Below are 57,671 nucleotides of genomic sequence, written 5' to 3'. Positions count from 1 at the left end.
GTCCTGCGCGGTGAAAAAGCGGAGGAGTGGGCTCGCGTCTTTCGTGGTGGGGGCACACCTGTCAGATGTGGTGACAAGAAACCATGGGCCCCGTCGGACGTCAATGGATCGAGCAGCCCGCAATCCATGCCGCACCAGCCTTGTTCGTGTACTGGCGGGCGGGTTAAATCTCGGGAAACCTATCTGACAGCGGCAAGGCTGTCTTCTGCCTTCTCCTGCTCTCAGCGCCGCCCCCATCCCTGTTCCCCCCGCCCCATGAGGAGGTTCCCCGTGCTCTTCGCTCCAAGATCCCACCGGTTACAGGCCATCAGGACGCTCCTGGTCCTCGTCCTGGCCCTGGCCGCGGCGACCGCAGTCCACCTGCCCCGCGCCCACGCCGCAGATCCGCCGCCCGCGAACGACTGGACCCTCACCTTCGAGGACGACTTCGACGGCACCACGCTCGACGGCGACAAGTGGGTGACGTGCTGGAACTGGGGCACGAACGACCAGGGATGCAACAACAACCCGGGCGGGCGGATGCTCTCCTGGGTGATGCCCCGCAACGTCAGCGTCGGTGACGGCTCGCTCCAGTTGCGCACGGTCAGGGAGAAGCACACCACGCCGTGGGACGGCCGGACGTACGACTGGACCAGCGGCATGGTGACCAGTGACCGCCTGGACGAAGAGGGGCGGGACTCCTCCCGCTTCGCCTTCCAGTACGGCTACATGGAGGCGCGGATGAAGATGCCGACCGGTTCCGGCGTCTACAACGCCTTCTGGACCGGCGCCGAGGACCACAGCTGGCCCCCGGAGATCGACGTCGTCGAGGCCATCGCCGACCGGCCCGACCTGTACCACCAGTCGGTGCACTGGCCCACCGGCGGCGGCAACGACTCCCGGACCCAGGACTACGTCGGTACCCCCCTCAACGACGGCGACTGGCACACTCTCGGCGTCCTGTGGGACCCGGAGAAGATCGTCTGGTACGTCGACGGCAAGGAGACCACCCGCTTCACCGACGCCTCCAAGATCCCGTCCAAGCGCCTGCACCTGCTGCTGTCCGCCGAGGTCTGGGCCTCCTCCACCGGCTGGACGAAGGGTCCGGACAGCTCCACGCCCGCGGTCACGACGACGTACGTGGACCATGTGCGGGTGTGGAAGCACAACGGCGGGGACACCGTGGACGCGCCGCCGCCGGCCAAGGTCGTCCCGACCACGCGCTTCGGTACGGCCGGCATCGGCTCCGGCACCTACGACAAGGCCTCCGACGGTGACACCACGACGGCCTTCGACGCCGCCGACGGCAGCAACTGCCACACCGGTGTCGACGCGGGCGGTGCCGTGACCGTGGACACCATCCGCTACTGGCCGCGGCTCTACCAGGGCAAGCGGATGATCGGCGGCAAGTTCCAGGCGGGCAACAGCCGGAACGGCCCGTGGACGGACCTGCACACCGTCTCCTACTGGCCCGGCGACCACGCCTTCACCACGGTCCGGACCGGCAACGACACCGCGTACCGGTACTACCGCTACGTCGGCCCGCCCGAGGGGCACTGCAACATCATGGAAATGGAGTTCCGCACCACCGGCTGAACGTGACGGACGTTCCGCCCCGCCCGGGCCTCGCCCGTCAAGGCGACAAAGGCACGGCGCCGGCCGCCCGGCACGCGCAGCGCACCGCTGCGTGTGCCGAGCGGTTCGGCGGTGGGGGGCGCGGTTCACCGCAGTTCGTCGGGGCAGGGGGTGCCGCGGGGTATCCGGTAGGGAGCCGCAAGCCGGTACGTGCCCGGCCGGGGAGCGAGGAGTTGCGTCCAGCGGTCGCCCGAGAGGTCCTCCTCGGCCGGCTTCAGGCAGCCGTGCGCATTCTCGTACTCCTTCGGGCGGTCCCCGTCGCCCCGCCGCGCCCGCTTCGAAGCCTCCGTCTCGTACGGCGCCCGCAGGCTCTCGCCGGCCTTGTCGACAAGGCTCAGCCACGGCGAGTACGGGATGCGGACGCGTATCGTGCCGGCTTCGGTCACCTTCAGTGTCACCTCGTCCTGTGCCGTACGGACGACGCTCGCGTGCGGTTCGGCGAGCGGTGCCGGGTCGGTCACGGCGAAGAGCTGCCAGTGGTCGTCGCTCCAGACCGGACGCAGGTACGGCAGGCCGCCGCGCACCAGCTCCCGTTCCCGCTCGCCACCGCTGTCGGGCTCGTCGGCCGGCAGGACGACGTGGTGGACCGCCCAGCGGTCCAGCCATGCGCGATAGGTCCTCGCGTCGAGTGTGCCGTCGTAGAACAGCGGGTTGCGTCCCATGTCCGCCTGTCGGTTCCAGCCCCGGGCGAGGTTGACGTACGGGGCGAGTGCCGAAGCCTCCCGGTGGGAGCTGGCTGGAACCACCTCGACCCGGCCACGGTCGGCTCCGGCCTTTTGCAACTGGTGAAGCAGGGGGGAGAGTTCGCGGGCCCAGGCCGCGGCCGGAGCGGTGCGGACGACGTCGTCGACGGTCTTGACGCCGATCCAGACGGTGAAACCGGCGAAGGCCACCACGATCGCGTACCACTTGCGGGAGCGCGGCACGGTGAACGGCAGCGCGGCGAGCAGCGTCGCGCCCGCGAACAGCATCGCCAGACGGGTGATGTTGGACCCGACCTGTGAACTGATGAGCCAGGCCAGGAGGATCGCCAGGGAGTCGATGGCCGCGGTGAGCCGGACGGTCTTCCACTCCTTCGGCACGAGGAAGGCCACCAGCATCCCGAAGACGATGGGCGGGACGGCCGATCCGAACGGCATCGGCTGGGTCCCGGAGAAGGGGAACAGCCAGGCCGAGAACGCCACCACGGCCAAGGGCGCGAGACCGAGGGCGTACGCCGCCGGCCGGCGCTTCTGCAGGAACAGCGCGACGGCGGCAAGGCCGACGTACAGGCCGGCCACGGGCGAGCAGGCGGTCGCGAGACCGGCGAGGGCCGCGGTGGCGGCGGCCTTCGCCCGGCGACGGGCTCGCAGGCGGGCGGGCGGCCCGGTGACCACGGCCGCCGCGCCGAGCGCGAACACCATGCCGAGCCCGAACGTGACGCGCCCGGACACCGAGTTGCACAACAGCGCGACCACGCCCGCGAGGGCGGGCACCAGTGGTTGGCGCACCGCACCGCTGCGCACGAGGACGACGGTGAGGAGTGCGGCCGACACCGTCCCCGCCAGCATCATCGTCGTCCGGACACCGAGGACCGACATCACGTACGGTGACACGACGCTGTAGGAGACCGGGTGCATGCCGCCGTACCAGGCGAGGTTGTAGGCGGAGTCGGGGTGGCGGCCGGCGAACTCGGCCCAGGCGTCCTGCGCGGCGAGGTCGCCGCCGCTGTTGGCGAGCGTGAAGACCCACAGGAGGTGGAGGACGGCGGCCGTCACCGTGGCGACGGCCACGGGGTGGCGCAGAAGGCGGGCCGTCGAGAGGGACCGGGGCCGCAGGACGGGCCGGAGCCCGGCATCGTCGGCGCGAAGGGTTCGCGGTGTCACCACGGGAAGAAGCTCCTGCCTGTTCGTTCGCTCGCAGCCTCGACGGCTGGGTGTGCGTGGGCGCGCTGTTCCGCCGTGGCGGGCGCGCGGTGCGGGGTGTCGGGGCGTGCCCGAGCGTGGTGAGGGGGTGCCGGGCTGAGCCCGGGCGCGGTGCGCCGTCGGCTCAGCCCGCCGGGATGCCCCCGCCGTCGCCGGGAACGCGACGATCGGCGATGGCGTCGACGATGGCCGCCACCCCCGCGCGGTCGGTGGGCCGGGTGTCGACGGAGTTGTGAATGGAGAAGCCCTCGACCAGCGCGTCCAGGGCGCGGGCCGTCAGGGGGTCGAAGTGCCGGGCCAGCGACTCCCGGCTGGCCCGCATCCAGGACCGCATGACCTCACGCACCTCCGGATGGCGTGCGGCGAAGGCGTACAGCTCGTAGCTCAGCAGCAGGTTGCGGTCGGTGCCCCAGACCTTGCCGCAGATGATCTCGACCACGGCCTCCCGTGCCTCCTCGGGCGTCCGGGCCGCCTCCAGCAGGGCCCCGTAGCGCGAGGACACGGACTCGGCGAGGCGGGTGAAGGCCGAGGTGAGCAGATCCTGCATGTCGTCGAAGTAGTAGGTGAGCGAGCCCAGCGGCACCCCCGCCGCCTCGGCGATCCTGCGGTAGGTCACCTTGATGGCGCCGTGCTCGGCGATGACGTCGAGTGCCGCGTCGAGGATGCGTTCGCGCCGCCGCGGGTCGTTGGGTCCGCGGGTGCTGCCGGACATGTCAGTGGTCCGCCTCTCTCTTCCTTCTTCCATCGGCACCATCGTAGTGTGTACGTTTGTACATACTCGGACCGAGGCCCGTGTCTGCCACCCTCGGGCCCTCCTCATGGACTTCAAGCGGAGCTTCCCCTTGCCAGATCGCACCGAGCGCCGACGCCGTGGCGCCCTGTTCCTGTTCTTCTTCCTGCCCGGCGTCGCCATGTCGTCCTGGATCACGCGGACCCCGGACATACGCGACCAACTGGATGTGTCCACCGGCCGGATGGGGCTGGTCCTCTTCGGCCTGTCCGTCGGTTCCATGAGCGGTCTGCTGTGTGCCGGCCGTCTCGTGGCGTACTTCGGCACGAGACCGGTCATCAAGGTCGGCTCGCTCCTGATTCCCTCGGGCATGCTGCTCGTCGGGGCCGGCGCCACCGTGCCGTCGCCGCTCCTGGTCGCCGCGGGGCTGTGCGCGTTCGGCGCCGGCGTGGGCGCCGGCGAGGTGGCGCTGAACGTGGACGGGGCCGACGTGGAGCGCGTCACCGGCAAGGCGGTCCTGCCCCTGCTGCACGGCGGCTTCAGCCTGGGCACGGTCATCGGAGGCCTGCTCGGCATGGCCGCCACCGCCATGGCGTTCCCCGTCCTCTGGCACCTCGTCGCCGCCGCGCTCGTCGCCGCGGGAGCCCTGCCCCATGCCCTGCGCGGCATCCCCTCCGGGGTCGGCCTCCGCGGCGCGCCGCAGGCCGGTGCGGAGCGGGGCTCGACGCCCGCGCCGTGGAAGGACCGCGGGCTCCTGCTGATCGGGGCCATCATCCTGGCGATGGCTCTCGCCGAGGGCGCCGCGAACGACTGGCTCCCGCTGCTCATGGTCGACGGCCACGGCCTGGGTGCCACGGCCGGCTCACTCGTCTACGTGGGGTTCGCCGCGGCGATGACCGCGGGACGTTTCGGCGGGGAGTTCTTCCTGGAGCGTTTCGGCCGCGTCGCCGTGATGCGCGCGAGTGCCGTCTCCGCAGCCGTGGGCCTGGTCCTGGTCGTCTTCTCCGACAATGCCGCCGTGGCGTCGGGCGCCGTGCTGTTCTGGGGGCTGGGCGCGTCCCTGGGATTTCCCGTGGCGCTGTCGGCGGCGGGCGACTCGGGCCCCGACCAGACCGCCCGCGTCAGTCTCGTGGCCACCATCGGGTACGTCGCCTTCCTGGTGGGGCCGCCCGGCCTCGGGTTCCTGGGCGACCACTACGGACTGCGCCCGGCGATGACGCTGGTGCTGGCCTTCGTCGTCGCGGCCGTCTTCCTGGCACCCGCCGCCGGTGGCCGCGCCCGCGGCTCCGCGTCCCCGCACCAGGGGGCGCACCGGTCCAAGGAGCCGGACGCGCCCTCCGCGGAACTGTCCTGAGCGGGCCGGAAAGCGCCTGCGCGGCACTCCGGACGGCGCGGGCGGCGGGCCGGGCGGGAGCCTTCCGCCCCGGCGGGTCCCCTCACTGAGCCGAAGCACGATAGGTGCCACGTATGCAGGATCATTGTCACCGGCGAAGCTGTGAGCCAACGCCAATTGCGACTGTTCAGGAACCCGGTGGTCTGGCCCTGATCGATGACGGTCCTCGGGTTCGAGTCGGCGGGCCGGGCGCCACATCGTGGTGACGCCGTGGCCGGTGGCGATGGTGATCGTGTTGCGAGGGGTGAAGCCCGCCCTCTCGTAGCGGGCGGTGTTCGCGGGGTTCGACGATTCCGGGCAGGCGGGGCGCCGAGTGCGTCGATGCGGGCGAGGCTCTCGGCCGGCAGGCCCATGCCCAGTCCCTTGCCGCGGTGGTCATCGTGGACGCCGAGCGGGATGAGGTAGAAGCACGGCTCGGCGGGGTGAGCCGCTTCCAGAACCGCACAGGGCGAGGGGCGCTCGACGGAATCCGTTCGCCCGGGATATGGCTACTTCTTCATTTCGATCTCGACGAAGGCCAGCGGCAGGGTGCCGGCGTTGACGACTTCGTGTTCGCCGCCGGCTGGCCGGGCGTACGACTCGCCCGCCCGCAGCTGCGAGGAGGTGACCGTGCCGTCGGGGGTGATGACATCGGTTCGGCCGTCGGTAACGGGGACGACGACGTAGTCGTGTTCGTGTACGTGGCGGCCGGTGCTCTGGCCGGGCTCGAAGTCCCAGCGGGTGACCCGCACCCGCTCGTCCTCGTGCTGCACGCTCGCGCGGGCCGTGCTCGTCATGACCGATCTCCTTGCTGTCGGTTGCCGCACCGATGTCGCGGGCGGATGAGTGCAACATCCCGGGTGGCAGGCTATCCGGCAGGTTTTCGTGGTACCGGTGCGGGGGTGCTGCCGGCTGTGGTCGCAGTGCGCCGGGCGAGCAGTTCGGTGACCAGGGCGAGCGGGGGCCAGGTGAGGCGGCCGTGGCGGGCGACTGCGTGGGCCCGCAGGACCACCTCGGGACCGGTGAGTGGCATGAGGCGGACCTCGGGGAAGGTCGGGGTGCCGATCGGCAGCAGTCCCACGCCGAGCCCGGCGGTGATCATGCCTTGGACCAGGTCGAGGCTGTCGGCCTGGTGCGTGATGCGGGGTGTGAATCCTGCCATCGAGGCCAGGGTGCGGATGACGGTCTCGTCGGCGGTGTTGCGGGAGTTGACGATCCAGTCGTGCTCACTGAAGCGGGCGAAGACGTCCAGCGTGTCCGCCGTCTCGGGCGCATCGGCCCGGGCGGGGATGCCCAGGCCCCAGCGGGCTGTCCACAGGGCGGTGGCGTGCACTGCCGGGTCGGGGTCGGCCGGGGCGAGGTTGTAGTCGTAGGTCAGGGCCAGGTCGGTCTCGTCCGCGGCCAGCAACTGCAGGGCCTCGGCAGGTTCGTGCTCGCGTACCAGGACGTGCAGCCGCGGATGGCCGGCGGCCAGCTCGGTGACGAGAGGCAGCAGGTGGGCGCGGATGGCGGTGGCGAATCCGGCCACCCGCAGGGTGCCGTTGGGATCTGCCCCGGGGGCGAGGTCGAGGCGTGCGGTCTCCACTGCGGCGAGGATGGTCACGGCGTGTTCGGCCAGGCGGCGGCCCGCCGGGGTGAGCCTGACCCGCCGTCCGTCCGGCTCGATCAGAGCCGCGCCCATTTCCTTCGCGAGGACGGACAATTGCTGCGAGACCGTCGAGGTGGTGGTGCCCACCGCGTCGGCGACCGCCCGCATCGAGCCCAGCCGGGACAGTTCGACCAGTAGCCGCAGGCGCCGTGTCTCCATGGATCCATTGTTCAGGATCATCGAACGGATCGTCCATGATCGGCACGTGGACACGAACGGTGCTCGCATCCTCTACTGGAGCCCATGAGTCCGCTGATACCTTCCCGCAGTCCGCTTCCGGGCGGCGCCCGGACCGGGTTCCTCATGTCCCTGGCCGCCATGTCCGCCGTCCAGCTCGGCTCGGCGCTGACGGTGCCCCTGTTCGGCCGGCTCGGCGCGCTGGGCGCGGCGGGGCTGCGCCTGGGGTGGGCTGGCGTGCTCCTGCTCCTCCTCGTCCGGCCCCGGCGCCGCGACTTCACCCACCGGGACCTGCTGGCCTGCACCGTGCTCGGTGCGGCGACGGCGGGGATGATGCTGTTCTTCATGCTCGCCCTCTCCCGGCTGCCGCTGGGCACCGCGAGCGCGCTGGAGTTCCTCGGCCCGCTGGCAGTGTCCCTGTACGGGCCCGGACGGGGGCGCAAGGTATGGACTGCGGCGGCCGCGATCGGCGTCGTCCTGCTGACCGAGCCCTGGCACGGCAGTCTCGATCCGCTCGGCGTGGGATACGCACTGGCTGCCGCAGCCTGCTGGGCCGCCTACATCCTCCTGACCCAGCGCGTCGGCGACAGCGTCACCGGCTTGAAGGGACTGGCCGTCTCCATGCCCGTCGCCGGCGTTCTCGGCATGCTCATCGCCGCACCCACCGTCTCGGCCCAGGTGACCTGGCCAGCCCTGTGGATCATGCTCGCCCTCGCCACCCTGAGCCCCGTGCTGCCCTTCGCCCTCGAATTCCTCGCCCTGCGCCGCCTGACCACCTCCGCCTTCGGCACCCTGATGAGCCTGGAACCCGCCATCGCCACGCTGACCGGCCTCCTGGTCCTCGGCCAGAAGCCCGGCCTGGCACCCGCAGCCGGCATCGCCTTCGTCGTGATCGCCGGCATGGGCGCGACCCGCACCGGCGCCCGCCCGGCCTCCGACACGCCGCACGGACCGAAGCCCTGCGTGCAGCAAACGTCGTGAGCAGGGGACGAAGCGCCCGTTGAAGGAACCGGCATCACGCCGTGTTGCCTATGGTCTCAGAGAACCAAGTACCTTCTGATCTTCGCTACCGATGACAGAAAGACTGCCGAAGAGGCATCTGTGTCAAGCCGGATGCCTCGCTGGTGACAACCAGGCTGCTTCGTCCCGCCCTGCTCGCCAGGTCGCCCAACTCGACGGGTGACAATCACTGAGCCTCGGCTCACTCACCTGGATGCCGGACCGCTCATCTCCTCACGCAGGGCGGCCCTCAGATCGCGCTCCGTCTGTTCGAGGTGCGCGCGCATCGCCGCCGACGCGCCCTTGGGGTCCCGGTCCTTGACCCGGCGCAGGATCTCGGCGTGGACCTCGATGACCTGGGCCACGGTCAGCCCGCGCCGGGCGTGACCGGCGTAACTGTGCCGGCGGCTGTCGTGCAGCGGATCGGCCAGGGCCTCGATGAGCACCGTGAGCATGCTGTTGCCGCTCGCGGAGGCGAGGGCCTCGTGGAAGCGGACGTCCGCCCGGTGGTACGCCTCGGGCTCGTCCTCCGCCCGCCACATCTCTTCCAGGGCCAGGTCGAGCCGCTGGAGCGCCGAGGCGGTGGCCCTGCGTGCGGCGAGGCCGGCGATGTGCACTTCCAGGGCGATGCGTACGTCGAGGAGTTCCAGCAGATTGCGGGGGTCCCGGCGCACGGTGTACCGGAAGAAGTCGCTGACCGGATCGGCGTTGGGCGCCGACACCTGAGGGCGGCGCCCCTGACGTACCTCGATGAGTCCGCGCGCCGCCAGCGTCCGGGTCGCCTCGCGCACCGTGAGCCGGCTGACACTCAGGTCGACGGCGAGGTCGCCCTCCGACGGCAGGGAGTCACCCGGCTCCAGTGTGGTGAGGATGCGCTCCTCAAGGGCTTGCACCACCCGGTCGACGGCTGACTGCCGCGCGGGCTGTGGAACGGTCATCGTAGCTCCCTCATCTGACAGGTTTCCCCTCGCTGTGTGCCCACCCGGCGGTGTCGGGAGGTCCTCGCCCCCGGCCGGCGAGGAGGGCTGAGCGTGTACGGCCGGAAGAAGCCTAGTACGGTCCCGACGCGCGGCGGTTCCCGGTCCGCGTCATCCCTCCTGCCCGGTCCGGCCGTGCGCCGTCCATTGACGCCTTCTGATCTCCATGGTGTCCTTCCTATCTGACAGGCTCATCGGCCCCTGTGGCTGATGGGCGTTGTCATCTGCTCCGCCCGCTGTGCTGACAACGTTGCCAATCTCCTGGCACCCCGCCCCGGTGGAACACCGCCGACCAGAGAAGAAGACCGAGAAGAAGATGACCCGTACGCCTCCCTTCCTCCCCGGCGTCTCCCACCACGCCCCCCACCTCGCCCCGGCCTCCGGCGCACCGCAGGCCCGTGACGGCGGTGGCCTCGGGCGCCGTTCCCTGCTGGCCGCGGCGCCCGTCGCGGCGCTCGGCGTCACAGGCCTCGCGGCATCCGGCGCCGTCGCCCAGCCCTCCTCGGCGGCTCCGGCATCCGCGGTGGCCGGCGGCGGCCGGCACGGTCGGCGCCGGACCCTGCGGTTCGGCGTGAACTACACGCCGTCGAAGAACTGGTGGCACCTGTGGAACGACTTCGACGAGCGGTCCGTACGCGACGACCTCCGGCAGATCGCCTCGCTCGGCTTCGACCACATCCGGGTGTTCTGCATGTGGCCGCTCTTCCAGCCCGACCGGGCGATCGTCAGCGAACGGGCGCTGGGCCTGCTCGACCGGATCATCCGCGTCGCGGACGACAGCGGCCTGGACGTGAGCGTGGACTTCCTCCAGGGACATCTGTCCAGCTTCGAGTTCTTTCCGGGCTGGACGGTCACCAACCACAAGGGCAGCATCTTCGCCGACCCGCGGATCGTGGCCGGGCAGCGGCTGTACGTCCGGAAGGCGGCGGCCAGGATCGCGCGCCACCGCAACGTGCTGGGCAGCACGCTGGGCAACGAGATGAACCTGATGACGAACCGGCAGGAGGACAAGGAGACCCCGCAGCAGATCGGCGACTGGCTGGACACCCTGCTCGGCGAGGCGGAGCGCGCCGCCCCGGGCCTGGACCACGTGCACTCCGAGTTCGACAACGTGTGGTTCTGGGAGGGCGACGCGTTCCGCCCCGAGTACGCCGCCACCAAGGGTGCCCGCACCGTCATCCACTCCTGGGTCTTCGGCGGCGCCGCGCAGACGTACGGGCCGCTGGGCACGGGATCCGTGCACTTCGCCGAGTACCTGACCGAACTCGCCCGCTCCTGGCACCGCCCCGAGGACCTCGACCGGACCTTGTGGCTGCAGGAGATCGGCGCGCCCCTGCTCGGTTTCGACGGCAAGCCGCTGATTCCCGAAGGCCGGGCACCGGAGTTCGCGGAACGCACCGTGCGGGCCGCCGCGCGCTGCGCGGGGCTGTGGGGCATCACCTGGTGGTGCTCGCACGACGTCTCGCGTGACCTCCCCGACTTCCCCGAACTCGAGTACTCTCTCGGCCTGATCGGGCAGAACGGGCGGCCCAAGCCGATCGGGGTACGGCTGTCGGAGATCATCCGGGAGTTCGACCGCACACCTCCCCGGCCCGCCGCACGCACGACAGCCGTCGTTTTCTCCGGCGACCGCACCGACGCCCGCATCGGCGGCAAGGTGATGAACGCGTTCATGGACCAGTGCTCCAAGGGCCGCGCGCCCGCGATCGTACGGGCCGAGCTCGCCGACGACGCGGCATACCTGAAGGCCCGGGGCATCACCGACCTCATCCGGCCCTGACCCGAAACCCGGCCCCACCGGCGCACCGGCCGTCCGAGGCCTGCCGCCGCTCCCCGCCTCCGCGTGCGCCGAGGCCGGGCGGGGAGCGGCGTCCAGGGCCCTCGTGCCGTCGGGCTCCGTGCCCGAGTGCACGTCACGCAGCCCATGGCGTCGAGCCCGTCTCGTGCAGTCCGTGTCCCCGATGTGAGGAGCACACGATGAACACCTTCCGTGGCACGAGGCGCCGGCCGTCGCGCCTGAGCGCCGCCGTGGCGGTACTCGCCCTCGCCGGCACCGCCGCCACGCTGCCGGACGCACCGGTCCGGGCCGCCCCTGGACAGGAAGGGACGGATCGCCCCGCCCTGGCGGAGGCCGACGGCCACCGCAAGCACACCGTGCGGTCCCCGGACGGATCGGTGCGCGTCGCGGTGGCGGCCGACGACGGACGGCTCGGCTACAGCGTGTCACGCCACGGCCGGGTGGTCGTCGGTGCCTCGGGACTGGGCCTGGACCTCGCCGGGCGGCCCAGCCTGACCCGGGACATGCGCGTGACGTCGGTGCAGCACCGGACCGTCGACGAGCGGTGGCGCCCGAAGTGGGGGACCGACCGAACCGTCCGCAACCACGCCCGTGAGCTGACCGTGCACGCGGTCCAGGACGGCACAGGGTTCCGGCTGGACGTGATCGTCCGGGTCTTCGACGACGGGGTCGGCATCCGCTACCGCCTGCCCGCCCAGCCGGGACTGGACGCCTACACCGTGACCGCCGAGCGGACCGAGTTCGCCCTCGACCCCGCCGCGGCGAGCTGGTCACTGGCCGCGGGCACCGACTGGAACGCCGACGAACAGCACTACCGGGAGCTGCCGCTCGCCGCGGTGGACACCGCCCAGACGCCCATGACCCTGAAGAGCGGCAACTCCTACATCGCCGTGCACGAGGCCGACCTCACCGACTACCCGGCCATGACCCTGCGCGCCCAGCCCGGCAGACCGGGGGTGTTCACCAGCGAACTCGTCGCGCTCCCGGACGGCGCCAAGGCGCACCTGCGCGGTGCGTTCTCCACCCCCTGGCGGACCCTGACGGTGGGCGGACGGCCCGGTGACCTCGCCGAGTCCCACCTGATCGAGAACCTCAACGACCCCTGCGCGATCTGCGACGGCGACACCTCCTGGATCAGGCCGGCCACCTACGTGGGCGTCTGGTGGGAGCTCCAGCGGCGGCACACCACGTGGACCGCGGGACCGAAGCACGGGGCAACGACGAAACGCGTCAAGGAGTACATCGACCTGGCGCGGCGGGCCGGCGCCGGGTACGTGCTGGCCGAGGGCTGGAACACCGGCGCCGGCGGCACCTGGGAGGGCCAGGACTTCCTCACCCCCCAGCCCGACATCGACCTGCCCGAGATCCTGCGCCACGCCAAGGCCAACGACGTGGGATTCATCGCCCACAACGAGACCCGAGGCTTCGTCGACGCCTACGAACGCGACCTGGAGAAGATCTACTCCCGCTACGAGGACCTGGGCATCCACGCGGTCAAGACCGGTTACGCCACGAAGTTCGTGCTGGACGGTGTGCAACGCAGCCACTACGACCAGCGGGCCGTGCGGCACTACCAGTACGTCACCGAGGTGGCCGCCCGGCACCGCATCACCGTCAACGCCCACGAGGCGATCAAACCGACCGGGCTGTCCCGCACCTACCCCAACCTGATGACCGGGGAAGGCGTCGCCGGCATGGAGCAGCACCACTACAAGGGCAAGGACGGCAACCCTCCGGCGCAGGCGACCATGCTGCCCTTCACCCGCTACCTGGGCGGACCGGCCGACTACACCCCCGGCGTGTTGAACGTGAGCTGGGACCCCGCCGGACTCGGCACCCGCGTGCAGAGCACGTCGGCCGCGCAACTCGCGCTGTACGCGACGCTCTTCAGCCCACTGCAGATGCTCGCCGACACCCCCGAGAACTACGCCGTGCACCCCGGCTTCACGTTTCTCAGGAACATGCCCGCCACCTGGGACGAGAGCCGGGTACTGGACAGTGCCATCGGGGACTACACCGTCACGGCACGCCGGAGCGGGGACACCTGGTACCTCGGGGCGCTCACGGACGATCACGACCGGTCTCTGCGGGTCCCTCTGTCCTTCCTCGCTCCCGGACGCTACGTCGCCGAGATCTATGCCGACGCACCCGGGACCAGCTGGAAGGACAACCCGCTGCCCGTCGAGACGCGTACGGTGCTGGTCCGTCCCTCCACCAGGCTGACGGTGTCGATGGTCGCCGGCGGCGGCCAGGCGCTGCGTATCCGGCCCGCGAGCGCGACGGATCTGCGCGAGCTGCCGTCGTACACCCCGCCGCGGCCGTAGCGGCGCCGGACGCTGTGTGCCGCGGGCCCCGAGAGGTGCGGACGGCGTGCGGCATGCGGGTGCGGCCCGTCCCGGTTGCCGGGGCGGGCCGCAGTGGTGCGGGCCGGACCTGACGCGTCAGCGACCGCGGTACTCGCGGACCCAGTCGACGAGCTGGGTCGCCGCCGTGGAGCCGGGGCCGTGCGGCACCGTGCCGATGGACAGGTGGTAGCCCTGCTGTGGGTCGACCTTGCCGCCGGCCCGGGCGGTGCCGTTCATGTAGCGGGTGACCGTCCCGTCGGCCGCGATGCGGATGCCGGAGATGTTCCAGTCACCGCGGTTGATCGGCACGATCTGCCAGTTGGGGCTCGGTTCCTTGCTGGTGTCGCCCCAGATGTGGGTCGCCTGCACCGCCGACCCGTCGGGTGCGAGGCTCGGGTCGACCTCGTGGGTGTTCAGCTCGGTGACGTCGTCCCGGCCGTACACGTACGCGCCCTGCCAGGTGCCGGCCGCCGCCGGGTCGGCCTTCCAGCGCATGGCCCAGGCGCAGCCCCCGGCCGAAGCGGGGAAGCACCGCATGTCGGTGGTGTCGCCGTCGGCCGCGCGGCCGGAGCGCTCCTCCACGTAGGCGCCGGTGGGCGTGGCACCGCCGTAGTCGGAGCTGAGCCGGAGGTAGCCGCCGGAGACGGAGCGGTTGGGGTTGGGGCCGGCGGGGGAGGGGCCCTTCTCCTGGAAGCCGCCGTTGATCTCACCGCAGCAGTCGCGTTTGGTGTCCCAGCGGGCGGGGTCGAGGGTGGAGCCGCTGAACTCGTCGCCGCCCCAGCCTTGCAGGCCGTCCCAGGGCTGGTCGGCACTGGCCGGTGACGCGCCGAGCAGGGTCGTGGCGGTCACGGCGGCGGCGACGAACGTGCTCGCGTAGATGGTGCGACGCCGTCGGGTCTTTTGCCGTCCGGTCGGTTCCTGAAGAGGGCTCACGATGCGTCCTCTCATCGGTTGATCGCTGCTGACCGGTGTCGGTCAGCAGGGGCCGGTGTGGATCCGCCCGCGCCGATATGGTCCGGCCCGGGCCGTGTGGGTCAACGCACCCGCAGGCCGGTGCTCAGCGGCAGCTCCCGGGAGGAGGCGCCCACCTTGACGCGGTAGTCGCCACGCGGCACCGACCAGCGGTCGGCGCTCTCGTCCCAGACCCGCAGGTCCTTCCGCTCGATCCGGAAGGAGACCCGCTTGCTCTGCCCGGGCTCGAGACGAGTCTTGGTGAACCCCTTCAGCTGCTGCGGAGGTTCCCCTGCCGAGTGGGGATGCGCGAGGTAGAGCTGGGTCACCGCGCTCCCGGTCCGGGTGCCGGTGTTGGTCGTGGTGGCGGTCACCTTCCAGCCGTCGCCCGAGGGCCGGACGGACAGGTCGCTGTAGGCGAAGCGGGTGTACGACAGGCCGTGGCCGAAGGGGAACAGCGGCTGCCAGCCACGGGCGTCGAAGGCCCGGTAGCCGACTTCCAGGCCTTCGGAGAAGTGCACGGTGTCGTCGGTCCCGGGGAAGCGGCTAGGGTCGGCGGCCGGCGTCTGCGAGGTGTCCGCGGGGAAGGTGACCGGCAGCCGTCCGCCGGGATCGACGTCGCCGTAGAGCAGTCGTGCGACGGCGTTGCCCGCCTCCTGGCCCGGCTTCCACGCCTCCATCACCGCGGGCACTCTCTTCAGCCACGGCATGGTGACGGGGCCGCCGGTGGTGAGCACCACGACGGTACGCGGGTTGGCGCGGGCCACCGCCTCGATCAGCTCGTCCTGGCCGTAGGGGAGAGCCAGTGAGGTGCGATCGTTCTCCTCGCCACCGTCGTCGGCCGCGACGACCACCGCCACGTCCGCCTTCTTCGCGGCGGCCACCGCCCGGTCGAGCGCGTCCTTCGCCGTACCGGGGTACCAGCCGAAGGCGATCTGGGAGGAGACGAACCGCTTGCGGTAGCCGACCTCGAACGGCACCCGCTCACCGGCCTTGAGTTCGACCGTGACGTTCTCCTTGCCGCCGTACACGTCGTTCCAGCGGTCGACCAGCAGCTTGCCGCCGACGCTGAGCCGCATGCCGCCGCCGCTGGAGCCGAGGGTCAGGGTGTAGGTGCCGTCGGCCGGTGCCTCGATGACCCCCGACCAGCGGCCGGACCAGGTGTCGGGCAGGGACGGGACGGGCGGACGGTTCTTGGTGTCGAGGGCGACGTTCTCCTCGGTCCTGGTCACCGCGGGGGTGCCGCTCTGGTCGGCGGTGGGGAAGTACTCGGCCCTGACGCCCTGTTCCGTGGCGGTCGCGGAGGGACGCAGCGCCGAGCGCGGCACGGCGGGCGCGCCGCCGGGCGGGATGACGCCTTGTTCGTAGCCGACGGTGGCCTCGGCACGCCGTGCCAGGCCCTCGCGGACGGTGACGTGGTACGGGGTACGGCTGAACGGGTCCATCCCGTTCGCCTTGGGGGCGACCTCGGCGGCGGGCCCGATCACGGCGACGGAGTCGTCCTCGGCCAGCGGCAGTACCGGCGCGCGGCGGCCGTCGGAGCGGGCGGGGGCGTTCTTCAGCAGGACGCTGCCCTGTTCGGTGAGCGTGCGGGACAGCTTCGCGTGGGCGTGGGTGGTGGCGGGCGTCTCGGCGTTCCCCGCGCGCGCACGGTCGAAGAGACCGAACCGGATCATGGTGCGCTCGATCCGTGTCACCATGTCGTCCAGCCGCTGTTCGGAGACCCGTCCCTCGCGCACGGCCTCGACGAGCGCCGGACCGAAGGTCCAGGTCTTCGGCATCTCCTGGTCCAGGCCGGCGTTGGCGATCGGGGCGGGGTCGCGGTAGGGCTCGTTGGAGTCCCAGTCGGTGAGCACCCAGCCGTCGAAGCCCCACTCCTTCTTCAGGATGTCGGTGAGCAGGTGCTTGTCCTGGCAGGCGTGCGTGCCGTTGATCTTGTTGTACGCGCACATCACGGAGCCGGGGCGGGCTTCCTTCACGACCTTCTCGAACGGCGCCAGGTAGATCTCCCGCAGCGTCCGCTCGTCTACGCGCACGTCGACCTTCTTGCGGTTCTGCTCCTGGGCGTTGGTGGCGAAGTGCTTGACCGAGGCGATCACGCCACGGCTCTGGATGCCCTTGACCTCGGCGGTGCCCAGAGTTCCGTTGAGGTGCGGGTCCTCGCCGTATGCCTCGAAGTGGCGGCCCCAGGTGGGTTCCCGGGCGATGTCGAGGATCGGCGCCAGGGCGACGTCCATCCCCTTGTCGCGCATCTCCTGACCGAGAGCGGCCCCGAAACGGCGTACCAGCGACTCGTCCCAGGTGGCGCCCGCGGTGATCTGAGTGGGGAACTGGGTGGCCCCGGGCACGGGATTGATCCAGTTGTGCACGTCCTGCGGCCCGTCCTCCATCCACAGGTCCGGCACTTTCAGGCGGGGAATCCCGGGGACGTATCCGATGGCCGGCAGGCCGCCCTTCCAGGTGCCGTGGAGGACGGAGACCTTCTCCTCCAGGGTCATCGCGTCGACCAGGGCCCTGGCTCTTTGCCCGGCGGACAGGCGGGTGTCCAGCCACGGCCGGTCGTTCCCGCGGGCGGCGGTGCCGGTTTCCGGGAGCGTGGCCGCCACGCTGGCGGCCACGGCGGCGGTCGCGAGCAGATGCCGCACGCGACGGAGCGCCGGAGCTTTCATGGGAATCCTCTCGAACGCGTTGGGGATTCGACTGGACAACGTTGTCAACTCGGCAGTCGGCCGGAAGGTCGAGGGTTCTTGCGTGGATCGCGAGCAGTTCCCCTGCCGCGACGGCAATGGGGGAGCGGTCCGACAGGGCGGGTCCGGCGCCGTGCGAGCGACTCTCTCGGAGACGCCTTCCTGTCTGATGGGTATGAGCTTCCGCGCTCCTCATGTCTGCGTCAAGCCTTGACACGGGATCGAACCTGTCTGATGTTTTGCCTCAACTCCCGTCCTCCGAAAGAAGGAACGACGTGCGCGGATCACCCACACCACCGCCCGCGGGGCCGATGAGACGCCTGCGGACCACCGTCGCCCTGACGGCGAGCGCTCTGCTGGGCGCACTGCTGTATCCCGCGGTCGACGCCGCCGTGACGAGGCCCCCGGACCTGGCCGTCGGTGCGCCGGTCGCGGCGGCGGAGCAGCCCGCCGCGACCGAGATCGCCGTGGAACCGGGGCTCGACTGGCGGGACACCGACGGCAAGCTGATCGAGGCGCACGGCGGAGGCTTCCTCAAGCGGGGCGACACCTACTACTGGTACGGCGAGGACAAGGCCGCCAGCCACAACGGCTTCGCCGGCATCAACGTCTACACCTCGAAGGACCTCAAGCGCTGGACCGCCAAGGGACAGGCGCTGGCGCCCCGGGACGAAGGCGACCTCGGTCCGCAGAACGTCGGCGAGCGACCCAAGGTGCTGTACAACGCCAAGACCGGCAAGTACGTGATGTGGCTGCACATCGACGACCGGGCGACCTACCTCACGGCCCGGGTCGGCGTGGCCGTCGCCGACCGCCCCGAGGGTCCCTACACCTACCGGGGCAGCTTCCGGCCGCTGGAGCGGCAGAGCCGTGACATGACCCTCTTCCAGGACCGCGACGGCAGCGCCTACCTCGTCTTCTCCTCCGCCAACGAGGCGGGCAAGCCCAACTCCCGGCTGCGCATCGCCCAGTTGTCCGACGACTACCTGAGCGTCACCAAGCAGACCCACGCCTTCCCGGAGAACCAGTACCGCGAGGCCCCGGCGGTCGTGCACATCGGCAACACGTACTACATGCTCACCTCCTTCACCACCGGCTGGAGCCCCAACCCGGTCAAATACGCCACCGCGCCTTCCCTGCGCGGACCGTGGAGCGAGTGGAAGCCGCTGGTCGACGACTCGGAGGTGACCTACCGCTCCCAGCCGACCGCCATCCTGGAGATCAACGGCACCCACGGAACGACGCACATGTACCTGGGAGACCGGTGGGTGCCGAGCAAGCTCAACGAGTCGCGGTACGTGTGGCTGCCCCTCCAGCTCGGCGGCCGGAAGGCCCGGATGGAGTGGCACGACCGCTGGTACCTCGACCTGGCGCGGGGTACCTGGCGGCCGGAGACGAACGACACCGGAGCGGTCTTCCAGGCCGAGGCGCGCACCAGCACGGTCAGTGGTGCGGCCCGCTTCCAGCCGTGCGGTGAGGCCCAGTGCGCCCGGGGGCTGGGCAACGGCGACAGCCTGACCATGACCGTGCGCAGCCCGCAGGCCGGCCGCAAGACGCTGAGGCTGTACTACGTCAACGAACACACGGAGATGCGGCGCGGCCACCTCGCCGCGAACGGCGGTGAAGCGGTGGTGCGCAACTTCCCGCCCACCGACGGAAAGGTCCGTTGGCTGGAGGTGACGGTTGCCCTGAAGAAGGGGGCGAACGTCCTCACCCTGGGCAATCCGTCGGAGGGCGCTCCTGATCTGGACTTCGTCACGGTGCAGCCCTGATCCGCGATCCGTCCCGCATACCTATCTGATAGTTAGGCCGACAAGACCTCTCTCAATCCAGGTGAGACCTATTGACCGCCTACTACTTATCAGACAGGCTTCAGGAATCCGGTCGGCGTGCCCGCCACCGTCCACGAGAGGTGATGTCCTATGCCGGTGAACCGCGTCCGCCGTTCCACTGCGCTGCTGCTGGCCGCGGTGACCGTCGCCCTGACGGCGGCCGGCTGTGGCGGCAGCGATTCTGACAACGATGTCGAATCGGGTCCGGTGAAGCTGAGCTTCTGGTCCTGGGTGCCGAACATGGACCGGGTCGTGGACCAGTGGAACAAGGAGCACCCGAAGGTCAGGGTGGAACTCCAGAACATCCCCGCCGGCCCGCAGGGCGGTTACGCCAAGATGTTCTCGGCCGTCAAGGCCGGGAACGCTCCGGACCTGGCGCAGATCGAGACCGACCACCTCGCCTCCTTCCTGCTGGCCGACGGCCTGGAGGACATCACCGAGCAGACGGCGGACGCGCGCGACCGCTTCTCCGACTGGCAGTGGGGACAGGGCGTGTTCGGCGGCAGGACCTACGCCGTCCCCCAGGACAGCGGGCCGATGGGGTTGTTCTACCGCAAGGATCTGTTCGACAAATGGGGCATCGAACCTCCCAAGACCTGGGAGGAGTTCGCGAAGGCCGCCCAGCGCGTGCGGGAGGAGGACCCCAAGGCCCGCATCACGTCCTTCGGCCCCGACGGCACCGCCTGGCTGGCCGGGCTGTCCTGGCAGGCCGGTGCCCGCTGGTTCGGCGCCGAGAAGGACGCCTGGCGGGTCGGTATCGACGACGCCGCCTCCCGCAAGGTGTTCGACTACTGGGGTGATCTGGCCGAGCGCGACCTGCTCGCGATCGAGCCGGCGTTCTCCAGCAGCTGGTACGCACACCTCCAGGACGGCACCGTCGCCACCTGGGTGGCGCCGTACTGGGGTGACACCATCCTGCGCGCCCAGGCGCCCAGGACCGCCGGCAAGTGGCGGGTGGCACCCCTGCCCCAGTGGGAGCCGGGCAGCACGGTTTCCGGCAACTGGGGCGGTTCCACCACCGCCGTGATGAAGGGCACCGACCACGTCGACGCCGCCGCCGACTTCGCGCTCTGGCTCAACTCCGACCCCGGCGCACTGAAGCTGCTCGCTCCGAACGTGGGGTGGCCGGCCGCCAGGAGCGCGGCCGGCGTGTCCGGCACCGGCCGGAACGCCGACTTCTACGGTGGGCAGGACATCGGCAGGGTGTTCTCGGTGATGGACCACGGGGTGTCCAAAGAGTGGAAGTGGGGGCCGACCACCGACGGACTCTACAAGCGCATGCAGGACGGCCTGACCAGGGCCCTGAGCGGCGACGGTGACCTCACCTCCGTGCTCGGGGACATGCAGCGCTCGACGGTCGAGGAGCTGAAGTCCAAGGGCATGGAGGTCGCGCAGTGACCGCACGTGACCCCGCCCGCCGTCGCGGCGGGCGGGCCGGCACCCGGGCGGGAGTGTGGTTCACCGCCCCCTTCACCCTGCTGTTCCTGGTGTTCTTCGCTCTGCCCATCGCCTACGCGGCGTGGCAGTCGCTGTTCACCGAGCGCCACGGTGCCCTCGGTCTCGGCCCCGCCACCACCGTCTTCAGCGGCCTCGACAACTACACCCGCGCTCTGGACGACGCGGCCTTCACGGAAGGACTCGCCAGAGTCCTGCTGTTCACGGCCGTCCAGGTACCGCTCATGACCGGGCTCGCCGCCGTCCTCGCCCTCCTCCTGGACCAGGTACCCCGCTGGGAACGGTTGCTGCGCACCAGCTACTTCCTGCCCTACGGCGTCCCAGGCGTCGTGGCGTCACTGCTGTGGGGCTTCCTGTACGTGCCCGGGCTGAGCCCGATCGTCGACCTGCTGGACACGGCGGGACTGCCCAGCGACCTGTTGGGCGGCGACGCGGTGTTGTGGTCGGTGCTGAACATCGTGGTCTGGGAGTTCGCCGGGTACAACACCCTCGTCGTCGTCGCCGCGCTGAAGTCCGTGCCCGGTGAGCTGTACGAGGCGGCCCGCATCGACGGGGCGGGTCCCTGGCGCACCGCCTGGCACATCAAACTGCCCCTCATCCGCCCCGCGCTGGGCCTGATCAGCGTGTTCAGCATCATCGGCGGCCTGCAACTGTTCAACGAGCCGCTCGTGCTGCGACAGGTGTCCAGCGCGATCACCAACGCCTGGACCCCCAACACCGCCGCCTACACCCAGGCGTTCGACGCCAACAACTACCACCTGGCGGCGGCGCAGTCCGTGATTCTGGCCGGGGTCGCGGCCCTGGCCGCCGGGATCTTCCTGGCGGTCCTCTCCTACCGGGAACGGAGGACCGGCCGATGACCGATCCCCGTGAAACACCGCAGAGGGCCGGGGCGCACGCCGCCCCGGGCGGAGAGCCGGCCGGCAGAGCCCTCACCGGGCCGGGCCCGTCCGCCGGCCGGGAGGACCACGCCGGGCCGACCGGGACCCCGGACCGCGCTCCGGCCGAGCGACCGGCCCCGTCCCGAGGCACCGGACGCGACCGCACGGCCCACGGACAGCCGGCCGCGGACCAAGCCCCGTCGGGGCCGCCCCGTCCGACCCGCCGCCCGGAGTCCCGTCCCGGCCGCTGGCGCCCGGCCAGGACACCGCGCGAGAACGGCTCCCGTCTCGTCCTCGTCGTCCTCCTGATCGCCGCCGCCTACTTCCTGCTGCCGCTCGTGTGGGTGGCGATCGCCGCGACCAAGAGCAGCCCGTCCCTCTTCGGTTCCTTCGGCCTGTGGTTCGACGCACCCCAGCCACTGGAGAACCTGTCCGACCTGTCCTCGCGCGACGACGGGATCTTCTGGCGCTGGCTGGGCAACACCGTCCTCTACGCGGGCGGCGGCGCGGTCGGCGCCACCGTCCTGGCGGGCGCCACGGGCTACGGACTGGCCAAATTCCCCTTCCGGGGCCGGCAGGCCCTGACCCTCGGGCTGCTGGCCGGCACCCTCGTCCCGGTCACTGCGCTGGCGCTGCCGCTGTACCTGCTGTTCAGCGAGGTCGGCTTGGTCGACAACCCTCTCGCCGTGCTGCTGCCCAGCCTCGTCAGCCCCTTCGGGGCGCTGCTGTGCCGGCTCTACGCGCAGTCGTCGGTCCCCGACGAACTGCTGGAGGCGGCCCGCGTGGACGGCGCCGGTGAGCTGCGGATCTTCCTGCGGGTGGCCGCGCGTCTGATGACACCGGCGCTGGTGACCGTCTTCCTCTTCCAGTTCGTCACGATCTGGAACAACTTCTTCCTGCCTCTGGTGGTGCTCTCCTCCCCCGAGCGCTACCCCGTGACCCTCGGCCTGTTCACCTGGTCCACGCAGGCCCGGCTCGACCCGGGTTTGTACTCGGCGACGGTGACCGGGGCCTTCGTCTCCATCGTGCCCGTGGCCGCCGCCGTCGTCGTACTCCAGCGGTTCTGGCGGGGCGGCCTGACCTCCGGGAGCCTGAAGTGACACTCGCCTACGGCGGCGACTACAACCCCGAACAGTGGGATCCAGCGGTCTGGCGCGAGGACATGGCGCTGATGCGCGAGGCCGGCGTCACCTCCGTGACGGTCGGCGTCTTCTCGTGGGCCCGGCTCCAGCCGGAGCCGGACCGCTGGGACTTCGACTGGCTCGACCAGGTGCTGGACCTGCTCCGCGACGCCCGCATCGAGGTGTGCCTGGCCACCGCGACCGCCTCGCCCCCGCCCTGGCTGGCCCGGCTGCGCCCGGACTCGCTGCCGCGGCGCGCGGACGGCAGCGTGCTGTGGCCAGGCGCTCGCCAGCACTACTGCCCCAGCTCACCGGCGTACCGCGAGGCGGCGCTGCGCCTGACCGAGAAGATGGCACAGCGCTACGGAAACCATCCGGCACTGCGCAGCTGGCACATCAACAACGAGTACGGCTGCCACCTCGTGGAATGCTTCTGCGACACTTCCGCCGAGCACTTCCGCACCTGGCTGCGCGACCGGTACGGCGACCTGGACGGCCTCAACTCGGCCTGGTCCACGGCCTTCTGGAGCCAGCGCTACGGCGACTGGGCCGAGGTGCTGCCGCCGCGCACCGCGCCGTACTTCCCCAATCCGGCGCAGCAGCTCGACTGGCGCCGCTTCAGCTCCGACGCGCTGCTGGAGTGCCACAACGCCGAACGGGCCGTCCTGCGCCGGCTGACTCCGGGCGTCCCCACCACGACCAACTTCTTCGGCATCACCGACGCCCTGGACCTGTGGCGGTGGGCCGAGCACCAGGACTTCGTGTCCTTCGACTCCTACCCCGATCCCGCCGACCCGGAGGCCGCCGTGGAAGCGGCGTTCCACTACGACCTGATGCGCTCGCTGGGCGGCGGCCGGCCCTGGACCTTGATGGAACAGGCTCCCGGCCGCCTCAACTGGCGCCGCCGCAACGTGCCCAAGCCGCCCGGTCTGATGCGGCTGTGGAGCCTGCAGGCCGTGGCGCGCGGCGCCGACGCGGTGAACTTTTTCCAGTGGCGTTCCTCCCGGGGCGGTGCGGAGAAGTACCACGAGGGCATGCTGCCGCACGGCGGCACCGACACCCGGGTCTGGCGCGAGGTGCGCGCCCTGGGCGCCGAACTGGCCGGCCTGGCGGACGTGTCCGGCAGCCGGGTGGCCGCCGACGCGGCCGTCGTTCTCGACGTCGAGTCGTGGTGGGCCCTGGAGACGGACTCCCACCCGAGTTGCGACATCCGTCTGCTGGACCAGGTGCGCAGGCACTACCGGCCACTGTGGGAGGCGGGTGTCACCACGGACGTGGTCCACCCCGACCACGACCTGTCCGCCTACCGGCTGGTCGTGGTGCCCAACCTGGTTCTGATGCGGGAGGAGACCGCCGCCCGCCTCGCCGATTACGTGCGCGGTGGGGGGCACCTGGTGATCTCCTTCTTCTCCGGCATCGTCGACGCGTGCGACCGCATCCACGCGGGCGGATACGCCGCCCCGGCGCGGGACCTGCTGGGCGTGCGCATCGAGGAGTTCTGGCCGCTGGCGGACGGCGACACGGTCACGCTGGACCCCTGCAAGGACACCACCGAAGACGTGCGGGGCGGCACGGCCGACCTGTGGTGCGACACACTCCACCCCGCACCCGGGACCGAGGTGCTGCTGAGCTATGCCGACGGTCCGCTGAGCGGACGCGCCGCTGTGACCCGGCACGTGTACGAGCAGGGCAGCGTCACCTACCTGGGCACCCGCCCCGACCGGACGACCATGGACCGGCTGGTGCGGGACGCCGCGGACGCGGCCGGTGCCACCCGTGCCGTGGCCGATCTGCCGTCCGGAGTGGAGGCGGTGCGCCGCGGGGACACCCTGTTCCTGCTCAACCACCGCGACACCCCGGTCACGGTCCAACTGACCACGACCGCCCGCGTCGAACTGGCCGCGCTGGACGGGCTCGTCCTACGCGGCCACTTCACCGATGAGGCCCCGGCGTGAACGCGCGGAGCACCAAAGCGGTCACGTACGCCGTGGAGATCCCGGCCCCCGGCATCGCGCCGCGCCTGGTGCGGCGGCCCCGTCCTGTGCCGACACCGGGCGAGGTCCTCGTACGGTGCCTGGCGGTGGGGGTGTGCGGCAGCGACCTCGACCTGCTGGACGGGACACGGCCGCCCGGCTTCGCCCGCTACCCCGTCATACCGGGCCACGAGATCGCCGCGACCGTGGCCGAGGCGCCGGCCGGTTCCGGACTGCGCCCGGGACAGCATGTCGCCGTCGCCGGGATGCGCTGGTGCGGCAGGTGCGCCCGCTGCGCGGACGGGCAGCAGAACCTGTGCCTGGGCGGGTACGCGGAGCTGGGCTTCACCGAACCCGGCGGCCTGGCCGGACATCTCACCGTACCCCTCACCCAGGTGTATCCGCTGCCGCCCGGCCTCGATCCCCGGGCGGGCGTCCTGCTGGAACCCGCCGCCGTGATGTGCCTGGCCCTCACCGGACTGCCGCCGCTGGCGGGACGCACGGCGGCGGTCGTCGGCGACGGCACCCTGGGCCTGATCGCCGTGCAACTGCTGCGGGCGTACGGCGCCGCGCACATCACCGCCTACGGACGGAGCCCGCGACGCCTGGAGCTGGCCACCGCCTGCGGCGCGGACCGCACGGTCGTCACCGACGGCCGGGAACCAGCCCCCGGCCCCGCTCACGACGTGGTGGTCGAGGCCGCGGGACACCCCGACGCCCTCGCGACCGCCCTGACCACGGCACGCCCCGGCGGCCACGTCGTGCTCACCGGCGTCGCGGGCGCCTGGCCGGCCCTGGAACCGGACCTGCTGGTCGTCCGGCACCTCACGGTGCGCGGCAGCGTCGGTTCCACGCCCGCCTCCTGGCGCCGCGCCGTGGACCTGACCGCCGCCGGACAGCTCCGGCCGCACCTGCTGCTCGGCCCCTGTTTCCCACTCGCCGACACCGCCCGCGCCTACGCCGCGGCCCGCACCGGCGCACCCGGTGACGCGTCCGGTGGCGGGGTCAAGACGGTCATCACCCACCCCCAGGAGGAGCACCTGTGAAGATCCGTTCGATCACCCCGTCGGTGGTGGGCACGCCCTGGCGCGAGCTGACCTTCGTCGAGCTGGAGACGGACGATGGCCTGTGCGGCGTCGGCGAAGTACGCATGGTCAACAAGACCGACACCCTCCTCGCCTGCCTGCGCGAGCTGGGCGAGCGATACGTCCTCGGCAGCGACCCGTTCGACACCGAACTGCTGGCCCAGCGCTTCCAGTGGCAGGAGTACGGACGGGTCGGCGAAGTCGCGCAGTCCGCGCTCGCCGCCTTCGACACCGCCTGCTGGGACCTGAAGGGCAAGGCCCTCGGCGTACCGGTGTGGCGGCTGCTCGGGGGCGCGCTGCGCCGGCGGGTCCCGGCCTACGCCAACGGCTGGTACCGCACCGAGCGCGATCCCTCGGCCATCGCCGAGCTGGCCGCCGGAGTCGTGGCGCGCGGCTACCGGGCACTGAAAATCGACCCGTTCGGAGCCGCCATGGCCGAACTGACCGCCGCCGAACTGCGTACGGCCGTGGCGATCGTCGCCGCCGTGCGCGAACAGGTGGGCGACGACGTGCAGATCATGGTGGAGATGCACGGCCGGTTCATGTCGTCCGCGGCGGTACGGATCGCGCACGCCCTTGAGGAGTACGACCCGGAGTGGCTCGAGGAGCCGACCCCGCCGTACCACGCGGGCTCCCTGCGGCAGGTGCGCGCCCACACCTCGCTGCCCCTGGCCACGGGCGAGAGGGCGCACACCTTCGCCGACCTGCGGGAGATCGTCGAGGAAGGCCTCGCGGACGTCGTCCAGGCGGACCTCACCCACTTCGGAGGCATCACGGGGCTGCACAAACTCGCCGGCTGGACCGCCGCGTACGACCGGCTGCTCGCCCCGCACAATGTGTGCGGTCCCGTGGGCACGGCGGCCACGCTCCACCTGTGCGCCGCCACTCCCGGAGTGAAGATCCTGGAACACTTCAACGACTTCGCCGACCCCTGGGTGTCCGAGCTGGTCGATGCCGCACCGGCCGTGGACCCCGCCGACGGATGCTTCGCCGTCGACGACCGCCCAGGCCTGGGGCTGACCCTGGACCGCGCTGCCTGCCGGGCCCACCCCCGCACCCGCACCCATTTCGATCTGTTCACCCCGGGCTGGGAACAGCGCTCCCCGCACCGGCCGGCCCCCGGACACACCACCGGGACCGCGGAGGAGACCGCATGCGCCTGATGAGAATCGGTCCGGCCGGGCAGGAGCGCCCCGCCGTGGCCCTCGACGACCGGACGGCGGTGGACGTGTCCCACCTGACCGGCGCGGACATCGACACGGGCTTCCTGGCCGGGGACGGCATCTCCCGGCTGCGCGCGCGACTGGCCCCCGAGGCCCTGACGGACCGTGAGGGGACCGCGCTGCCCCGCGTGGACCTGCGGCACGTCCGCACGGGACCGCCGGTGGCCCGCCCCGGGAAGATCGTGTGCGTCGGCCTCAACTACCGCACCCACGCGGCCGAAGGCGGCATGGCCGTCCCCGACGAGCCGGTGCTGTTCCTGAAGACGTCCGCCACCGTCAACGGCCCCCACGACCCGGTACTGATCCCGCCGGGCAGCCGGAAGACGGACTACGAAGCGGAACTGGCCGTCGTCATCGGACGCACCGCCCGCTACCTGGGTCCCACCACCGACCCCCTCTCGTACGTGGCCGGATACACGCTCTGCGACGACGTGTCCGAACGCGCCTACCAACTGGAGCGCGGCGGCCAGTGGGACAAGGGCAAGAATTGCGAGACCTTCACCCCGCTCGGCCCCTGGCTCGTCACCCCTGACGAGCTGCCCGGACCGCAGGACATCGAGCTGCGCCTGACGGTCAACGGCGAGCTGCGGCAGAAGGCGTCCACCGCCGACATGATCTTCCCGGTCGCCGAGATCATCCGGTACGTCAGCCAGTTCATGGTCCTGGAACCGGGTGACGTCATCACCACCGGCACGCCCCACGGAGTGGCGCTCGGGATGGACCCGCCCCGCTACCTGAGGCCGGGCGACACCGTGGAACTCACCGGCACCGCACTGGGGTGCCAGCGGCACCGCTTCGAGGCCGCCCTCATGGAGGAAACGCGATGACGAGCGCACCCTCCTCGACGCCCCGATACGGCGGTCGACCCGAACCACTCGGGGCGGAGTTCGCCGGCCAGACCGTCGCCGTGATCGGCGCCGGGTCCGGCATCGGCGCGGCGACAGCGGCGCTCCTGGCCGACCGAGGCGCGCGGGTCGCCTGTGTAGACCTCAACAGCCCGGCCGTGGCACGTACCGCCGCCGCCCTGCCGAACGCGCTCGCCCTGACGGCGGACGTCACCGCTCCCGACACGGTGGACGCCGCGTTCGACGCCGCGGTACAGGCGGGCGGACAACTGCACGCCGTAGTCAACTGCGCAGGCGTGCAGGGAGAGTTGGGTGTCCCCAGTCACGAGGTGGACCTCGGCCGCTTCGAGGCCGCCGTGCGCACCAACCTGCTGGGCGCGCTGGTGGTGACCCGGGCGGCCGTCACCCGCATGCTCCCGCACGGCTACGGGCGCATCGCCCACGTCGCCTCCATCGCCGGAAAGGAGGGCAACCCGAACATGGTCGCCTACTCGGCCTCCAAGGCCGGGGTGATCGGCATGGTCAAAGCCCAGGGCAAGGAGTACGCGCGCACCGGCATCACCGTCAACGCCCTGGCACCCGCCGTGATCCGCACCCCCTTCCTCGACTCCCAACCCGATGAGGTGGTGCGGTACATGACCGCGAAGATCCCGATGGGACGCACCGGCACCCTGCCGGAAGCGGCCTCCATGCTCGCGTTCATGGTCTCCTCCGCGTGCGCCTTCACCACCGGATTCTGCTTCGACCTGTCCGGCGGCCGCGCCACCTACTGACCCCGCACCGCGGGGCCTGTCCCGCCTTCCCGCACGGCCCCGTGGTGCGTTCCACCCCCCCTCTGCGACGGCTTCGGCCGGAAGGAGTACGCCATGCACCGGACCGGCACGAGTCCGGCCAGGGAGGACGATCTCCTGGACACCTCGACCGTCGGAGACCATCTGGCCCGGCGCGGTCTGGTGGCCGACCCTGCGGACGTACGGGCGAGCGTACTGGGCGGCGGCGTCTCCAACATCGTCCTGTCCTGCCACGTCCCGAAAGGCCGGCTGCTGGTCAAACAGTCCCTGGGCCGCCTGCGCGTCGCCGACACCTGGCTCGCCCCGCGCACCCGCATCGTCAGCGAGGCACGCGCCCTGGAAATCACCCGCACACTCACCCCCACCGCCGTGCCGGCCGTCATCGACCTGGACGAGATCCGGTGCGTGCTGGTGACCGAGCACGCGCCCGCCGGATGGCGGGACTGGAAGACGAACCTGCTGAGCGGCACCATGGACCCCCGGGTGGCCGCACACGTGGGCACCGCCTGCGGACACTGGCACACCGCGACACGAGCCGGCGGCCCCGCCGAGAAGGCCGCCCACGCCCTCGGACACGACGCCTTCGCCGCCCTGCGCCTGGACCCCTACCACCGCACGGTCGCTGAACGGCGGCCGGAGTGGGCCCGGCTGCTCGCCCCGTACACCGACGAGCTGACGAAGCGCCACCTGTGCCTGACGCACGGCGACCTTTCCCCGAAGAATGTCCTGACCGGTGGCGGGACGTGGATCATCGACCACGAGGTGGCCCACTACGGGGACCCGAACTTCGACCTGGCCTTCCTCCTGCACCACCTGCTCCTGAAGTCCGTACACCTGCCCGGCCGGGCCGACGCCGCACGCGCCTGCGCCGAAGCCTTCTGGGCGGCGTACACCGACCGGGCAGGCCCCGCCGACGGCCGCCGTGTCGGAGGGCACACGGGCGCGCTGCTCCTGGCCCGCACGGACGGCCGGTCGCCCGCGGAGTACCTCACCGAGGCCGGCCGCACGACGGCCCGTCGGCTCGGGGTGTCCCTGCTGGAGGACCCACCGCCTGGGCCCGGCGGACTCTGGGCGCGCCACGAACAGCTCGCGGACCGGGCCCGTCGGCGAGACAGCGAAGGGAAGACGTCATGAGCGGCACAGCGATCACCGAGATCCACGCGTGGGAGGGCCTGGACTCCCGCGGCAACCCCACCGTCGGCTGCCGCGTCACCCTCTCCGGTGGCGCACAGGGGCGGGCGCACGTCCCGTCCGGGGCCTCCACCGGCAGCCACGAAGCACACGAACTGCGGGACGGCGACCCCGGCCGCTACGCCGGCCGCGGGGTGCGCCGCGCGGTGGACCACGTCCGTACGGAACTGGCCGACGCGGCACGCGGACTTGACGCGACCGACATCCACACCGTCGACGCCGTGCTGGAGGAAGCCGACGGCACCCCGGATCTCGGGTGGCTCGGGGCCAACGCCGTCCTCGCTGTGTCCGTCGCCGCCGCGCTCGCGGGTGCGGCGGGCCAGGGGCTGCCGCTGTACCGCGCGCTCGCCGGCGAGGAACCGGTCCGGCTTCCGCTGCCCATGGTCAACATCGTCTCCGGAGGCGCGCACGCGGCGGGGCTGATCGACGTCCAGGACATCCTCGTCGTCCCCCTGGCGGCGGAGTCGTTCACCGAGGCCGTGCGGTGGGCGGCGGACATCCGCCAAAAGGCGGTCGAGCGGCTCACCAAGGAAGGTCACAACACCGCGCTGGTGGCCGACGAAGGAGGCCTGGCGGCACCCCTGCCCGGCAACGAGGACGCCCTGCGCCTGGTCACCCGCGCCATCGAGGACGCCGGGCTGGTGCCGGGGGAGCAGGTGGGCCTCGCCGTGGACTTCGCGGCCAACACGCTGGCGGCAGAAGGCGGATACACACTCCGGCGCGAAGCACGCCGCTTCACGCCGGACGCCTGGATCGACCAACTGGCGCAGTGGTGCGCTCGGTACCCGGTGGTGTCCCTGGAGGACCCGCTGTCCGAGGACGACTGGAGCGGCTGGGGCGCCGCGCGGGAACGGCTCGGCAAGGGCCGGCAGTTGCTCGGCGACGACCTGTTCGTCACCGACCGGGCCAGACTCGCCCGTGGGATCGACGAACAGTGTGCGAACGCGGTCCTGGTAAAGCCCAACCAGACCGGCACGCTCAGCCGGGCCGCGCGCGTCGTGGCACAAGCCCGCGCCGCCGGGTTCGCCACGGTGGTGTCCGCGCGCAGCGGCGAGAGCGAGGACCACTGGATCGCCGACCTGGCCGTGGGCTGGGGCGCGGACCAGATCAAGGTCGGCTCGACCACGCGCTCGGAACGCACCGCGAAATGGAACCGTCTGATGGAGATCGAGTCGGACCCTCGGATCGCGTCGAGCTACGCCGGCGCCGCCGGACTCCTCGCGCGCCGCGACACGGCCGCCACCGATGCTCCCGCCCACCCCGAGTGAAAGGCAGAAGGCAGGTATGACCGGCATACACGCGACTCCGCTCCGCGTCACCGTCTGGGGCGAGAACCGCCACGAGCGGACCGAGCAACACGTGGCCGCGATCTACCCCCAGGGGATGCACACGACGATCGCCGAAGGCATCGCCGAGCACCTCGGTGACACCTGCACGGTGCGCACCGCCACCCTCGACGCCCCCGAGCACGGCCTGACCGAGGAGGTGCTCGCCCACACCGACGTCCTGACCTGGTGGGGGCACGCGGCACATGACGAGGTGTCCGACGAGGTCGTCGAGCGGGTCCACCGGCATGTGCTGTCCGGGATGGGCCTGGTGGTGCTGCACTCCGGGCACTGGTCGAAGATCTTCACCAGGCTCATGGGCACCACGTGCACGCTGCGCTGGCACAGTGAACGGGACCGGGAACTGGTGTGGACGGTCGACCCGACGCACCCGATAGCCCGTGGGGTGCCGCACCCGATCGTCATCGACGAGCAGGAGATGTACGGGGAGTTCTTCGACATTCCCGCCCCGGATGAGCTCGTCTTCGTCAGCTCGTTCTCCAGCGGCGAGGTGTTCCGCAGCGGCTGTACCTTCCGCCGTGGCCACGGCAGGATCTTCTACTTCAGTCCCGGGGACCAGGACTACCCCGTCTACCACCACCAGGACGTCCGCCGCGTGATCGCCAACGGCGTCGTGTGGGCGCGTACCGACAGGCCCGGACGCTCCTTGCCGGAGCTGCTGCACACCGAGAGCGGCGTCGCCCCGGGCGGCTCGACGACCGAGGAGCCACTGGCATGACATGGCACCTGATCCCCTGCGGACCGCAGGACCCGCTGCGTGTGGTGGTGGTCGGTGCAGGCGGAATGGGCCGCGCGTGGCTGGCCGCGGTCACCGCCTCGCCGGAGGCCGAACTCGTCGGTGTCGTGGACCTCGACCTGGAAGCCGCGCGGCGGGCGACGGCCGACCTCGGTCGTCTGGACCTCCCGCTCGGCACCGATGTCGTCACGCTGGCCGCCGAAGCCGGCGCGCAGGCGGTGATCAACGTGACGGTCCCGGCGGCACATCACTCGGTCACCACCGCCGCGCTCTTCGCCGGCCTGCCGGTACTCGGCGAGAAACCCGCCGCCGACACCATGGCCCGTGCGCTGTCCCTCGCCGCGGCGTCGGAGGCGAGCGGCCATCTGTTCATGGTGAGCCAGTCACGACGGTGGAACCCCCACCTGTTCGCCCTCCGTGACATGGTGAAAGAACTCGGTGCGATCGGGACGCTGACCACCGACTTCTTCAGAGCCCCGCACTTCGGCGGATTTCGCGAGGAAATGCCGTACCCACTGCTGGCCGACATGGCGATCCACGCCTTCGACTCCGCCCGCTTCCTGCTGGACGCGGACCCGGTCGCGGTCCACTGCAGCGCGTACAACCCGAAGTGGAGCTGGTACGACGGTGACGCGGCGGCCACCGCCGTCTTCGAGATGGAGGGTGACGTCCGGTACGTGTACAACGGCAGCTGGTGCAGCCCGGGTGCCGAGACGTCGTGGAATGGCTCGTGGCGTGTCAGCGGTGAAAAGGGCTCGGCGCTGTGGGACGGCGAGAACGAGCCGGTGCTGGTGGCCGATGTGCGGCCGGCCGAGCGGCCCCGCTCGCCGTACTCCGACATTGCCGGTTCACTGCACGCCTTCGTCGAGGCGCTGCGGACCGGTGCCGCCCCCATGGGCGAGGTGCACGAGAACGTCATGAGCCTGGTCATGGTCGAAGCCTCGGTCCAGTCGGCCAGGACCGGGCAGCGGGTGCTCGTCGACGAGGTGCTCCAGCAGGCACATGCGGCGGCAGTACGGGCGGAAACCCGCCCCGAGGTGCGAGAGGTCCTCCTGGGCCGCCGGTAGACGCCAGGCCGCCCATGTGACAGGGGCGCCCGGCCCCAGACCGTCCAGTACAGTGACCGTCGTCGGATGAACCCTTCACGCCGAACCGAGCGTGCTCTCCCGCTTCTCCGACCGGCGCCCCGGCCGGATCGCCGGCCCTGCTGCTTGCGGCCGTGCGGCTGCGCCAGGAGCGAATCCACCGCCGTACGGGCGATCGCCGCCTTGTCGGATGAGACGGAGACCAGGGTCACCGTCCCGAACCGTGCCTCGGCCACGTCGTCGAAGCCCACCACCGCGACGTCCTCCGGCACTTCGGCCCGCGTTCGGACAAGACGCGCAACGCTCCGATCGCGATGATGCGGTTGTGGGTGAACACGGCATCCGGACGCTGACCGGAGTTCAGACCGGCGGCGGCCCGGACCACTCCACCCTCACCGCGGTCTTCTCCGCCTGCAAGGCGGCCTTCACTCGGTTCCGGCTGCGCCTGGCCGCATGATCGCCTCTCCTTGATGCCTTGAGGCGCCCGGGGCCGGACCGAGGGCCGGACGGTGCGACGCCGGCTGGACCACCACCTGCTGCGCGCCGTGGGGCCCTGCTCTTCGTGGCGCCGACCGTGCTGTCCGTCCTCACCCTGTTCCGGCTGGCGTTCGCGATCCCTCTGATGCGCAATTCCTTCGACGCGGTGCCCTGCCGGCCGGAGAAGGCCGCGCGCGTGGACGGCGCGTCCCCCGCCGCTGCTGCGCACCGTGATCCTTCCCGTCGTCCGGCCGGGCATCGGCACCGTCGCCCTGTTCGCCTTCACCAGCTCCTGGAACGAGTTCCTCGCCCCGCCGGTCTTCCTGGCCCTGCAGCGGTACTACGTGACCGGCCTCGTCGCCGGAGCCGGTCACGCCGTGAACGCCGTCCCGGCGAGCCCTTCCCACAGGTGGCCTCGCCGGGACGGCGCCGTCAGTGCGGGTCGGCGAGGTTGCGCCGCAGTGAACCGGGTGCGCGCAGAGCCCGTTCGATGTCCTCCAGTGGCCTGTTGCGGGTCTCGGGCACCTTCAGCGCCACGAAGAGCACGCAGAGCACATTGAGGGCCGCGTAGAGGAAGAACGTGCCCGACCGGCCCACCGCGCTGATCAAGCTGAGTGCGGTGACCGCGATCAGCAGGTCGAAGCCCCAGACCGTCAGCGTGGCGAGACTGGTCGCCGGGCCGCGCACACTGAGCGGGAGGATCTCCGGGGCGATCAGCCACACCACGGACTGCATGCCGATGCCGTTGCACAGGATGTACGCGAACAGGGCGATGACCACGATCCAGTGCTGCGCGGGCGAGCTGTCCATGAGGAAGGCGAGACCCAGCACGGCCATGGACAGGCCCGACAGCGGGATGAACCAGAGCATGGTCCTGCGGCGGCCGATGGCGTCCACCGCGAGGGCCCCGGTGATGCCCGCGACGACGAGCATCGTTCCGATCCCGATGCCCGTCACCAGCGCGACCGACTGCCCGAAGCCCGCGTCGGACAGGATCGTCGGGGCGTAGTAGACGATCGCGTTGATGCCGGTCAGCTGGGAGAAGGCGGCCACGCCGAGCGCGACGACCAGGGCGGGGCGCAGCCAGGGCTGCAGAAGCGCCCGGCCGTCCTGGCGCGGGGTCGCCGCCGAGATCTCGCGGATGGCGGCGATCTCGCCGCCGATGTCGGCCCCCTGGAGCCGCAGCCGTGACAGGACCGCGTGGGCCGCTGTGGTGTGCCCCTGCTCGACCAGCCAGCGCGGGCTCTCCGGCAGCCGGGTCATACCGACGGCCAGGACCGCCGCGGGGATCACGGCCAGGCCGAACATCACGCGCCAGCCGCCGCTGCCGGCCAGAAGCCAGCCGCACAGGTAGGCGATCAGCTGGCCGATGGCCACCATCAGCTGGAAGAGCACCATCAGCCGGCCACGGATGGCGGGTGGCGCGACTTCGGCGATGTACACGGGCACCATATTCGACGCGCCGCCCACGGCGAGACCGAGGACGAGGCGCGCCGCGATCAGTGTGGAGGTGTCGGGGGCCACCGCAGCGCCGAGCGCGCCCACCGCGAAGATCACCGCGACCCACAGCACCACCCGGCGCCTGCCGAGCCTGCCGGCCAGCCGTCCGGAGACCAGGGCCCCCGTCATGGCCCCCACGAGGATGACGCTGACGACGATCTCCTGGCCCCGTGAGGACAGGTGAAGGTCCTCCCGGAGGTACAGCAGCGCGCCGGAGATGATGCCCGTGTCGTAACCGAACAGGAGACCGCCCAGGGCGGAGACGGCCGCCACCGCGTAGACCTGGGCCGGTTGGCGGACCCGCTCATGCGCGGCCGGCGCCGCGACGGTGGTGGTCTCAGGCATCGCCCATGACCAGGCCCTCGATGGTGTGCTTCTGCGTCACCGGCGCCAGTTCGTCCACTATCGGGCAGTCGAGGTGCTCACGGACGCGCTCCGGCAGGGAGTCCCAGAAGGCCCGGGTGACCGCCGTGTCGTGCCGGTCGCCGTTGTGCGACTCGGGACCGTCGACGCCGAGGACCAGGACGGGCCGGGACTTGGCGGACTCGTTCCTGGTGCCGCGGTGGATGGTCAGAGCGGTGCGGCAGGAGATGTCGCCGCGCTTGGGGTACTTGCGCACGGCGAGTTCCTCGTAGCGGCCGTAGTGCGACTTCGGCGGGAACATGCCGTGGCCGAATTCCGGGCTGTCGTCCCACTGGGTGCCCGGCGCGATCTCGAAGGGACCCATGTCCTCCATGGTGTCCACGCCGGTGACATTGAAGGCGAGCGAGGTCAGGCGGCCCTCGCGCCGGGTCTCCTCGGGCATGGGGAAGTCACGGTGCCAGGGCTGGTTGACCGCGCCCTCCAGCGGGACGTCGAAACCCAGCTCCACGATGCGGTAGTCCGGGCCGAGGACAGCGGTGCACAGGGACCGGACCCAGGGGTGGTCGACCAGGTCCACGAAGCCCCGGAGCTGCTCGGGGTGGATCTCGACGTAGTAGCGGTTCGGGCCGCGTCCCACCGTGCCGCCCGGCCGGGTGCGCGCCTCGGCGAACGCCTTCTCGATGTCCTCGCGCAGCCGGTCGGCCCACTCCGGAGTGAAGGCGCCCTTCCGTGCCGTGATGCCGTCCGTGTACAGAGCCTCCACGTCGGCCGACACATCGACATCCAGAGAGTCGGGCGAGATGCCGGGATAGGCGTGCGTGGTCATGTGCGCCTCCTTGCGCTGTGATGGCTTCACCTCATGCTGCAACGTTGCATGCAACGTTGCAATACCTTTCGGGCGCCCTTTCGATGTTCTTGGTCCGTTGCTGCTCCGCGTGCCAAGATGACCAGCGTGAGCAGTCGCCTGAAGGACGTGGCAGCCCTGGCCGGGGTGTCGATACGCACCGTCTCCAACGTCGTCAGCGGTACCGGAGCCGTCGCGGAGGAGACGCGGGCGCGCGTCCAGGCGGCCTTGGACGAGCTGGGCTACCGCCCGAACCTGGCCGCCCGCAACCTCAGGGCCGGCCGGACCGGCCTGATCGGTCTGGTCATCCCCGAGTTGCACTCCCCGTACTTCGCGGACCTGGCGGGTCTGATCGTCGCGGCGGCCCAGCAGCGTTCGTGGACGGTGGTCATCGACCAGACCTTCGGTGACGACGAGGCGGAGCGGCGGCTCCTGGAGGGGACCGGGGGCCGGATGGTCGACGGGCTCATCATCAGCCCGTGGTCACTGCGCCCCGGCGAACTCACCGCCCGCGCCCGCGACATCCCGGTGGTCCTCCTGGGCGAGCAGGCCGCGCGAGGGCTGGCGGACCGCGTTGCCGTGGACAGCGTCCTCGCGGCCGACGAGGCGACCACCCATCTGCTGGAGACCGGGCGCCGGCGTATCGCGGCGATCGGGGTGCAGCCGCACCTGCACAACGACACGGCCCGGCAGCGCCTGGAGGGCTACCACCGTGCGCTGGAGCGCGTCGGGCTGCCGCGCGACGCGGCACTCGAACTGCCGGTACGGGCACTGCATCGCGAGGACGGAGCCCTCGCGATGACCGCACTGCTGGACTCCGGAGCGCGGCCCGACGCCGTCTTCGCCTTCACCGACGAACTCGCGCTCGGTGCCCTCCACGTGGCCCACGAGAGGGGACTGCGGGTCCCCGAGGACCTTGCCATCGCCGGGTTCGACGGCATCGAAGACGGCCGGTACGCGTACCCGCCGCTCACCACCATCGTCCCCGACAAGAGGCAGATCGCCGAACGTGCCCTGCAGTGCCTGGCGGACCGCATCTACAGCCCGGCCGCGCAGGTGCCGCCCCTGGACGTGGTGGTGCCGCACCACCTCGACGTCCGCGGCAGCACACGCGCGGTCGCGCGCCCGGCGCACGGAGAGTGACGTCACGGCGTACGCCGGTTTCCGCCGGCCTCCCGGCCGAGCGAGCCGCATCTGCCGCCCAGCAGGCGGGGTCGTGTCCAGCGGCAGGCAGTCCGGGGCCGGTGACGGTCTCCACGAGACTGGCGGGCGGCCCGTGGGCCGAGGCGGATGCGGACGGGTGCTCCCGCCACGTGCTTGCACGCGTTGGCCAGTTCCTCCAGGGCCAAGCGGTAGAAGACCAGGCTGTGTGCGGCCGGCGCCTGATCGGGCCGGCCGTCGGCATGGAGGTCGGCGCGCTGTCCGGCGTCGCGTGCCTGTATGACCGTCTCCTGGACGTCGAGCAGATCGACCAGGGCCTCGGTGAAGGTGGTGCGCAGCAGGGTGAGGCGGTCAGCGACGGGTTCGGGCAGGGTGGCAGCCCAGGTGTCGAGGGCGCCGGTGCGCGGGGCGATCGGGCTCAGGCGGTGGGCGAGCACACCGTGCATCTCGGCGGCGATGCGGAAGTGCTCGGTGGCCCGCGCCGTCTCCTCGCGCAGTTTCCGTTCGACGCGCGGGTGCTCGACATCGCTGTTCAGCACCTGCACGAGGCGGTACCGGTTGCCCGGCCGCAGTCCGCCCACCACGGCCGGCAGCAGGAATGGAGAGCGCCGTACTGCCGGGGCCGCCACAGCGACGCAGAGTTCGGTGCCGCCGTGTCGGCGGCCAGGACGGCCACGCAGCACAGCACGGCACCGCGGTACGGCGTCGGACCGCGAGGTCGAACACCGCGATGAGCGGCAGCAACAGCACGGGAGGCAGATCACCTCGGCCCGGTCGTCGGCGACCGCGCGGTCGGCCCGCTCGGTGAGGGCGTCCCCGGTGGCTTGTTCATCCCGCTCCGGTTCGAGCACCGCCAGCCCGCCGGCACGCACCGAGGCGCACCTCGCGCTCAGCGCTGCCGCCTCCAGCCGCTCTTCGATCAGCGGGACCGTCCGGTCCAGGGTGGTGATGACGGAGTACCAGCGGCCCAGGAACGGCGCGGTGCTCGCCGCGGCCTCGGTGATGACGACCACGGGGACATCGTGCAGCTCCTGCAGCCCTTCCCGGCCGTGTTCGCCGTATCCGGCCCGGTTCATCGCGTCGAAGGGCTCCGGGCGGGCCCGGACGGTCTCCATGACGGCGACCGCGGCGAGGTGGCTCTCGTAGTCGTCCTCGACGGGTTCGGCACCGAAGGCGGGGGTCAACGGGACGATCTTGGTGCCGGGCGAGGCCTCGCCGGCCGCCCGTTTGCCGATCGCGCCGGTGACGGACTGCGTGGTGCTGGCGTTGACCACGGGAATGCGCATGGAGGGGCCTTCTGCTCAAGTGGAATGCGGTGCGACGGCGCCGGGCTGTTCGGCCGCTACGGCGATGGCCTCGCCGTCCATGTCGCGGATGGGGGAGGAGTGGTCGGCGACGACCGCGTACAGCGCGGGGCGAGGATCGCGCCGATGAACCAGGGGAAGCCGGCTGCGGCATGGAACCAGGGCGCCAGGGCGACGACGGCGATCACGGCGCTCGGCCCGAAGGGGGCGACGGCCTTCGGATGGGAGCCGCGGCGGTAGTGGTACTCCGCCTCGGTGCAGAGGGCGGGCACGTTCACGCGGGACTTCCGCAGCAGCCAGTAGTCCGCCATGACCACACCGAAGAGGGGGCCGAGCGGCGCGCCGGGACCGCCGAGGAAGCAGTTCACGACGACCGGGCTGTTGCAGAGGTTCCAGGGCGTGATGACCAGGCCAGCACCGTGTTCACCAGGTCGGCGCGGCGGAAGTCGAGTCGGCAGGGGAAGAGGTTGGCCAGGGCGTAGACCGGGGCGACGAAGCTGGTCGGCAGGTTCACCGCCACCGTCAGTGCGATGAGGGCGAGCGAGGCGACGGCGAGCAGGAACATGGTGGGCACAGTGCGGACGATGTCCGTCGGGCTGGTGATGACGGGCCCGTCCAGGCTGAACTGGGCGCCGCTGAGCACCGCCACGATGACGGCGAAGAAGAGCGTGCTGACCGGGATGCCGATGACGTTCCTGCGGACGACAGAGCCGCGGCTCCTCGCGGAGCGGGTGAAGTCGCAGAAGGTGAGGACGAGTATCCCGTGGATCACGCCCCACAGGGCGGCGGCCTGCAGCGCCTGGAGCCACATCGCGCCACCGGTGAGCGGGTCGTCGACGGACAGGGAGATCGAGCCGTCCGCGCGGACGAACATCCATACCGCCAAGGCGTACATGGTGAGCAGCGTGGTGGGCGCCGCGAACGCCATGTACCGGCGGATCGTCCGCATCCCGTGGCTCACGATGACGACCTGCACGGCCCACAGGACCAGGAAGGTGATCCAGCCGAGCGTCGACTGCCCGAGCAGGGAATTCGTGTCCAGGACGGGCCAGGTTCGGGAACAACGCCACCAGGGGCGTGCCCGGCACCGCGGAGGCGAGGCGAGTCTGGATGCCAAACCGGGCGATGGGCACGGCGTCCCGGACGGCGGCCGGTGCCTTCGCGCCCTTGACGCCGAACGTGATACGGCTCATGGCGGGGAACGGCACGCCCGTCGTGTGACCCATGGACCCGGACAGCGTCAGCAGCGGGAAGAGCAAGACTGAGGCGAGCGTGAAGGTGGCGAGGATGCCCCGCACATTCAGCCCGAGGGCGGACAGGCCGATGGCGAACGCGTAATCGCCCAGGCTGCGTACGTCGTTGACCCAAGGGGTGAAGACGTTTTAGGCGCCGCCAGCGGCGTCCTTCCCGTTTCGTCGGGGCCAGGTCGTAGGTGGAGAGGCCGGAGCTGGTGGCGGTGCCGTCGGGCCCGGTGGCCGAACGGCGGCCTTCCAGGGCAGTCATACGGGACTCCTGGACCGAGGAAGCGGGGAGCTGGAGGGGGCCACGAAGCGGAGGCGGCGTTCCGGTGAACAGGACGTAGTTTTCGCCAAGCGGCACCGTCAGTGGGTCTGCGGCAAATGGAATCCCATTCCTCGCGTTGTTGACAGGGGGTAGGGCTGCCCCTAGCGTGACGCCCCGCCGTTACATCGATGTAAACGGCCGTCGGTGCGAAGGGACGCACCGACGCAATGAGCTGCGGAAAGGACCCCTCGTGCTTCCCAGCCCCTCGCACCCTCCCCGCGCGCGCCTCGGCCTGCTGGCAGCCGCCCTCCTCGGGCTCCTCGCCGGCTTGCTGCCAGGGCTCATTTCCCCGGCCGCTGCGGACGCCTCCTCACCCGCTCCGCGTGCCGCCGCCCCGGCGGCGTCCGGCACGTTCCGCAACCCGCTCAACACCGGGCCCGACCCGTTCATGACCCACTGGAGAGGGAACTACTACCTCACCACCACCCAGGGCGACAGCATCCGGATGTGGCGTTCCCCGTCGCTGGGCACGCTGATGACCGCGGACCCGGTCACCGTGTGGACGGACTCCGCCCCGTCCCGCAACCGCAACATCTGGGCGCCGGAGTTCTACCGCTTCGGCAACCGCTGGTACCTGTACTACACGGCCGACGACGGCGTCGACGAGCACCACCGGCTGTACGTCCTGGAATCGGAGCGCGACGACCCGGCCGGCCCGTACCGCTTCAAGGCGAAGCTCGCCCCGCCGAACCACGCGGACGACTTCGCCATCGACGCGGGCATCCTCCAACTGGGCGGCCGCCTCTACCTCGCGTACAGCGGCATCAACCAGTACCAGCACAACGGGATCAACATCGCCCCGATGTCCGACCCGTACACCGTTTCCGGCGACGCGGTCGCGATCGACGCGGCCGGCGGCTGCCCCGAGGTCCGGGAGGGACCGGAGTTCCTGTACCGCAACGGGCGCGTCTGGATGACGTACTCCACCTGCGACACCGGCAAGCCGGACTACCAGGTCTGGATGATGTCGATGCCGTTGAACGCCGACCCGCTGGTGCCGGGGAACTGGCACCAGCACCAGGGGGCGGTGTTCTCGCGGGCCGACGACCGGGGCGTGTTCGGCCCGGGCCACCACGCCTTCTTCCGGTCCCCGGACGGCACGGAGGACTGGATCGTCTACCACGCGAAGACCACGTCGGTGAACACCTACAGCAACCGCACGACGCGTGCGCAGAGGTTCACCTGGCGGGCCGACGGCAGCCCCGACTTCGGGCGCCCGCTCGCCATGGGCGCCACCCAGGACCTGCCCTCCGGCGACCCCGGGTCCGGCAATTACTGGATCAACGACGACGGACGCTCCAGTGGCCCCGGCGGCGTCGCCTACACCGGCGCCTGGAACTCCGGCACGGGCTGCGCCACGCAGTGCTTCTGGAGCGACGACCACTGGAGCGACCGGGCGGGCGCCACGGCGACGTTCACCTTCACCGGCACCCGCATCGCCCTGTTCTCCGTCCAGGACACCGGCAACGGCTACGCCGCCATCAGTGTGGACGGCGGCCCCGAGCAGCGGGTGGACTTCCACGGCCCGATCCGCGTCGGCGAGGCGGTGCAGTATGTCAGCCCGCGGCTCCCGTACGGCGAACACACCCTGCGCGTCCGGGTGACCGGGGAGCGCAACCCCCAGTCCGGGGCGTCCTTCGTGAGCGTCGACCGCGCCGAGGTCTACGTGAACTGACGTATCCGGTGACGGGCCGTCAGCGCCGCTCGTGGCCCTCCGTGCTCTCCCGCAGGACGAGCCGGTGGGCCACGATGCGGTCCTGGGGCGACAGCACACCGGGCTCCGCGCCGTCACTCGCGCCGTCCGGTCCGGTGGCCTCCTCGATGCGGCGCTGGAGCAGTTGCACGGCAACCCTGGCGACCGCCGCCTTGTCGGGGGCCACCGTGCTCAGCGTCGGCACGGAGAACCGCCCGCCCTCCACGTCGTCGAAGCCGATGACCGCGACGTCCTCGGGGACTCTGACCCCGTGCTCGTGCAGGGCGCGCAACGCGCCAAGCGCCAGCTGGTCGTTGAGGCAGAGCAGCGCGTCCGGCCGCAGACCCGACGCGAGCGCCCGCGTCACCGCCTCGGCCCCGTCGGGCATCCGGAACGAGTCGACCGGCAGCAGGGCGGCCGGGTCGTAGGGGATGCCCGCCTCGGCCAGTGCCGCACGGTAGCCACGGGTGCGGGCCTCCGCCGTCCCGAGGCCCGAGTCGTCCCGCCCGCCCACCGCGAGGATGGTGCGGCGGCCGAGAGCGATCAGGTGGCTGGTGGCCTCGCGCGCGGCGCGCTCGTTGTCGATCGCCACATGGTCGGCGCCCTCCTCCAGCAGTTCCCCGAGCAGCACGGTGGGCGGGGCGCCCGCGCGGTCCCGCAGGTCGTCGGCGGTCAGCGCGAGCGGACTCAGGATGATCCCGTCCACGAACGTGGAGCCGAAACCGGCCAGCGCCGCCAGCTCATGGGCGCGGTCCGCGCCGGACTGGTGGATCAGGACGGTCAGGGAACACTGCTCGGCCTCGCGGATGACATGCCGGGCCAGCTCGGCGAAGTACGGGATGTCCAGTTCGGGTACGACCAGGGCGATGATGCCGGTACGGCCCTTGCGCAGGTGACGCCCGGCCAGGTTCACCCGGTAGCCGAGCTGTTCTATGGCCTCCCGCACCACGCGCCGGGTCCGGTCGGAGACATGGGCGTAGTCGTTGATGACATTGGACACCGTCTTCTCCGACACACCCGCGTGACGTGCGACGTCCTTGATCCTGGGCCGTGCCACCGAGACCTCCCTGCCTTTTCGCGCTGCCTGAGTCTATGTCCCGGCAGCCGATCACCCCCAACCCGGGCGCAGGCTCTTTACAGCCGATGTACATCGATGTAAAAACTAGCCACCGCATGAGCGTCCGGCCGTCGAAAGGTCCGTGATGAGTTCCCGTTTGCCTGCCCAGGGGCCGGCCGCGTCCGATCCGGTACGCCGCCTCAGCCGCCGTCGGCTTCTGCGTCACACCATGGCCGCGGCGGGAACGCTGCTCGCCGCCGGCCCGCTGTCCGGCTGCGCCTCACCGGCCTCCGCATCCGGCGCCTCCTCGCTGAGCGTCTGGGACCTGTTCCAGGGCGGCGACGGCATGCTGATGGACGAGATGATCGAGGCCGTGTCCAAGGGCGCAGGGGGCGCCGAGGGCTTCGAGACGGACCGCACGATCCTCGACTGGGGACCGTCGTACTACACCAAACTCGCCATGTCCGCGGCCGGCGGCCGGGCCTCCGACGTGGCCGCCATGCACCTGTCCCGGCTGGCGGGCTACGCGCCCGGCGGCCTGGTGGACCCCTTCGACCTGGACCTGCTCGCCGAGTCCGGCGTCACCAGCAAGGATTTCACGCCCGCCGTCTGGGGCCGGACGCAGCACGACGGCACGGTCTACGCGATCCCGCTCGACGTGCACCCCTTCATCGTCTTCTACGACAAGGAGGCCGCGGACGCCGCCGGTCTCCTGGACTCCTCGGGCGAACTGGCCCCGATGGGCTCACCGGAGGCACTGCTGGACGCCGGCAAGGCACTCGCCGAGGCGACGGGGGAGTCGGGCATCCTGTTCGGCCACGTCACCGACACCGCGCAGAACTGGCGTCTGTTCGCCGGCCTGTACGCGCAGACCGGCGCCGAGTTCACCCTGCCGGACGGTGGTCCGCCCGAGATCGACGTCGACGCCGCCGTACGCGTCGTCACACTCATGAAACAGCTCTTCGACGGCCGGACCAACCCTAACCACCTGGACTACAACGGCGCACTGGCCGCCTTCACGAGCGGCCGCGGCGGCATGGCCATGCTGGGGGAGTGGGAGCTGCCGACGCTGCAGAAGTCCGGCATCCCGCTGGGCGCCGCGCCCTTCCCCCAGGTCTTCGACAAGCCGGCCGTCTACACCGACAGCCACAGCTTCGTCCTCCCGCACCAGGACGACCCCGACCCGGCCCGGCGCCGCGAGGCCCACCGGTACGTCGCCGAGATACTCAAGCAGAGCCTCACCTGGGCGAGCGCCGGTCACATCCCCGCGTACCAGCCCGTCCTCGCGGACCCCGGGTACGCCGCCCTCGACCCGCAGTCCTCCTACGCCGACGCCGCGAAGGTGGCGGTGCTCGACCCGCCCACCTGGTTCGCGGGCGCCGGTTCGAACTTCCAGAACCGGATGTGCCAGCCCCTCCAGTCGGCGCTGCTGGGCAACACCTCCGCCGAGAAGGCGGTGCGCCAGATGGTCCGCGAGGCGGACACGCTGCTGCGGCAGCCCAACCCGGTGGCCTGACCAGCAGAAGGAGTGACCGACGTGACCACCACCGCACCTCTCGGCGCCGAGAAGCAGACCCACGCGTCCGCTGTCCCGGCGGGCGGCCGCGGCACCGTCCTGCGCCGGATACGGACCGGCAACGGGCTCGTGTTCGTCCTGCCGTTCCTGCTCGTCTTCGGCCTCTTCATGGTGTGGCCGATCGTGCAGGGGCTCTGGATGAGCTTCACCGACAGCTCGCTCGCCCTGCGCGACACCCGCTTCGTCGGCTTCGACAACTACACCGAGGCACTCGGCGACCCCGACGTGTGGGGCAGCCTCGGCAACACCGTCTTCTTCACCGTCATCTCCTCCGTGCCGCTGGTGCTGCTCGCGCTGGTGATGGCCCTGCTGGTACACAGCGGTCTCGCCGGGCAGTGGGCGTGGCGACTGGCCTTCTTCGCGCCCTACCTGCTGCCGGTGACCGTGGTGACCATGGTCTGGGCCTGGCTCTATCAGCCGGAACTGGGCCTGGGCAACCAGCTTCTCGACACCCTCGGCATGGAGCCGGTCGGCTGGCTCTCCGACGAGTCCGTCGCGATGTGGTCCGTCGCCGCCCTCACCGTGTGGTGGACGGTCGGCTTCAACTTCCTGCTCTACCTCGCGGCTCTCCAGGCCCTGCCCACGACCTTCGACGAGGCGGCGGCACTCGACGGCGCCGGCGCCTGGCGGCGCCTGTGGTCCATCACCCTGCCGCAACTGCGCAGGACGACCGGGTTGGTGGCGATGCTCCAGGTCCTGGCCTCCCTCAAGGTCTTCGACCAGATCTACATCCTCACCAAGGGCGGCCCCAACGGCTCCACCCGCCCCGTCCTCGAGTACGTGTACGACGTGGGCTTCACCGGCTACCGCCTCGGCTACGCCTCCGCCATCTCGTACCTCTTCTTCGCCCTGATCGTCCTCGTCTCGCTCGTGCAGTTCCGCCTTTTCCGCCGGGAGGACTGACCGTGTCCGCAACCGCCACCACCGTCCCCGCACGACGCCGTCCACCCCGCGAAGCATCCGGCTCCCCCTTGCTCCTCGGCCACGGCCGGCTGCCCCACGTCCTGGCCGGGACGGTGCTCGTCGTCCTCGCCGTCGTCTGGGCGGTGCCGTTCGTGTGGGCGGTCGTCACCTCGGTGCAGAGCGAGGAGGACATCAACACCACCGGGCTGTCCCCGTTCAAGGGCGCCTTCACCTTGGAGGCCTACCAGCAGATCCTGGAGCGCGGGAACGTCACCGTCTGGGCCTTCAACAGCTTCCTGATCGCAGGCCTGGTCACACTGATCACCGTCGTGGTCTCCACCCTCGCTGCGTACGGCTTCTCGCGCGGCACCTTCCGCGGCCGACGGGCGCTGCTCGGCGTCACCGTCGCCGCCATCATGGTCCCGCCGCAGCTGCTCGTCGTGCCGCTGTTCGACCAGATGACCCTCTTCAACATGGTCGACACCTATGCGGCGGTCATCCTGCCCCAGGTCGTCGCGCCGATGATGGTGTTCATCCTCAAGCGGTTCTTCGACGGCATCCCCAAGGAGCTGGAGGAGGCGGCCCGGATCGACGGAGCCTCCGAGTTCCGGGTCTTCCGGTCGATCGTGCTGCCGCTGTCGCGGCCGATCGTGGCGGCCGTGGCGATCTTCGTCTTCATCGGCGCGTGGAACAACTTCATGTGGCCCTTCATCGTCACCAACGACCCCGACCTGATGACCCTCCCGGTGGGCCTGGCCACCGTCAAGGACGCCTACGGCATCCAGTACGCGCAGTCCATGGCCTCCGCCCTGCTCGCGGCGCTGCCGCTGATCGTGGTCTTCCTCCTCTTCCAGCGTCGCATCGTCGCCTCCGTGGCCACCACCGGCCTCGGCGGCTCCTGACCCTCACCCCGGCTGTACCCACGGGTCCGGCGTTCCCGCGTCGGCCCACCGACCGACTGGAGCATGTGTGCCCACTCACTCCGTACCGCGCCCGGAGTACCCGCGACCGCAGTTCGTGCGCCGCGACTGGCTCAACCTGAACGGCGCCTGGCAGTTCGAGACCGACCGAGGCGACAGCGGGCTCGAACGCGGCCTGCTCGACCGCGAACTGAGCGGCGAGATCCTCGTGCCCTTCCCGCCCGAGTCCGAGCTGTCCGGCATCGGGGACACCGACTTCCTGGAGGCCGTCTGGTACCGGCGTACCCTCACCCTGCCCGCGGCCTGGGCCGGACGCCGGGTGCTGCTGCACTTCGGCGCCGTCGACCATGACACCACCGTGTGGGCCGACGGCAAGGAGGTCGCCCGGCACCGCGGCGGCTTCACCCCCTTCACCGCCGACCTCGGCGACATCGCCGGGGCGGGGGAGGAGGTCGTCATCACCGTCCGCGCCCGCGACCCCAAGTCCGGCCCGCAGGCCCGCGGCAAGCAGGCCGTCCAGTACGCCAACCACGACTGCAACTACACCCGGGTCACCGGCATCTGGCAGACCGTCTGGCTGGAGCCCGTCCCCGATCTGCACTTGCGCCGCCCCCGCATCACCCCCGACCTGGCCGGCTCCGCCTTCCACCTGGAGCTGTCCCTGTCCGGCAACCGACCCGGACACCGGGTACGTGCCGTCCTCGGCGACGCCGACGGCGAGGTCAGCCGCGCCGAGGCACGCGCCGACCTGGACCTCGCCCCGCGCCTGCACCTGCCGGTGCCGGATGACCGGCGCCGCGAGTGGAGCCCCGAGGACCCGCACCTCTACGACCTGCGCCTCGAACTGATCGACGACGCCGGGCAGGTAGTGGACAGCGCCGAGAGCTACGCCGGCCTGCGCGCCGTCGGTCTGCGCGGCAAGGCCGTCCTCCTCAACGGGCGCCCGGTCTTCCAGCGCCTCGTCCTCGACCAGGGCTGGTACCCGGACGGACTGATGACCGCCCCGACCGACGAGGCGCTGGTGCGGGACATAGAGCTGGCCATGGCGGCCGGCTTCAACGGAGCCCGGCTGCACCAGAAGGTCTTCGAGGAGCGCTTCCTCTACCACGCCGACCGCCTCGGCTACCTGGTCTGGGGCGAGTTCGGCGACTGGGGCTGCGAGACGGGCGGCTCCTCGGGGAACAACCAGCAGCCCGACGCCTCCTACGTCGCCCAGTGGCTGGAGGCCCTGGAACGCGACTACTCACACCCCTCGATCATCGGCTGGTGCCCGCTCAACGAGACGTACCAGAAGCTCCACGACCGCATCACCACGCTCGACGACGTGACCCGCGCGATGTTCCTGGCCACCAAGGCCATGGACACCACCCGGCCGGTCATCGATGCCTCCGGCTACGCCCACCGGGTTCCCGAGACCGATATCTACGACGCCCACAACTACGAGCAGGACCCGGTCGCCTTCCGGCAGCTGATGTCCGGCCTCGCCAAGGGCGCCCCCTTCGTCAACGCCTACGAGAACGGCGCCCCCTACTCCCAGCCCTACCGCGGCCAGCCTTACTTCGTCAGCGAGTTCGGCGGCATCTGGTGGGACCCCGAGGCGGCCGCCGACCGGTCCGGCGAGGACCGCACCGTCTCCTGGGGCTACGGCGAGCGCGTCCGCAACGAGGAGGAGTTCCACGAACGGTTCGCCGGTCTCACCGAAGTACTCCTGTCGGACCGCGACATGTTCGGCTACTGCTACACGCAGTTGACCGACGTCTTCCAGGAACAGAACGGCATCTACCGCTTCGACCGCGGAGTCAAGCTCGACGTCGAGCGCATCCGCGCCGCACAACTGCGCCCGGCCGCGATCGAGGAGCAGGACCCGGCCTGACGAGCTCGTGCACGGTAGGCAGGAAGGCGTCGAGGATGTCGGCGGGACTTGGTGGTCACATCTGCCGTTCCGATGTCAGGTCCGCGATCTGTTGGTGGGACAGCAGGCCGGCGACGGCCTGGACGGTGTCGCTGATGTGCTCGCGGCGGCCGAGGTGGCGGGCCAGGGCCCGCCAGCCCTTCAGATGGGCGATGCCGTGTTCGACCCGGGTCCGCCTCGAGGAGTGAGCTTTGCGCTGTCGTCCGTATACCCCCTCGTACCAGTCCGGGGCGTTCTTCTTGAACTTGCGGTGCGGTGCGGTGGGGTGACCACCCGGCCGCCGGTCCGGGCGCCCAGGCCCCGGTAGCCGGCATCGGTGAGGATCTCCACCGCGGGCCCGTCGGCCAGGAGCTTGACCAGCCCCGACCGGCGGGCGTGGGTGATGTCCGCGCAGCTGCCGGGCTTGGTCGGGCTGCAGAAGAGCACGCGGCCGGCCCCGTCCGTGACGACCATGGTTCTTGACCGCGTCCTGCTTGTTCTTGCCGGAGATGAACCTGTCCCGGTCCTTGCGCCCGGCTGCCGGCCGGCAAACCACAACGGTCCCAGCCCTGCGACGAGTTCAGCGATCACGCCGGCCGACAGGCCCGTGATCCTCCGGTCGCTGATGATCGCTGCACGAGACGCGTTCCCCACCACACGACCATGATCGACGATCAGAAGCTCGACGCCCCACCGCCTACCGTGCACGAGCTCGCAAGCCGGTGGAGGGTGTCCCCGTCTGGGTAGGGCCCGGGCTGTGAATGAAGATCAGGAAATCCGTGCCCGCGCCGTGGACCTGGCCGCTCGTACGCTGGCGGCGCTGTATCCGAACGACGAGTTGGCCAACCATCCGGCTGCCATCACGGACGACGTGCGGTCGTTGGCGCCGTATATGGCCGATTACATCAAGCCCGGCGAGTTCGACCGCCAGTCGCTGCTGCGGCACTGCCCTGGAGGGGATCTGAACCGAAGGCCGGTCTGATCCGCAGCCGGGGCTCTCCGTGCCGGACCGGTCTTACCGCAGCTCGGTGTTCGGGTGAGGCTGGGTCTGGAGCCGTTCGCGGAGGTCGATCTCCTCGGGGGGAGCGGGCCCTCGGGCCGGTGAATGCGTGCGTGCTTGGGCCGCAGGGGCAGGCTGTCGTCGGCCGCGGTGGCCTCGGCTTCCGCGAGGGCCCGGTAGAGCGAGGTGACCGACGGGGACTTGCCCGCGCTCTTCCCGGTCTTGATGGCCGGCTTCTTCGAGATCTCGGGGACGGGGACTCCCCTGTCCTTCAGCGCAACGGCGAAGAACATGGCGCCCATGCCATTGGTGTCGTAGATGCCGGGCGGATCACGTTCGGCTGTTGCACGTTCCGTGTCACTGTGCGGCGGTCGGGGCGGAGGTGCGTCCGGGCCGTGGGGCCGGCGGCAGCAGTTCGGTGGTGACGAGGGATACGACGGCGGCGAGGATGATGACGGGGAGGGCGTCGGTGTGCCCGACCAGCAGGGCGACCAGGACGACGGAGCTGACGGGCAGGCGCAGTGCCGCGCAGGACGCCGCGGCCATGCCGGCGGCCATCGCCGGGACCACGCCGTAGCCGGGGAGCGGCGCGAGCAGGACGCCCGCGGCGCCGCCGAGGAAGAGGGCGGGGAAGATGGGGCCGCCGCGCAGGCTGCCCAGGCTCACCGCATAGGCCGCGCCCTTGAAGGCCAGCACCGCGATCAGCGCGCCGGCCGGCCAGGCGTGCGGGTCCTCGGCGAGTCCGGCCAGGGCCGACTGCCCGGACAGCGCGGCCTCGGCGGGGGAGCGTCCGGTGGCCGCGGCGTAGAGCGTGACGCATCCGGCCATGGCCGCGGTGCACAGCGCGATCACGGGCCAGGGGAGGGGCGTCGCCATCGTCGCGGTACGTCGGCCGAGCGCGATGGTGGCGTGCATCGCGACGGCGAGTGCTGCGGCGATCAGTACCGACCAGGCCACGTCGCCGATGTCCAGTTGCGGGGGCTCGGGCAGATGGAGGGAGAGGCTGCCGGTGTGCAGTCCGGTCCAGCGGCCGAAGCCGGTGAAGACGATGGCGCCGATGCCGCTCGCCAGCAGGGCGGGCAGCAGTACGGCGAACAGTTGCGGGCCGCCGACTCCGGCCGCCTCCATGAGCAGGACCGCGCCGACGAGCGGGTTGCCGAAGATCGCCGAGATGGCCGCGGACGAACCGGCGGCGGCCATGAGCGTGTTGCTCGCCTTGGTGGCCGGAGCGCGGGCCAGGTCGCGGAAGAGCAGGGCGAGTCCGCCGCCGAGGGCGATCAGCGGCGCCTCGGGGCCGAGCACCACGCCCCACGGCAGGGCGCAGGCGGCTGCCAGTACGACGCCGGGCACGGCGGCCTTGGACGCTCCGCCCAGCTGCAGCCCGGCGGCTGGCACGTGCCCGCCCTGTCCGGGCAGATACCGCGCGACGAGCGTCACGCCCACCGCCGGCACCACCGCCATGGGCAGCGGCCACCACCACGGCGGGTCGGCCCACCCGGCGTCGTGCGGCCAGGTCACCCAGATCAGGCGCTCCAGCTCGTGCAGCCCGGCCAGGAAGAAGAACGCCAGCAGAGACACGGGGATGCCGATGATCCCGCAGAGCACCAGAGCCTTGAGGTAACCCGGCCGGCGCAGCGTCTCGGAGAGGGAATCGTCCTGCTGTGGGGACTGCGGCGCGGGGCGCCCCGGTTCGGCGGGCGGACGGGCGGACTCGGCGATGGCGGTGCTCCTGGGGCGGCGGACGCGGGTGGTGCGACGGGCACGTGCCCGTACCGGAGGCGTGACGTTACCGAGCGGCGGCTGATCGCCCCGCCCGCCACACCCGCCGCCCTCTGCGCGACCCCTCCAACGGCCCCGGCGGTGCCGTGGTGCGACGCGCCTTGCGCGGCGGGAGTCAGTCCCCCGTCCCTTCGCCCGGGGCGGGGCCGCCGAGGCCCTGAGGGTCGGGGACGGCCGCGGTGGCGGCCAGGGGCGGGTCGGGCAGCGCTCGCGCGGAGCGGTCCAGCATGGTGCGGTAGCCGGTGAGGACGGCGGCACGTGCGGGCGGGGCGGACTCGGCGACGTTGTCGAGCAGCGCGCGCAGGCGCCGGATGACCTGGAGGGAGTCCGAGCCGTAGTGGAGGATCTCGGACAGCGCGAGGTCGAGGATCTCCTCCCAGCCGGGGCGCGGCAGGGTGAGGCGGGGGTTTCCCTGGCGGTCGTGGATCGTGGTGGTGCCCAGAGGGCGGTGTGCGAGGCGCAACAGGACAGCCTCGATCTGGTCGAGGGACTGGACGGCGGTGGTGGGGTCGTTGACGGCGGGCGACAGGGCGCGGATCGCGACGTCGACGAGCAGCCGCAGGCCGTAGGCCGGGTCGTGGTCGATGTGCCGGGTGGGGCCGAGGCGTACGGCGCGGATGAGGTGGCGCGCGGCGTCGGCGGGGACCGGCCGCGGGGTGACGCGGAGGAGGGGGGTGCCGGGTTCGACGAAGCTGCCGACGGCGGTCAGGCAGGTGACGCACACGTCGTGCCGGGCGGCGACGTCCGCGATGGCGGGGCCGTCGACGTGCTGGACGACGCCGCTGCGGTGGGCGGTGAGCGTGGCGGGGTCGGTGCGCCCGCGCTCGGGCAGGGGCGGCGCCTGGGGCTGCCAGGTGCCGTCCAGCACCGAGTGGAGGCGCAGGCCGACCGCGCGGGCGAGGCCGCCGCCGGTGATCACCTCGCGCAGCGCGGCCAGGGCGCGCAGGGTCACTCCGGTGGACAGCACGACGAAGACGATGGCCAGTGTGACCGACAGGCGCGGGACGTGGCTCTGCCGGACCTGGGCGAGGACGACCAGAGCGTAGACGGCGGTTCCGGTCAGCGCGCCGAACAGGACGAGGGCGTGCTCGAAGAAGCCGAGGAGCCCGGCGAGCCGGGGCGAGGCGTTCTGCACGGACTGGATGACCAGCGTGACCGCGGTCAGGACGAAGCCGGTGAGCGCGATGATGCCTGACGCGATCGCCCCCAGGGTGGCTTGCGCGGCGGCCGCGTCGTAGGAGAGCCCACCGACGGGGTGGTGGCGTTCGAGGTGCGGCAGCCAGTAGCCGAGGAGTACGGCGGCGGCGATGAGGGCCACCGCGAGGCCGCGGTTGGGCCATGTCGCGCGGGGCGAGATGTAGGTGCGCTGTCTCCTGCGGCGCAACGGTGTGCCGGGCATGTGGCTCACTCCTTCCGTTGCCGGGGACGGGAGACGTCGGCCACGGCGTTGGCGACGCTGGCGTGGACGGCTGCGGGGCCGAGCCGGTCGGCGAGCGGGTGGCGGGCGAAGCCGCGGCGGGCCGTCGCGCACAGGACGGCCAGGTGCAGGGTGCACCGGCGGCGGTCGAGGGCGTCGCGCAGTTCGTCGAGGACGTCCAGGACGGGCACGCCGAGCCGGTAGGTGGAGCCCAGATCCAGCACGACGGTGACCGGTGCGGGTTCGGCCAGGAAGTTCGTGATGAACCCCAGCCGTGCGAGGCCGGCGGCGAGCAGCACGCCGCCGGCGATCACGGCAAGGGCCGCGGACAGGCCCACCACCTGCTTCGGGTCGGAGCTGATGTCCGCGACGGTCGCGCCGGAGAGCACCACCGCCGCCGAGGTCGCGCCGATGATCAGGAACCGGGAGCGGCCCACCAGGACGTAGGCGACCAGGGCGACGGGAGCGGCGTAGAAGGCGTTCTGCGGCGGCACACCGGCGATCTGCGCGTACGCCACGCACTCCGGCACGATCAGCGCCCACGCCGTCGCAGCTCCCGGCGCGTCACCGCGCACACTCCCTCCGCTCATGCCGAGCATCGACCGCAAAGGGGACGCGGCGCTCACGACGCCCTGACGATGACCGCGACGACGAAACCGGCGAGCACCAGCAGCGCGCCCATCAGCAGGGCGGGCCCCACCGCCCGGCCCAGCGGGCGGCCTTCGCGCATCCGTACCTGGCGCGAGCGCCACTGCACGTAACCGGCCACCGCGACACCGCTGGCCAGCGCCACGAGGTAGCTGCCCAGGGCCAGACGGAGTCCCCGTGGCGTGACGTCGGTGAGCTTGACGACCGCGAACGCGGCGGCCAGCAGGGCCAGCGCCGTACGCGACCAGGCCAGCAGGGTACGCTCGTTGGCCATTGTCGCCCGGTAGTCGGGCTCCTTTCCCCGCTTCCACCACTGAACCGGACGGGAACCGCCCTCGTCACCCTGCTCCTCGGGCTGCGACATCAGCGCCCACCCCCGTCCCTGCGGGACGGCGCCTTTCGCGCACAGCCGCTCATCAGGACAACCCGCTGATGGCGTCACCGACGTACTTGGCTCCGAGGACGGCCAGCACGGTCGTCATGATCACCGCGTTGTGCTGCTTGAGCCAGGCCCGCCAGTCCCTCAGCACAGCCTCGGCGCGGTCACCACCGGCGAGATACGTGCCGAGTGGCAGCAGTGTGCACAGCGAGCCGATCAGCACCATGAGGACTGCCGTGACGGCCCTGCCCCCGGCTCCTGCGTTGGAGGCGGCGATGGACACCGCGCCGCCGATCCCCAGCACCAGGTTCTTGGGGTTGGCGACCGCCAGAGCCGCGCCGAGTCCGGTCGCCTTCCTCGGGGAGAAACGGTCGACGGCCCGCATCCACTCCGGAAGCCGCGCCTCCTGGCCCTCCTGCGGACGGCCGCGCCACTGCCCGACCGCCAGCACCAAAAACACCACCCCCAGCGCCAGCCTGAGCCAGTACGTCCACCGCCCCGGCCCGCCCGTGCCCCGGGAGGCGTCCCCTCCCGCACCGATCAGCAGCACCACGGCCACCAGCGCCGAGAGCGCCACCACCCACCCGGCCGTGAACGCCACGCCGTTCGCCCGGCCCCGCGGCGTGGCCAGCATCAGGATGACCGCGACGAGCGGCAGCGGGCTGATCGCGATGCCCACCGCGGACACCAGCATCTGCCCGATCGCATCGCCCATTCACGCCGTCCTCTTCCATCGGCCGTCACCACCGGACAGAACGCTTCCCACATTCGGTGCGCCCCCTCGCGCCCGCCACCGGGGAAGGTTCGGATGGGCGAAGCGTGTCTCCCGGGTCCTTGAGACCCCAACGGACCAGGCCCGCTCGTGCACCGTACGCCTCGGGGTGAGGCTGGACCCGGCACTGTCCCCAGTGACCGGGCTGACGTCCGTTGTCCGTCGTCGAAGGAGACTGCGATGCCGCAGCACACCGAGCCCCGATCCGCTCACCCGGCCATCGCCAGGGCCAACCAGCAGCTGGCCTCCCACTGGCCGTTCGACGACACGCAGGACTTCGAGGACGCGCGCCGCGGATTCCTCGGCGCGGCCTCGGACAACCTCGTCAGGGACGCGGACGGGCGCACGGTATGGGACCTCGGCGCGTACAGCTTCCTCGGCGGGGAGTGTCCCGACTCGGTCAATCCGAGCCTGTGGCGGCAGAGCCGGCTGTGCGCCGACCACGGCCTGTTCGAGGTGACCGAGGGGATCTACCAAGTGCGCGGCTTCGACCTGTCAAACATGACGGTGGTCGAGGGCGAGCGCGGGGTACTGGTGATCGACCCGCTCATCTCGGCAGAGACCGCCGCAGCAGCCCTCGCCCTGTACCGCGCGCACCGCGGCGACCGTCCGGTGACGGGCCTGCTGTACACACACAGCCACATCGACCACTTCGGCGGCGCGCGAGGCGTGGTCAGTGACGAGGACCTGCAGCGCGGCCTCCCGGTCCTGGCACCCAGCGGCTTCCTGGAGCACGCTGTCAGCGAGAACGTCTACGCGGGCACCGCGATGGGCCGCCGCGCCGCGTACATGTACGGCGCCGCGCTGCCCAAGGGCGAACGCGGCCAGGTCGGCACGGGCCTCGGCCAGACGACGTCGACGGGCGCCGCCGGCCTCGTTCCTCCGACCAAGGACATCACCCGCACCGGGCAGACCGAGACCGTCGACGGCATCCGCATGGTCTTCCAGATGACACCGGGCACCGAGGCTCCTGCGGAGCTGAACATCCACTTCCCCGACCACTCGGCGCTGTGCATGGCGGAGAACGCCACCCACAACCTCCACAACCTGCTGACCCTGCGCGGCGCCGAGGTCCGCGACCCACGGGTATGGGCGCACTACCTCACCGAGGCGATCAGCCTGTTCGCCGACACGTGCGACGTGGCCTTCGCCTCGCACCACTGGCCCACCTGGGGCCGCGAGCGCGTGCTGCGCTTCCTGACCGAGCAACGGGACCTGTACGCGTACCTGCACGACCAGACGCTGCGGATGCTCAACCAGGGCCACACCGGGCCCGAGATCGCCGAGCAGCTGCAGGCGCAGATGCCACCGGCCCTGGAGCGGGCCTGGCACACCCACGGCTACTACGGCTCCGTGAGCCACAACGTCAAGGCGATCTACCAGCGCTACCTGGGCTGGTTCGACGGCAACCCGGCCCACCTGTGGGAGCACCCGCCGGTCGAAGCTGCCCGCAGGTACGTGACCTTCATGGGCGGCGCCGACCGGGTGCTGAGCCAGGCCAGGCAGTCTTTCGCGGACGGCGACTTCCGCTGGGTGGCGACGGTCGTCAACCACGTGGTGTTCGCCGAACCGGACAATACCGAGGCCCGGGAACTCCAGGCCGACGCCCTGGAACAGCTCGGCTACGGCAGCGAGAACGGAACCTGGCGCAACTTCTACCTCATGGGAGCCTGGGAGCTGCGCAACGGCCCGGTGGGCACCCCCACCACCACCGCCTCACCGGACGTGCTGGCCGCACTGACCCTGGACCAGCTCTTCGACGCTCTCGCCATCCGCGTGGACGGCCCGCGCGCCTGGGACGCCGACATCTGCGTACGCTGGAACATCCACCACCAGGACCCCGTCACCCTGCGCCTGCGCAACGGCGTCCTCACCCACGTCACCGGAACCGGCCCGGCCGTGGGCGACCCGGATGTCGAGATCGCCCTCGACGAGGCCACCCTGCGGGCCGTCCTGCTCGGCAGCCTCGCCCCCGCCGACCTGGCCGACCGCCCCGGCGTGACGGTAACCGGCGACGCCGCCAAACTGCCCGAGCTCCTCGGCTACCTCACCACCCCCGACCCGGACTTCGCGATCGTGACGCCGTGACGTCACCTTCCGTCCAGACGACCTGACCGTACCCCGGGGCAGCCCGGACGGCACGGAAATCCGCCACCGCGAGCCGCTCTTCATCAGGTGGCCGTGCACCAGGCCGGCGAGCTATTTCAGGGGGGCACTCGACAGCGGCGGACGGGCGGTGTAGACAAGGTCGTCAGGGCCCTTGACGAGAGTATAGACAAGGTCGTCAGGGCCCTTGACGAGACTGTTGTTTTTCTTCACAGCAAACTCAACCGCCGCCGAGGGACCCAGTTATGCCCAGCTCGCACGCGACTCACGCGGTTTAGACGTCATTTCACTTGGCCAGGCGGCGGTGACATATGAGGGTTGCCGCGATGGCGGTGAAGGCGAGGAAGTGTTCCGGCCTGCACTCGTAGCGACGGTGCAGGCGGCGGCAGCCAGACAGCCAGGACACGGTCCGCTCCACCACCCAGCGGTGCCTGCCCAGGTACCGGGAGGACTCGATGCCCTTGCGGGCAAGGCGGTGCCGGATGCCGCGGGAAGTGAGCGATTGCCGCAGGTGACGGTAGCCGTAGCCCTTGTCGCCGTGCAGTTTGCCGGGCCGCCTGCGCCGTGGACCGCGACGTGATCGGATGGGCGGGATGCCGCGGACCAGTGGGATGAGGGCCTGGCTGTCGTGGAGATTGGCGGCGGAGATGCCGATCGACAGGGGCAGGCCCTGGCGGTCGACGATGAGGTGGATTTTCGATCCCTTCTTGCCGCGGTCGGTCGGATTCGGTCCCGTCAGCTGCCCCCTTTGAGGGCCCGGACGCTGACGGAGTCGATTGCGCACCGCGACCAGTCCAGCTCACCCCGGGCACCGAGTTCGTCCAGGACCAGGCGGTGGAGCTTGGCCCACACCCTGGCCCCGGTCCACTCGGTGAACCGCATCAAGGACCGTGAGCCCTACCGGCCCGTCGCGCCCATCTGCCTGGAGGAGGAGGCCCCGAAGGTCTTCTCGCCCGGCACGCCGGACCCGCACATGCTCTTCGACCACGAGGTACGGCCGGACTGGGAGGAGCGGATCCCCGCGGTCGTCCACCTCGACGGGACCGCCTGGCTCCAGACGGTCGGCCGGGGCGACGACGTGCTCTTCACCGTGCTGTCCGCCTATCACCGGTTCAGCGGCATCCCTGTGCTGTGCAACACCAGCGCCAACCTCAACGGGCACGGCTTCTTCCCCGACGTCGCGTCCGCCGCGCGGTGGGGCCGGGTCTCCCGGATCTGGAGCGACGGGACGCTGTACCGGCGGACCGACGGTCGTACGGAGGCGTGAGACCTCGCGAACGCCCGGATGCCGCCGCCCACGGCACGGCCGAGGTGCTCGTCGCCAGGCTGCCCCGGCTCAGCGAACTGTACGGACGGACGGTGGTCGTGGTGGCGGGCGATCACGTTCTGGGCGACGACAAGCTGCGGCACGCGTTCTGCGGCGACATCGCGTTCCTGCGGTACACCGGGGGGTGCGGTCCGTGGTCGTGCACGTGAACCACTTGACCTTGCCGGTAGGCACGTCCGTCCTCGTCCTCGTACTCGTCGGAAAACTACTGCTGCTGGCTGCTGA

44 protein-coding genes and 4 pseudogenes are annotated in these 57,671 nt (G+C 71.3%); 29 read left to right on the top strand and 19 right to left on the bottom strand.

Features of this window, described 5'->3' with window-relative positions; all coding sequences use genetic code 11:
* Positions 1–270 precede the first annotated feature (270 nt).
* Entirely contained in the window at positions 271–1,575 is a 1,305-nt protein-coding gene (locus ABZ340_RS23820; RefSeq protein ID WP_358783832.1) for a glycoside hydrolase family 16 protein, read from the top strand.
* Between the two features lie 125 nt (positions 1,576–1,700).
* Here the strand turns inward: ABZ340_RS23820 and ABZ340_RS23815 are convergent, their stop codons facing one another.
* Both ABZ340_RS23815 and ABZ340_RS23810 read right to left on the bottom strand, forming a co-directional pair.
* The gene (locus tag ABZ340_RS23815; protein ID WP_358783855.1) at positions 1,701–3,398 is read right to left on the bottom strand and encodes an MFS transporter; all 1,698 of its coding nucleotides are present in this window, start codon (positions 3,396–3,398) and stop codon (positions 1,701–1,703) included.
* Positions 3,399–3,642: 244 nt separating this feature from the next.
* Positions 3,643–4,230 (bottom strand): TetR family transcriptional regulator, encoded by a 588-nt coding sequence (locus ABZ340_RS23810; protein ID WP_358783831.1) that lies wholly within the window; start codon positions 4,228–4,230, stop codon positions 3,643–3,645.
* A 130-nt stretch (positions 4,231–4,360) separates the two neighbouring features.
* Between ABZ340_RS23810 and ABZ340_RS23805 the strand changes: the two genes are divergently transcribed.
* Positions 4,361–5,602, top strand: coding sequence for an MFS transporter (locus ABZ340_RS23805; protein ID WP_358783830.1), 1,242 nt, complete (start codon positions 4,361–4,363; stop codon positions 5,600–5,602).
* Positions 5,603–6,129: 527 nt separating this feature from the next.
* Here the strand turns inward: ABZ340_RS23805 and ABZ340_RS23800 are convergent.
* Both ABZ340_RS23800 and ABZ340_RS23795 read right to left on the bottom strand, forming a co-directional pair.
* A complete protein-coding gene (locus ABZ340_RS23800) occupies positions 6,130–6,417 on the bottom strand; it encodes a cupin domain-containing protein (protein WP_358783829.1) in 288 nt (95 codons plus the stop codon).
* Between the two features lie 71 nt (positions 6,418–6,488).
* The gene (locus ABZ340_RS23795) at positions 6,489–7,427 is read right to left on the bottom strand and encodes a LysR family transcriptional regulator (protein WP_358783828.1); all 939 of its coding nucleotides are present in this window, start codon (positions 7,425–7,427) and stop codon (positions 6,489–6,491) included.
* 84 nt (positions 7,428–7,511) lie between these two features.
* Here ABZ340_RS23795 and ABZ340_RS23790 point away from each other — a divergent pair, with 84 nt between their 5' ends.
* Positions 7,512–8,426, top strand: coding sequence for an EamA family transporter (locus ABZ340_RS23790; protein ID WP_358783827.1), 915 nt, complete (start codon positions 7,512–7,514; stop codon positions 8,424–8,426).
* Positions 8,427–8,650: 224 nt separating this feature from the next.
* Here ABZ340_RS23790 and ABZ340_RS23785 read toward each other — a convergent pair whose 3' ends face one another.
* Positions 8,651–9,382, bottom strand: a complete 732-nt coding sequence (locus ABZ340_RS23785; protein ID WP_358783826.1) for a FadR/GntR family transcriptional regulator — start codon at positions 9,380–9,382, stop codon at positions 8,651–8,653.
* Between the two features lie 355 nt (positions 9,383–9,737).
* Between ABZ340_RS23785 and ABZ340_RS23780 the strand changes: the two genes are divergently transcribed.
* Entirely contained in the window at positions 9,738–11,201 is a 1,464-nt protein-coding gene (locus ABZ340_RS23780) for a glycosyl hydrolase (protein WP_358783825.1), read from the top strand.
* A 197-nt stretch (positions 11,202–11,398) separates the two neighbouring features.
* Positions 11,399–13,543, top strand: coding sequence for a glycoside hydrolase family 97 protein (locus ABZ340_RS23775; RefSeq protein WP_358783824.1), 2,145 nt, complete (start codon positions 11,399–11,401; stop codon positions 13,541–13,543).
* 117 nt (positions 13,544–13,660) lie between these two features.
* Here the strand turns inward: ABZ340_RS23775 and ABZ340_RS23770 are convergent, their stop codons facing one another.
* Both ABZ340_RS23770 and ABZ340_RS23765 read right to left on the bottom strand, forming a co-directional pair.
* On the bottom strand, positions 13,661–14,497 hold the full coding sequence (locus ABZ340_RS23770) for a hypothetical protein (protein ID WP_358783823.1): 837 nt from the start codon (positions 14,495–14,497) through the stop codon (positions 13,661–13,663).
* Between the two features lie 101 nt (positions 14,498–14,598).
* Complete coding sequence (locus ABZ340_RS23765; RefSeq protein ID WP_358783822.1) at positions 14,599–17,184, bottom strand: glycoside hydrolase family 3 protein; 2,586 nt, start codon at positions 17,182–17,184, stop codon at positions 14,599–14,601.
* Between the two features lie 329 nt (positions 17,185–17,513).
* On the opposite strand from ABZ340_RS23765, the gene ABZ340_RS23760 reads away from it, so the two are divergent.
* The 13 genes from ABZ340_RS23760 to ABZ340_RS23700 all read left to right on the top strand — a co-directional run bounded on the left by ABZ340_RS23760 (position 17,514) and on the right by ABZ340_RS23700 (position 32,748).
* Positions 17,514–18,974, top strand: a complete 1,461-nt coding sequence (locus ABZ340_RS23760; RefSeq protein ID WP_358783821.1) for a family 43 glycosylhydrolase — start codon at positions 17,514–17,516, stop codon at positions 18,972–18,974.
* Positions 18,975–19,124: 150 nt separating this feature from the next.
* Positions 19,125–20,432: an extracellular solute-binding protein gene (locus tag ABZ340_RS23755; protein ID WP_358783820.1), complete on the top strand. Its 1,308-nt coding sequence runs from the start codon at positions 19,125–19,127 to the stop codon at positions 20,430–20,432.
* Positions 20,429–21,349 carry a sugar ABC transporter permease gene (locus ABZ340_RS23750; RefSeq protein ID WP_358783819.1) on the top strand — a complete coding sequence of 307 codons (921 nt, stop codon included), beginning with the start codon at positions 20,429–20,431 and terminating at the stop codon, positions 21,347–21,349. The genes ABZ340_RS23755 and ABZ340_RS23750 overlap by 4 nt, the downstream gene beginning before the upstream one ends.
* Positions 21,346–22,470, top strand: coding sequence for an ABC transporter permease subunit (locus ABZ340_RS23745; RefSeq protein ID WP_358783818.1), 1,125 nt, complete (start codon positions 21,346–21,348; stop codon positions 22,468–22,470). Before ABZ340_RS23750 ends, ABZ340_RS23745 begins: the two co-directional genes overlap by 4 nt.
* A complete protein-coding gene (locus tag ABZ340_RS23740; protein ID WP_358783817.1) occupies positions 22,467–24,446 on the top strand; it encodes a beta-galactosidase in 1,980 nt (659 codons plus the stop codon). The genes ABZ340_RS23745 and ABZ340_RS23740 overlap by 4 nt, the downstream gene beginning before the upstream one ends.
* Positions 24,443–25,510 (top strand): alcohol dehydrogenase catalytic domain-containing protein, encoded by a 1,068-nt coding sequence (locus tag ABZ340_RS23735; RefSeq protein WP_358783816.1) that lies wholly within the window; start codon positions 24,443–24,445, stop codon positions 25,508–25,510. Before ABZ340_RS23740 ends, ABZ340_RS23735 begins: the two co-directional genes overlap by 4 nt.
* On the top strand, positions 25,507–26,712 hold the full coding sequence (locus ABZ340_RS23730; protein ID WP_358783815.1) for a mandelate racemase/muconate lactonizing enzyme family protein: 1,206 nt from the start codon (positions 25,507–25,509) through the stop codon (positions 26,710–26,712). Before ABZ340_RS23735 ends, ABZ340_RS23730 begins: the two co-directional genes overlap by 4 nt.
* Entirely contained in the window at positions 26,703–27,599 is an 897-nt protein-coding gene (locus ABZ340_RS23725; protein WP_358783814.1) for a fumarylacetoacetate hydrolase family protein, read from the top strand. The genes ABZ340_RS23730 and ABZ340_RS23725 overlap by 10 nt, the downstream gene beginning before the upstream one ends.
* Positions 27,596–28,390 carry an SDR family oxidoreductase gene (locus tag ABZ340_RS23720; protein ID WP_358783813.1) on the top strand — a complete coding sequence of 265 codons (795 nt, stop codon included), beginning with the start codon at positions 27,596–27,598 and terminating at the stop codon, positions 28,388–28,390. The genes ABZ340_RS23725 and ABZ340_RS23720 overlap by 4 nt, the downstream gene beginning before the upstream one ends.
* Before the next feature lie 93 nt (positions 28,391–28,483).
* The gene (locus tag ABZ340_RS23715; RefSeq protein ID WP_358783812.1) at positions 28,484–29,542 is read left to right on the top strand and encodes a phosphotransferase; all 1,059 of its coding nucleotides are present in this window, start codon (positions 28,484–28,486) and stop codon (positions 29,540–29,542) included.
* The gene (gene eno / locus ABZ340_RS23710; protein ID WP_358783811.1) at positions 29,539–30,867 is read left to right on the top strand and encodes a phosphopyruvate hydratase; all 1,329 of its coding nucleotides are present in this window, start codon (positions 29,539–29,541) and stop codon (positions 30,865–30,867) included. The genes ABZ340_RS23715 and eno overlap by 4 nt, the downstream gene beginning before the upstream one ends.
* A 16-nt stretch (positions 30,868–30,883) precedes the next feature.
* Positions 30,884–31,663 carry a ThuA domain-containing protein gene (locus ABZ340_RS23705; RefSeq protein WP_358783810.1) on the top strand — a complete coding sequence of 260 codons (780 nt, stop codon included), beginning with the start codon at positions 30,884–30,886 and terminating at the stop codon, positions 31,661–31,663.
* Positions 31,660–32,748, top strand: coding sequence for a Gfo/Idh/MocA family oxidoreductase (locus tag ABZ340_RS23700; RefSeq protein ID WP_358783809.1), 1,089 nt, complete (start codon positions 31,660–31,662; stop codon positions 32,746–32,748). The genes ABZ340_RS23705 and ABZ340_RS23700 overlap by 4 nt, the downstream gene beginning before the upstream one ends.
* Positions 32,749–32,909: 161 nt before the next feature.
* On the opposite strand, the pseudogene ABZ340_RS23695 reads toward ABZ340_RS23700, so the two are convergent.
* Positions 32,910–33,142, bottom strand: a pseudogene (locus tag ABZ340_RS23695) (substrate-binding domain-containing protein); the annotation flags it as partial.
* On the opposite strand from ABZ340_RS23695, the gene ABZ340_RS23690 reads away from it, so the two are divergent.
* On the top strand, positions 33,092–33,223 hold the full coding sequence (locus tag ABZ340_RS23690; RefSeq protein WP_358783808.1) for a hypothetical protein: 132 nt from the start codon (positions 33,092–33,094) through the stop codon (positions 33,221–33,223). The pseudogene ABZ340_RS23695 and the gene ABZ340_RS23690 overlap by 51 nt on opposite strands.
* 452 nt (positions 33,224–33,675) lie before the next feature.
* On the opposite strand, the gene ABZ340_RS23685 is transcribed toward ABZ340_RS23690, so the two are convergent.
* Positions 33,676–35,088: a sugar porter family MFS transporter gene (locus ABZ340_RS23685; RefSeq protein ID WP_358783807.1), complete on the bottom strand. Its 1,413-nt coding sequence runs from the start codon at positions 35,086–35,088 to the stop codon at positions 33,676–33,678.
* Entirely contained in the window at positions 35,081–35,932 is an 852-nt protein-coding gene (locus ABZ340_RS23680) for a phytanoyl-CoA dioxygenase family protein (RefSeq protein ID WP_358783806.1), read from the bottom strand. The genes ABZ340_RS23685 and ABZ340_RS23680 overlap by 8 nt, the downstream gene beginning before the upstream one ends.
* A 126-nt stretch (positions 35,933–36,058) precedes the next feature.
* Between ABZ340_RS23680 and ABZ340_RS23675 the strand changes: the two genes are divergently transcribed.
* Entirely contained in the window at positions 36,059–37,093 is a 1,035-nt protein-coding gene (locus ABZ340_RS23675) for a LacI family DNA-binding transcriptional regulator (protein WP_358783805.1), read from the top strand.
* 764 nt (positions 37,094–37,857) lie between these two features.
* On the opposite strand, the pseudogene ABZ340_RS23670 reads toward ABZ340_RS23675, so the two are convergent.
* Both ABZ340_RS23670 and ABZ340_RS23665 read right to left on the bottom strand, forming a co-directional pair.
* Positions 37,858–38,397: pseudogene (locus tag ABZ340_RS23670) on the bottom strand (aspartate/glutamate racemase family protein); the annotation flags it as partial.
* Positions 38,398–38,412: 15 nt separating this feature from the next.
* A pseudogene (locus ABZ340_RS23665) lies at positions 38,413–39,918 on the bottom strand (cytosine permease).
* 250 nt (positions 39,919–40,168) lie between these two features.
* On the opposite strand from ABZ340_RS23665, the gene ABZ340_RS23660 reads away from it, so the two are divergent.
* Entirely contained in the window at positions 40,169–41,653 is a 1,485-nt protein-coding gene (locus ABZ340_RS23660) for a glycoside hydrolase family 43 protein (RefSeq protein WP_358783804.1), read from the top strand.
* Positions 41,654–41,672: 19 nt separating this feature from the next.
* Here ABZ340_RS23660 and ABZ340_RS23655 read toward each other — a convergent pair whose 3' ends face one another.
* Positions 41,673–42,728 carry a LacI family DNA-binding transcriptional regulator gene (locus ABZ340_RS23655; protein ID WP_358783803.1) on the bottom strand — a complete coding sequence of 352 codons (1,056 nt, stop codon included), beginning with the start codon at positions 42,726–42,728 and terminating at the stop codon, positions 41,673–41,675.
* Positions 42,729–42,873: 145 nt separating this feature from the next.
* Between ABZ340_RS23655 and ABZ340_RS23650 the strand changes: the two genes are divergently transcribed.
* The 5 genes from ABZ340_RS23650 to ABZ340_RS23630 all read left to right on the top strand — a co-directional run bounded on the left by ABZ340_RS23650 (position 42,874) and on the right by ABZ340_RS23630 (position 49,000).
* Complete coding sequence (locus ABZ340_RS23650; protein WP_358783802.1) at positions 42,874–44,244, top strand: extracellular solute-binding protein; 1,371 nt, start codon at positions 42,874–42,876, stop codon at positions 44,242–44,244.
* 21 nt (positions 44,245–44,265) lie between these two features.
* On the top strand, positions 44,266–45,207 hold the full coding sequence (locus tag ABZ340_RS23645; RefSeq protein WP_358783801.1) for a sugar ABC transporter permease: 942 nt from the start codon (positions 44,266–44,268) through the stop codon (positions 45,205–45,207).
* 2 nt (positions 45,208–45,209) lie between these two features.
* Positions 45,210–46,109 carry a carbohydrate ABC transporter permease gene (locus ABZ340_RS23640; RefSeq protein WP_358783800.1) on the top strand — a complete coding sequence of 300 codons (900 nt, stop codon included), beginning with the start codon at positions 45,210–45,212 and terminating at the stop codon, positions 46,107–46,109.
* Between the two features lie 67 nt (positions 46,110–46,176).
* Positions 46,177–48,000, top strand: coding sequence for a sugar-binding domain-containing protein (locus ABZ340_RS23635; protein ID WP_358783799.1), 1,824 nt, complete (start codon positions 46,177–46,179; stop codon positions 47,998–48,000).
* 775 nt (positions 48,001–48,775) lie between these two features.
* Positions 48,776–49,000, top strand: coding sequence for a hypothetical protein (locus ABZ340_RS23630; RefSeq protein ID WP_358783798.1), 225 nt, complete (start codon positions 48,776–48,778; stop codon positions 48,998–49,000).
* A 375-nt stretch (positions 49,001–49,375) separates the two neighbouring features.
* Here the strand turns inward: ABZ340_RS23630 and ABZ340_RS23625 are convergent, their stop codons facing one another.
* From ABZ340_RS23625 to ABZ340_RS23605, 5 genes are all read right to left on the bottom strand, one after another.
* On the bottom strand, positions 49,376–50,596 hold the full coding sequence (locus tag ABZ340_RS23625) for a chloride channel protein (RefSeq protein ID WP_358783797.1): 1,221 nt from the start codon (positions 50,594–50,596) through the stop codon (positions 49,376–49,378).
* A 316-nt stretch (positions 50,597–50,912) separates the two neighbouring features.
* Complete coding sequence (locus ABZ340_RS23620) at positions 50,913–52,196, bottom strand: DUF2254 domain-containing protein (protein WP_358783796.1); 1,284 nt, start codon at positions 52,194–52,196, stop codon at positions 50,913–50,915.
* A 5-nt stretch (positions 52,197–52,201) separates the two neighbouring features.
* On the bottom strand, positions 52,202–52,804 hold the full coding sequence (locus ABZ340_RS23615; protein WP_358783795.1) for a SulP family inorganic anion transporter: 603 nt from the start codon (positions 52,802–52,804) through the stop codon (positions 52,202–52,204).
* Between the two features lie 32 nt (positions 52,805–52,836).
* Entirely contained in the window at positions 52,837–53,226 is a 390-nt protein-coding gene (locus ABZ340_RS23610; RefSeq protein WP_358783794.1) for a DUF202 domain-containing protein, read from the bottom strand.
* A 52-nt stretch (positions 53,227–53,278) separates the two neighbouring features.
* Positions 53,279–53,956 (bottom strand): GAP family protein, encoded by a 678-nt coding sequence (locus ABZ340_RS23605; RefSeq protein ID WP_358783793.1) that lies wholly within the window; start codon positions 53,954–53,956, stop codon positions 53,279–53,281.
* A gap of 237 nt (positions 53,957–54,193) precedes the next feature.
* Here ABZ340_RS23605 and ABZ340_RS23600 point away from each other — a divergent pair, with 237 nt between their 5' ends.
* On the top strand, positions 54,194–56,101 hold the full coding sequence (locus ABZ340_RS23600; protein WP_358783792.1) for an alkyl sulfatase dimerization domain-containing protein: 1,908 nt from the start codon (positions 54,194–54,196) through the stop codon (positions 56,099–56,101).
* Between the two features lie 304 nt (positions 56,102–56,405).
* Here the strand turns inward: ABZ340_RS23600 and ABZ340_RS23595 are convergent.
* A pseudogene (locus ABZ340_RS23595) lies at positions 56,406–56,998 on the bottom strand (IS5 family transposase); the annotation flags it as partial.
* On the opposite strand from ABZ340_RS23595, the gene ABZ340_RS23590 reads away from it, so the two are divergent.
* Positions 56,991–57,386 (top strand): carbamoyltransferase C-terminal domain-containing protein, encoded by a 396-nt coding sequence (locus ABZ340_RS23590; RefSeq protein ID WP_358783791.1) that lies wholly within the window; start codon positions 56,991–56,993, stop codon positions 57,384–57,386. The pseudogene ABZ340_RS23595 and the gene ABZ340_RS23590 overlap by 8 nt on opposite strands.
* Complete coding sequence (locus ABZ340_RS23585; protein WP_358783790.1) at positions 57,383–57,595, top strand: hypothetical protein; 213 nt, start codon at positions 57,383–57,385, stop codon at positions 57,593–57,595. The genes ABZ340_RS23590 and ABZ340_RS23585 overlap by 4 nt, the downstream gene beginning before the upstream one ends.
* Positions 57,596–57,671 lie beyond the last annotated feature (76 nt).

Origin of the sequence: Streptomyces sp. NPDC006134, assembly GCF_040628835.1 — a bacterium.
Lineage (GTDB): Bacteria > Actinomycetota > Actinomycetes > Streptomycetales > Streptomycetaceae > Streptomyces.
This window is presented reverse-complemented; position numbering and strand designations above follow the sequence as displayed.

Bases quoted from the DNA above. Each gene is read 5' to 3' on its own strand.
- ABZ340_RS23705 (WP_358783810.1), top strand. From the start codon at position 30,884: ATGACCGGCATACACGCGACTCCGCTCCGCGTCACCGTCTGGGGCGAG.
- ABZ340_RS23780 (WP_358783825.1), top strand. From the start codon at position 9,738: ATGACCCGTACGCCTCCCTTCCTCCCCGGCGTCTCCCACCACGCCCCC.
- ABZ340_RS23775 (WP_358783824.1), top strand. From the start codon at position 11,399: ATGAACACCTTCCGTGGCACGAGGCGCCGGCCGTCGCGCCTGAGCGCC.
- ABZ340_RS23715 (WP_358783812.1), top strand. From the start codon at position 28,484: ATGCACCGGACCGGCACGAGTCCGGCCAGGGAGGACGATCTCCTGGAC.
- ABZ340_RS23720 (WP_358783813.1), top strand. From the start codon at position 27,596: ATGACGAGCGCACCCTCCTCGACGCCCCGATACGGCGGTCGACCCGAA.
- ABZ340_RS23620 (WP_358783796.1), bottom strand. From the start codon at position 52,196: ATGCCCGGCACACCGTTGCGCCGCAGGAGACAGCGCACCTACATCTCG.
- ABZ340_RS23685 (WP_358783807.1), bottom strand. From the start codon at position 35,088: ATGCCTGAGACCACCACCGTCGCGGCGCCGGCCGCGCATGAGCGGGTC.
- ABZ340_RS23680 (WP_358783806.1), bottom strand. From the start codon at position 35,932: ATGACCACGCACGCCTATCCCGGCATCTCGCCCGACTCTCTGGATGTC.
- ABZ340_RS23765 (WP_358783822.1), bottom strand. From the start codon at position 17,184: ATGAAAGCTCCGGCGCTCCGTCGCGTGCGGCATCTGCTCGCGACCGCC.
- eno (WP_358783811.1), top strand. From the start codon at position 29,539: ATGAGCGGCACAGCGATCACCGAGATCCACGCGTGGGAGGGCCTGGAC.
- ABZ340_RS23745 (WP_358783818.1), top strand. From the start codon at position 21,346: ATGACCGATCCCCGTGAAACACCGCAGAGGGCCGGGGCGCACGCCGCC.
- ABZ340_RS23760 (WP_358783821.1), top strand. From the start codon at position 17,514: ATGAGACGCCTGCGGACCACCGTCGCCCTGACGGCGAGCGCTCTGCTG.
- ABZ340_RS23700 (WP_358783809.1), top strand. From the start codon at position 31,660: ATGACATGGCACCTGATCCCCTGCGGACCGCAGGACCCGCTGCGTGTG.
- ABZ340_RS23800 (WP_358783829.1), bottom strand. From the start codon at position 6,417: ATGACGAGCACGGCCCGCGCGAGCGTGCAGCACGAGGACGAGCGGGTG.
- ABZ340_RS23785 (WP_358783826.1), bottom strand. From the start codon at position 9,382: ATGACCGTTCCACAGCCCGCGCGGCAGTCAGCCGTCGACCGGGTGGTG.
- ABZ340_RS23610 (WP_358783794.1), bottom strand. From the start codon at position 53,226: ATGTCGCAGCCCGAGGAGCAGGGTGACGAGGGCGGTTCCCGTCCGGTT.
- ABZ340_RS23810 (WP_358783831.1), bottom strand. From the start codon at position 4,230: ATGTCCGGCAGCACCCGCGGACCCAACGACCCGCGGCGGCGCGAACGC.
- ABZ340_RS23795 (WP_358783828.1), bottom strand. From the start codon at position 7,427: ATGGAGACACGGCGCCTGCGGCTACTGGTCGAACTGTCCCGGCTGGGC.
- ABZ340_RS23615 (WP_358783795.1), bottom strand. From the start codon at position 52,804: ATGAGCGGAGGGAGTGTGCGCGGTGACGCGCCGGGAGCTGCGACGGCG.
- ABZ340_RS23755 (WP_358783820.1), top strand. From the start codon at position 19,125: ATGCCGGTGAACCGCGTCCGCCGTTCCACTGCGCTGCTGCTGGCCGCG.
- ABZ340_RS23650 (WP_358783802.1), top strand. From the start codon at position 42,874: ATGAGTTCCCGTTTGCCTGCCCAGGGGCCGGCCGCGTCCGATCCGGTA.
- ABZ340_RS23790 (WP_358783827.1), top strand. From the start codon at position 7,512: ATGAGTCCGCTGATACCTTCCCGCAGTCCGCTTCCGGGCGGCGCCCGG.
- ABZ340_RS23600 (WP_358783792.1), top strand. From the start codon at position 54,194: ATGCCGCAGCACACCGAGCCCCGATCCGCTCACCCGGCCATCGCCAGG.
- ABZ340_RS23725 (WP_358783814.1), top strand. From the start codon at position 26,703: ATGCGCCTGATGAGAATCGGTCCGGCCGGGCAGGAGCGCCCCGCCGTG.
- ABZ340_RS23605 (WP_358783793.1), bottom strand. From the start codon at position 53,956: ATGGGCGATGCGATCGGGCAGATGCTGGTGTCCGCGGTGGGCATCGCG.